This window comes from Streptomyces sp. MA5143a (assembly GCF_900290235.1).
In the GTDB taxonomy this organism is placed as follows: domain Bacteria; phylum Actinomycetota; class Actinomycetes; order Streptomycetales; family Streptomycetaceae; genus Streptomyces.
Genome location: NZ_OLMK01000009.1, coordinates 115,344 through 173,014, shown reverse-complemented (window position 1 = coordinate 173,014; position 57,671 = coordinate 115,344). Strand labels below are relative to the sequence as shown.

The following is a 57,671-nucleotide window of genomic DNA, read 5'->3' as shown; positions in this document are numbered from 1 at the left end:
CTCGATCGAGTCCTAAAGAAGGAAGGCGTAGAACTGCGCGTCAGCGCTACAAGCACCGCCGATCGTCGGCGGAAGCTGGAGTTGATTCGTACGCCGGTGCTTTCCAACTACCGGATCGCCGTGATCAGTCTCAAGGACGGCGTCGGTAAAACAACAACCACGCTTGCCCTAGGTGCCACATATGCCAGTGAGCGGCAGGACAAGATCCTCGCGATTGATGCCAACCCGGACGGCGGTACGCTCGGTCGCCGTGTACGGCGCGAGACCGATACCACGATCCGTGATTTGGTCCAGGTGATCCCGCACGTCAATTCGTACATGGACGTCCGGCGGTTCACCTCACAGGCCCCCTCCGGTCTGGAGGTCATCGCCAATGACATTGACCCGGCCGCCACCACGACGTTCAACGACGAGGATTACCGGCGCGTGATGGACGTACTCGGCAAGCAGTACCCGATCATCCTGACCGACTCGGGCACGGGTCTGCTGTACAGCGCGATGCGCGGTGTGCTCGACCTCGCCGACCAGCTCATCATCATTTCCACGCCGTCGGTCGACGGGGCAAGCAGCGCGAGTACGACGTTGGACTGGCTGTCGGCGCACGGGTACGCGGCCCTGGTCGCGCGGTCCATCACCGTCATCTCCGGGGTACGCGAGACCGGCAAGATGGTCAAGGAGGAGGACATGGTGGCGCACTTCGAGACGCGGTGCCGGGGTGTCATTGTGGTTCCGTTCGACGAGCACCTGGCTGCCGGTGCCGAGGTGGACCTCGACATGGTGCGGCCGAAGGCGCGGGAGGCATACTTCGACCTCGCGGCCCTCGTTGCTGAAGACTTCGTGCCGCCTACGGAAGCCCAGCTGTCGCGAGGGTCGGCCAGCACTCCTGCTCGGGTCACGCAAGATCGGATATAAGGTTCCCCTCCTACTGTGGAGTCCGTGATCGGCGGGATAGTTGGGGGTCATGGCATCCAGGAAGCGCATCTACGACGCTGAGTTCCGCGAGTGAGCAGTACGGATCGTGACGGAGACCGGGAAGCCGATTCCGGAGGTGGCTGAGGATCTGGGCATCCACCCGGAGACGTTGCACAGCTGGGTGTCGCGGGCGCGGCGCAACGGGTCACCGTCGTCGGACCAGCCGGTGGCCGAGCCGTCGCTGGGGGTTGATACTGGTGGGCTCGCCTATTCAAGTCTCGCCAGTTTCCCGCATAACCCACCCTGCCGGTGACCGTGTGTGGTCACCGGAGGCGTATCGGCTCCAGGTCCCACCAGCCTCCGAGGCAAGGCGAGTTGTGGTGACGTGGTGGTAGCCGAGGGCGTAGGCATGCCTGTTGAGTACCTGTCTGCTGAGCAAAAGGCCCGCTATAGGCGGTTCGCCACTGAGCCGTCGCCCGGGGAGCTGGAACAGTCGACCCGTCCGGCTAGGGCCAGAGTTTGAAGCTGAAGGCGGCCGCCGTGAGTGCCGCCACCACTGCCGCGGCACCTGTCAGCACGATGGCCACCGGCTTCGGCATCCACGTCATGACCCACTCCACGAGCTGGTAGAGGCCGGTGATGAAGAGCAGCACGACCGTGCCGTACAGCAGCACCCCCATACTCACTCCCACGACCGCGCCGGCGATCCAGAAACGGCCCCAGAGCACCGCCAGTAGTAGCGGGATCACGACCGCGGCTGACAGCCCGCCGACGAGTTCGTAGTACCAGGGCCGGTCGCCCATCCACCAAAGATTCGGGATGCCGATCTCGGCGTCGATGAGGTCGACGAACGCCCCAGAAGCCCAGGACAGTGACAACCCCGAGAGTGAGGATCACAGGCAGGCGTCAACACCATGCCGATGCCTTGCGGTCGCACATTGTCGCCATCGTCACCGCCGACCAGATCAGCCACCGCCGGATCAGCTTGGTGCCGACGTCCGCCATCACCAGCATGCCCGGTCTGGGCGTCATCCTCGGTGCCGAGTTCATGGCCGCCACGGGCGGCGACATGACGGTCTTTGGCACCGCCGACCGTCTTGCCGGCTTCGGTGGCGTCGGCCCCGGTTCCCCGAGAATCCGGGAAGATCAGCGAGGGAGTCCGAGAACCCAGCGACCGCACCCCCGGCCCGACCGCGACCCCGACACCCCACCCCTGCCGGCCGCCAAGCAACCGCGCGTTGCCGTGCACGCCCTGCATCTGCACGCCGGCGGGAAGCCGTCGGGCCGCAGGCGAACGGGCCAGGCGTCGGAGCCGTCCGTTGTGCCGAAGCGGATGGCCCTGTCGGGGCCGTACGGGTCAGCCACCTTGGAGGCGAAGCTAAGGGCGAAGGGCAGGTTCCCGAGGGGCTCGTCTGTCCGGTTGACGGCCGGGGAACGGTCGGTCGGAGGCCGAGGGCGACCTCGGCCGGCAACCGCTATCCGTCGGCGTCGGTCGAAGCCCTGTGGGCCTTCTGCACTCAGCCGCCGTTCGTCTGCGCGAATTGGTGGATGTGCCCTGGCTCATCGTCGGGCCGATGGCCAACTCCAGCCTTTCAGAAGGTCTGGACATAGCTCTTCTCCGAACCGCAGAGGAAGCCTCCGGCTTCCCGTGCAGCACTTCCGGCCTGCTACACAAGCCGGAGCCAACGCTGGCTGCCAGGGCCTCGGCGGTGGCCGTTGGCCACCACCGGCTCTCGGAACTGCAGTCCGTGATTCACCACGCCGCAGGCTCCGGTAAGACAGCAACGATAGCGCTGACGCTCGTCGACCTGCTGACTCAGCGGATGGGCCGCGTCAACAGTCACCGTCCCACAGCGGCTCAAGTCGGGGGCATCGCCGACGCCGCCCGGGCCCTCTCAGATCTGTTGCTGGTTCTCACGCAACGCCTTCTCACCGGCTGCGTCAGGTTTCTCCTAGAAGTCGTCACTGTCCCGCCCACCGCGTCTTCACCGTGTGGCCTCCTGCGACTGCCGCCCCACGAGTACCCCGGGCTCTGGGATCGACCCAGGTTGCCGGCCCAACTGGATTCGCCCTCGCTGCATAGCCTTGCGCGAGGGCGCCAAGACCCTCGTGAGGTTAATCGTGCAGTTGTCCTCCTGGCTACTCCCCTACCTGCTGCTGTTGCCCATTGCAATCTGGTGGCACGGCGTCCGTGCGCGTCGGTTCTCACGGCGCTGCAGGTCGTGGGGGTCGCGTTCGAAGTTGAGGTTCCTCGCCTCAGCTCCGACGTCGGCTGTTGAGCCTGCTCACGGAGCCCCCGCCGAGCGAGCCCGACGACGTGGAGGAAGCACGGAGAATTCCGATTCGGCCGCGGTCCTGATCCGACAACACCTCACATGCGAGAGAGATGCCTCCACCCACGCAGGGGCGGAGGCACCTCTCTTCGCGCAGTTGCTACTTCACCGGCCAGTCGCCGAAGGGCACGGGCGTCTGCCCGGTGGCTTCGCGTACGGCCTCGTCATGTAGTGCAGACAAAGACGTCGCGGTCGGTGCAGCCGAGAGCGTGCCAGCCGTTACCAAGCAGGTGACACAGCCCGCAGCGTGTGTCGGGCGCAGGGCCGCTCCTCGGGACGCTCGCGGGCGGACTTCAGGATCAGGTTCCAGACGGCGCGGGCGTACGTCTTCTCCGTCTGTGCCTGGAGGGCCTCGATGCGGTCGGCGTTCTTGGCACCCGGGTTCGCGGCGAGTGCCTGCCTGGCGAGCGTGAGCCGCGGGCCCCCGGTAGGGGTAGGCGACTGCACGCCAGCCATGAGGTCGTCTGTCGGCGTAGCCGCGGCCCTCCCCACCGCGTTGCCCCGTCGGCAGGCTGTGACTCACCTGCTCTGAGCTGCGTGGGTGGCGACTGCACTCGGCATTCGCTGCGTGCAGGCGGCTCAGGCGGCTGTTGGTCCGCCAGAGTCAGGCGCGGGTTGTTGGATGAGCGGAGTGCCAGGCGTATCCCTACGGCGGTAGGTTCGGTGTCCATGGCCGAAGGGGTGCCGTATGCGACTGGACAGATTCTGCGTCCCTGTGGGAGAGGACCTCCCTGTCGACTCCCATGGGTTCCTCATGGACACATCGAGCTGGTATCACCAGCCGCCGTCGGTTGTGCCGCTGATTGACGCCTGTTCCGCTTCTGCGGTGCTGCTCGGCGAAGCTGGCATCGGCAAGTCATCCGCGCTGAATACCGTTCTCGATGCAACCCAGACGAGCCGGGGCTGGGATGCACAAGTGCGGGTTGATCTCGGCCAGGTCCGGTCCTGGGAGGACCTGACTCGCAAGGCTGATTCAGTACTCAGCCGACTTGGCCCCAGAGGACATACGCCCGCTGCCAGCTCGTCCGATGCCGAGGCGGGGCATGCGCATCTTCTCGTCCTGGACGGCGTTGATGAATGCCGGGCCACCGGCAAAGAAATTGCCGGCTGGTTTACCGACTTGGCCGCCACCTATGACTGCCGTCGGCTACAAGTACTGATCGCTTGCCGCAGCATGGCCTACACCGACGTCCTGAGCCAGGCAGTGATCGCCGCCTTCGGTATCGACGAATCCCGCACCTACACCCTGGCACCACTACGCCGAAGCGACTTGGTCTCAGCCGCCTCCGCCAAGGGCGTGGATCCCAAGCTCTTTCTCGAAGCTGTGACCGAAGCCGGCGCCCAAGCCCTCGCGCGTACCCCTTTGACTCTGGACCTGTTGCTCGACACGTTTCTGGAACACAGCACACTGCCTGCCAGCCGCGCCAGCCTCTACGCGTTCGCCCTCCCACACGCCGTCATGCACCAAGGCCATGACCGTACCCCTGACGACCTTGCTGGAAGCCAGTCCCAGAGGTTCGCCACCGCAGCCCGCCTCGCCTGTTACTGCGTGCTCACCGGCGCCGAGGGCATCACCACAAGGCGCCGAACCGAGCCCGGCCTGGCCCTGCTGGCCATCGACACCTTCCTCGGCGCACAAGAGGGCACCCCCGGTGACACCTTCACGATCGAGCGCCCCATCGTTGAGGGGGTTTTGAACAGCTCGCTGTTCAGCAGCCGCGGCGCTGCAGCCGCTGGTCCTGCTCACGCCTCCATCGCCTCCTACCTCGCCGCTCGATACCTCACCGACCACCAGGTCCCCCGCGAACAACTGCAGGGACTTCTCGTCCACCGGGGGGAGGTCGGCGAGCCTGGCATTCCCACAGACCTTCATGAGCTGGCTGCCTGGCTCATCTCCCTGCGTCCAGAACTCGGCCCCTGGCTGATCGAGGTCGACCCGCAGGCCATCGCCTCCTACAGCTCTTACCTCGAGGACTTACGCTGCACCGAACTCATCGTCGATGGCTTGCTGCGCCAAGCCCGACAGGACACGCCTGGCGACGGCCTGCCCTGGTGGCACATGGCGCCACTGCGACACCCCGGCCTTGCCGACCAGTTGAAGCAGGCTCTTCACGAAGCCGTGAACCGCGCGCCCCACATCACACACGAACTCGAACTCATCCTCAACCTGATCGCCGAGAACGAGGTCGGGGAACTTCTGCAGGCAGTAGCGTCCATTGCCTGTGATGCCCAGTATCCTCACCGGCTGCGCCGCCTGGCTGCCCAGTGTGCTGGCATGCTGAACCAGGCAGAGGCTGCTCCACTACTCAAGCCCATCCTCGCCGAACTAGCTCAACAGCCCGAGCACGATCCCGCCGACGGCTTGCGCGGTGCTGTCCTACAAACATGCCAGCCCTGGCTCACCCTCGATGAACTCCTCGCAGCCCTGACGCCGCCACGAACCGACCCCAGCCTCTACACCTCTTTCTGCCGCCGTCTGCCTGCTTCTCTCTCGGAGGACCAGGTCGCGCCATTTCTGGACTGGGCCGGATCGCATCTCATGGATCCCGATTCCTTGTGGGTCGGCTGGTCCGACGAAGCAGCCATGGTCCAGGGCCTCCTCGACCGTGCACTGAGCGGGCCGGAAGCCGAGGCGCGTGTTCCCGTTGTGGCTATGTGGCTGCGTATCTACCTGCAGACGTACCCACAGTTGGCCGTTCCCGCGCCGCTGTGCGCACCGTTGGACGACCCTGAAAACCAGCACGCTCACCATCTGCGCCACACGCTCACCCGACACCTCATCAACGTCGCCCAAGACGCAGAGGATGCCTTCCAGCTGGCCGAGGGATGGGACCCGCATCCCACACGGACCGTCCGCTCGCATTTTGAGACCTCCGTCGGCCCTGAACGAGAACAGCGCACCAGCCTGCTCGACGCCGCAGATCTCGCCTGGCTCGTAAAACTCGAACAGAGCCTCAGCGACGAAAAGGCGCCGCATGCCTGGCCCATGCTGCAGCACGTGTGGTCCATGGCCAGGACGACAGACGCCGGGCAAAACACGGCATGGTCCACTCAAGGCACCAGAGTCTGGTCACAGGTGTTCGCTCAAGACCTTGAGGCCATTCCCATCGACGGCCCTCGCGCTGACCAGCTCAGGGCCCAGGCGGCAAGACGTCAGTCGCGAACGGAGCCATGGCAGGGCCGCGACGAGTACATCACCACCACCCGCGAGTTTCTCGCACATGCGGAGTCGGGCGACCACGACAGCTTCGTGGCCCTGTGCTGGAACCTGCAATGTGATCCGGACACAGGCAGGTTCGCGGCCAACGAGTTGCTCACCGATCTGCCGTCTCTTCCCGGTACCGTCATCCTCGCCGACGGCTACGAACACCGCTTGCTGGCCGTAGCACGCAGGTTCGTCACGAACGGCCTACCCACCGGCAGCAGCTGGATCGGCACCAACAGCCTTCCCGCCCGTCCATGGGCAGCCGTCCTTGCCTTCACAGCACTCCTCAACGACGACGGCGAGATACTGGCCACGCTGCCCTCAGGCCAGTGGCAAGCCTGGGCACCGACACTCCTGGCCTTCCCCCTCACCAGCACTGCGGCCCGCCACATCGGCCCGCGCGGTCAGTTGCTGGAAATGGCCCTCCTCCACGCCGCGCTGCAACTCGAGACCACCTACGACTCGCTGGTCCGGGCGTTGTACGAGGCGGAAGAGACCTCGCCCGTCCTCGACCTGGCCTCCTACATCTGGACACCGGAGCTGGAGACCAGGTTGTTGCAGACACTCACCGACCTCACCACGCAAGCTCACGAAAGGGCCCCCGCCATCGGCCCTGGCGGCCACGATGTCCTCGCTCGTGTCCTCACCATCCTTCTACGTCAAGGCAGCCCCCGTGTCTGCCACCAGGTACGGGACCGACTCGGTGCGCCGCTGCGCGAGCCCAGCCCAGCACGCGACGAGCGTCTGGACGCCGCTTATCTGCGTGTCTTCCTGTTGGAGACACCCACAGAAATCTGGCCGACAGCAGAGCACCGTCTTCGTACCGACGGCACCGCGCTCGTAGCCGTTTCCGGCGCCTTTTCCCGCTCTCACAGCACTCAGGCGTGGCTTTTCAAACTGTCCGAACCGGCACTGGCCGAAATCGCCCGCATCCTCCTGGGCCGCTTCCCCTCGACGGACTCGTCTGGCTCGTCCCCGCCGGGTGCGACTGCTGCGCAGACGCACATTGATGTCGTACTCGACCACCTCGCCTCGCGGGGCACCGGTGAGGCCATCCGTCTCCTGCGAGAGTTGGCGGCCGATTGGCCCAAGACCAGCATTATCCGAGCGGCGGCACAGAAAGCCGTGCAAGCGCACAGGGAAGGTTCCTGGGTCCGCCCCACCCCCGACGAACTCAGTCAGCTGATCCACGACCCACGTCGACGACTTGTCAGGGACGGAACGGATCTGATGGACGTCGTCATCGCTCTCCTGAACAAAATGCAGGAAGACCTGACCCAGGGGACTCTCCCCGCGGCAATTCTGTGGAACGAAACCGAGCTGGAAACCCTGCCGAATGGCCAGAGCGGAAAGCAACGGCTGCGCTTCCCCAAAGACGAGAACCTGGTGTCCGACTACCTCGCTTACGCCTTACGACGAGACCTCGTCGAAGGCGGCATTCTCATCAACCGAGAAGTGCAGGTGTACCGCAACATCAAGGGAGCAGGCGACCGCATCGACCTGCTCCTGCAAGCGCCCACCGCTGCGGCGACTCACTCCTCACCGCAGCGGCAGGAAGAGTCCGTGGCCCAGGTCGCTATCGAAGTAAAGGGCAACTGGCACGACAAGATCAAAACCGCCATGCAAACCCAGCTCGCCGACGACTACCTCGCCGCGCTGGGCACTCGCAACGGCATCTACCTGATCGCCTTCTTCCCCACCGACCAGTGGACGGCGAAGGAACGCAAGCGGCCAGCTGCAAGGCAGACGCCTGCCAGCTTAAAGGAGACCTACGATGCCCAGGCCACTCAGCTCAACGAGAGTAGGAACCTGAACGTCCGAGCGTTCGTCCTCGACTGCACCATCCGCAGCTCAGCACAACGGAACACCTGACGAAGCCGGCTTCTTAGGCGCATAGGCGAGTGCAATCGCAAAGTAGGTGCACCCAAAAAGGGTCATAGGGCCAGTCCGCATGAGGCACCGACCACATCGCGCCCGACAACGCAGCCGCACTCACGACGAAGCCGCACCGGAGAGCTCCGGTGCGGCTTCGTCGTCTCACCGCTCCGCGCGCAGGCGCCAGCAGGATGGGCCCCGGCGGGGCCTCGCCGTATCACCCGCCTATCACACAGCCATCACCAACTGGGCGGCCCCTCCTGGACCAGGAGGCCCTGACCTGCTACTTCGTGCCCGCGCTGGACTGGCGTAGACGCCCCTGGACGGTCTCTACAACCTGTGCCATGTCGTACCGAGCGAGGGCCCGAGGATGAGGACCGGGGCGTCGTCCGGCCCGTCGAAGCGGTACTGGAGGGCAGGGGTCGTCGTCTCACTCACCGCTACACGCTAACGTCCCGCCCTCGGTGCTCCGTCCCGGGGACCGGAATCCGCCCGCGCGGCTCCCGAACATCGACGGGCAACTTCCACACGGTCTTCACCGAAGCGCAGGTCACGCCGCGGGCGCGGGAACGGGGCACGACGACGGACCATCCGTCGAACAGACTTCCCAGCGTGTCGGAATTCGTGGGGGGAGTCAGAGGCCGTCGGTCGAGCCCAGGCCCGTCAGGGCTCCCACCGGGTCGAGGTCGGGTGTTCCTCTGGGCCACCAGTCGTCGTGGCCCGGGTCGGACTCGTAGGCGTACCACAGGCCGTCCCGGCCGAGGCGGAGTTGGACGTGGCCGAGGGGGTGGGTGAGGTGGTTGTGCCAGGGGCGGAACGCCGGCAGGTCGGCGGCGAGGAGCAGCGGGCGGGCACGGTCGAAGCGGCCCGCCGGCGGGTCCCACGGTTCCTCCAGGACGGCGAGCCCTTCGATGCCGCCCTGGCGCCAGGCGGCGACGGCGCGGGCCAGGTCGGCCGCGGTGCGGCCGGTGGCGGCGGCCAGTGACGAGTACAGGGCGCGGGTGGTGGCGGTCAGACCGGAGCCGGGGCGGGCCGCGGCCAGCCGTACCGCGTCCTGCCAGAGTGTCAGCTCGGCGACCGGGTCCCGTCCGGTGGTGAGCAGTGCGTGCGCCCGGGCCGCCGCGTCGGTGGCCAACTGGTCCAGCGCGAACGGGTCCGGGCCGCCCGGCGCCCCCGGATACACCGGGGGCTGCTCCGGGTGCGGGGGCGGGGGCAGCGGTGCGGGCAGCGGCGGAAGCGTGCGCGGGGAGAGGGCCTCGCTCGCCCGGACACCGGGGAGTGCCGTGGGCCGCTGCTCCTGCGCGGCACGCGCCGCCCGAGCGGCGTTGCGCCGCGACAGCGCGTCGAGCAACTCCCGCTCGCCCCGACCCCGCAGAAGCAGCAGAACGAACGGGTCCTCGTCCAGCAGCCGCGCCGTCTGATAGCAGAGCGCCGCCGCGTGCTTGCAGGGATGCCCTCGGTCCGGGCAACTGCAGTGCGGCTCCAACTCCCCCGGTCCGGGCAGCAGCCGCGTCCCGCGAGGGCTCCGACCGCCGGACGCGGGTGCGGGTGAGGGTGTGGCACCACCAGCCAGGGACTGCGGGAGTTCCTTGTCGAGCAGGGCGGCGATGTCGGCGGGGCGTTCGGCCGCCGTGTCCAGGAAACTGTCCCACTCGTCGTCGTCCAGTGTGCGCAGCCGGACCTGCACCCGGTAGGGCCGGGGCCGGCTGCCATGGACGTACGCCAGCACCAGCCCCGGCGTGACCGTGATCGCGTCCACGTTGCCCTTGTCTGCGTACGCCCGCCCTCGCGTGAGCCGGGCCGCGTCCAGGGCGCCCTCCTCCAACGCCGTCACCCACGCGTTCCCCCACCAGCTCTCCGCGAACGCCTCCCCACCCGAGGTCCGGGGCGGAAACGCCCCGAAGGTACGGCGGAGTTCGCCGTCACGGGAGGGGGCGGCCATGGTGCCGGGGACGAGGGGCGTGGCGCCGCCGCCTCCGGACCGGGTCTCCCCGGGGTGGTCGACGACACGGCCGACAGACCGGTCGCCGACGTGGGCATCGGCTTCGCCTCGGGTGGGAGGTTCTGCTTCGGCTCTCGGCGCAAGGTCCTCCGAGGGCAGCTCGAAGGCACCGGCGAGCACGGCGCGTACGTCCCGGACCGGGCGGGGGCCCTCGCTCGGGTCAGCGCCCTCACCTCGGTCAGCGCTGCGGCCCCTCCCTTCCAGCCTCCCGCTGCGGCGGCCCGGGGCCCGGTCCGCGGCACGGGGCGAGGGGGCAGCCCGCTGCCCGGCACCGGCTGCTCCCGCTGCCGCCGATGCTGCCGATGCCGCCGATGCCTCAGATACGGCTCCCCGTACACCGGCCCCAGCATCGACATCGGCAACGGCATCGACATCGGCATCGATCCTGGCCTCGGCCCCAGCATCGGCAACGGCATCGGCATCAGTTCTGGCCCGGGTATCAGCCTTGGCCTTGGACTCCTCCTCGGCCTCCGCGCGGGCCCGCTCCGCCGCGCTCCGAGCGGCGCGCAGCGCGGCACGGGCGATGTCGCCGGGCCGGGCACCGCCCGGTGCGGCGGTCCCACCGGCACGCGGGGCCTCGGGGGTGTGTGACACACGCTCCCCTGACGGCTCCTGTGGCGAGGCCGCCGCCCTGGCGCCCGTGGCCCGCCACAGCGCTGCCCGGGCCACATCACCCGGCCGGGCACCCCGCGCCCCCCTGACCTCACTCCCCGCGCTGCCACGGCCGGACGTCATCTCCACGCCGCGCCCCGACGCCTCATCCGCCTGACCGGCTCCGCCGGACGCAGCACCCCCGCCGCTCGCCGTCGGTGGCGTCGCGGTCTCCCCCTGGTCCTCGCCGCGCAGTGCCCGTTCCCGGGCCGCGCGCAGGGCCTGGCGGGCCGCGTCCGCGGGGCGGGGGGTGGGGTGGTCGGGGGTGCTCATGTCGACCTCCGCAGCGAGACGAGGTCGGTCAGTTCGCGGTCGGTCAGTTCCGTGAGGGCCGCCTCGCCGGAGCCGAGGATCGCGTCGGAGAGGGCCCGCTTCGCTTCGAGCATCTCGGCGATGCGGTCCTCGACGGTGCCCTCGGTGATGAGGCGGTGGACCTGGACGGGTTGGGTCTGGCCGATGCGGTAGGCCCGGTCGGTGGCCTGTTCCTCGACCGCGGGGTTCCACCAGCGGTCGAAGTGGATGACATGGCCGGCCCGGGTGAGGTTCAGGCCGGTGCCGGCCGCCTTGAGGGACAGGACGAGGACGGGGGTCGCTCCGCTCTGGAAGCGGTCCACCATGTCCTCGCGGTCCTTGACGGGGGTGCCGCCGTGGAGCAGTTCGACGGGGATCGCTCGAGCGGCGAGGTGCGCGGTGATCAGGCGGGCCATGCCGACGTACTGGGTGAAGACCAGGGCCGAGCCGTCCTCGGAGAGGAGGGTGTCCACCAGTTCGTCGAGGAGGGCGAGTTTGCCGGAGCGGGCGGACAGGCGGTCGCCGTGGCCGGCCGCCTCCTCCTTCAGATACAACGCCGGGTGGTCGCAGATCTGTTTGAGGGCGCCCAGCAGTTTCAGGACCAGGCCCCGGCGGGCGATGCCCTCCGCCGTCTCGATGGCCAGCAGCGACTCGCGGACGACGGCCTCGTAGAGCGCGGCCTGTTCACGGGTGAGAGGGACGGGGTGGTCGGTCTCGGTCTTGGGCGGGAGTTCGGGGACGATACCGGGGTCGGACTTCTTGCGGCGGAGCAGGAAGGGGCGGACCAGCCGGGCGAGTCGGGTCACGGCCTCCTCGTCCTCGCCGTTCTCCACGGCTCGGGCGTGGCGGGCGCGGAAGGACTTGAGGGGGCCGAGGAGGCCGGGGGTGGTCCAGTCGAGGAGGGCCCACAGCTCGGAGAGGTTGTTCTCCACGGGGGTGCCGGTGAGGGCGACCCGGGCGGGCGTCGGGATGGTGCGCAGGGCCTTCGCGGTCGCCGAGTAGGGGTTCTTGACGTGCTGGGCCTCGTCGGCGACGACCATCCCCCATCGCCGCTCGGCGAGTCGGGGAGCCGCCGAGCGCATCGTGCCGTACGTGGTGAGGACGAAGCCGGGGCCGAGGTCGTCCAGGGAGCGGTCGGGGCCGTGGAAGCGGCGGACGGGCACGCCGGGGGCGAAGCGGGTGATCTCGCGCTGCCAGTTGCCCAGCAGGGAGGCGGGGCAGACGACGAGGGTGGGCTCGGGGCGGGCCCGGCGCAGATGCAGGGCGATGACGGTGATGGTCTTGCCGAGGCCCATGTCGTCGGCGAGGCAGCCGCCGAGGCCGAGGGAGGTCATGAGGTCCAGCCAGGCCAGGCCGCGGAGTTGGTAGTCGCGGAGGGTGGCCGCGAGGCCCGGGGGCGGATCGACCGGGCCGACGCCGGCCGTCAGCCGGTCGCGGAGCGCGGCCAGCGCGCCCACCGGGACCGCCTCCACGGTCTCGCCGTCCACGTCGGCCGTGCCGGTCAGGGCCGCGGACAGGGCGTCCACCGGGTCCAGCAGGCCCAGTTCGCGTCGGCGGGCCTTGCGGACGAGAGCCGGGTCCACGAGGACCCACTGGTCGCGCAGACGGACGACCGGGCGGTGGGCCTCGGCCAGGGCGTCCATCTCGGCGTCGGTGAGCGGGTCGCCGCCGAGCGCCAACTGCCAGCGGAAGCTGAGCAGTTCCTCGCTCTCGAAGAAGCCCGTGCCGTCCGTGGCCGAGCCGGGCGCCGGGCTCACCTCGGCGCGGGCGCTCAGGTCCTGGGCGAGGTCGCGGGGCCAGTGCACGGCGACCCCGGCCGCGGCCAGCCGCGTCGCGGCCACGCCGAGGAGGTCGGACAGCTCGTCCTCGGAGAGCGCGAGGACGTCGGGGACGTCCTGGTCGGCGAGCCGGTCCAGGGGCGGCCAGACGCGGGCCGCGCGGCGCACGGCGAGGGCGGCGTCCACCCGTGCGCGGGGCCCGAACGCCTCGTCCGCGTCGCCCGCCCACAGCGCCGCCGCGTCGACGACCAGCGTGGGGTCGGCGAGGCTGTGCACCTGCACGACGGCCGCGCCGGCCCGGCGGCCCCCTTCGCTGTCGTCGAACAGGTCGTACGCCGCCAGGTCGAGGCGCAGGGAGATCCGTACGCCCGCGTCCATGCCGGCGGCGACCTCGGCGGCCCAGTCGCGGGCGCCGGGAAGCCGCTGGCCGGTGCTCGCCGCGAAGGGCTTGCCGGAGACGTACGGCGCGGCCGGGCCGCGGGGCAGGGTGTCGGCCACGGCGTCCAGGAAGGAGCGCATCAGTGCTTCGGGTTCGGGCAGCCGGAGGGGGCCCTTGCCGGGCAGGGGAGCGGCGTGGCCCTCGTACGGCAGTGCGGCGGCGACGGCTCTGAGGTGGGCGATGTCGCCGGGGTCGAGCGGTCCGGCCCGCCAGGCGTCGAACCCGTCGGCGGTGAGCCCCGGCAGCAGGCGCCCCCGGGCGACGAGCCGCAGCGCGTGCAGGGCGGCGGCACCCCAGCAGGCCGTCGCGGGGTGGGCTGCGGGGTCGCGGCGGGCCCGGGCGAGCAGGGGCAGGGCGGCGGCGACGGGCAGGGACAGGGCGGGGACGGTGCCTCTGCGGACGCCGGTGGCGCCGTGCCGTCGGACGACGGTGAGGTCCTCGCTGGTGCCTGGCGGTGGTTTGTCGCTGTCCGGGTCCCAGAAGGCGACCCGGCCGTGACGGGGCAGGGGCGCCGGCAGGAAGACGGCGGCCAGCCGCACCGGGACGGTCAGGGGATCGATGACGGCCGGTGTCACGGGAACGGCCGTGACGGCCCCGCCAACCGCCGTGTCGGCCTCGGGAACAGCCGGGTCCCGCATGCGTCCGGTCACCTCCCCGCCCATGGTCGGATGAGCCGTCCCCGGCTCCGATCAGCTGTCTCCGACTCTACGGGCGGGGTCTGACAATCGGTCCCGCCGGCCGTGCGCGGGCCCGCGCGGGCCCGGACACACGCAGGTCAGGGCACGGTCCGGGACACCACGTACACCATCGGATGGTCCGGGTTGGACCGGTTCACGACGATGTCGTGGGTGGGCGCGGGACTCTTCCGCTTGTTGACGAGGCCGTACCAGGGGCCGGGGCCGCCGAAGTCCCAGCCGACGATCCGCCGGTCGCGGGCGTGGATGGCCATCTCGCCCTTCTTCAGCGCCGCCGTGCTGGTGCCGATCTGGTCGAGGAAGCGTTCGAGGCCCTCGTTGCTCGTGTAGAACTGCACGTACAGACGGCTGGTCCGCCAGTTGTTGGTCTCGTAGTACGCGAGGTGCTTCGAGTACGGCGGGACCGGGACGTCGTACAGGCGCTGCTGGAGCCGGGAGGGCCAGTGCGCGGTGAGGCCCGTCGCCGAGTACTTCTCCTCCTTGTCCTTGCCGCTGTCCCGGCTCTGGTTCGCGGAGATCACCAGGTAGCCGGCGGGGACGCCGATGAGCAGCACGATGATCGCCAGGGTGAGCGCGCGCCGGCGGATCTTGTGGCGGCGGTCCTCGGCGGGCTGCTCGGGTTCCTCGGGTGAGGTGCCCTGGCGGGGCACGGAGGCGGTCATGCGGAGTCCTCGGTGGTGCGGCGGGCCTCCACGTACCGCGCGTACCGCTCGTAGCGCTCGACCCGGCGGCGGTTGGCCCGGCGGAAGCGGCGCGCGACGAGGCGGGCGAGGTCGGCGGCGCCCACCATGCCGGCCTCGGGGCCGAGCTGGGCGCGGGCGATACGGGCCTCGGGGCGGTAGCCGCGGCCGGTGAGATGGCGGCGGAAGGCGTCGCGGGCGGGGCCGATGAGGAGGTCGTCGGCGGCCGAGACACCGCCGCCGATGACGAAGCACGACGGGTCGAGGGCGGCGGCCAGGTTGGCGATGCCGACGCCGAGCCACTGGCCGATGTCCTGGAGCAGCTCGATGCACATCGCGTCGCCCTCACGGGCCAGCTCGGTGATCATCGGGCCGGTGATGTCCCCGATGTTGCCCTTGACGTGCTCGATGATCCCGTACGCGACCGGGGAGTCCGCCGCGGCCAGCTCGCGGGCCTCTCTGACCAGCGCGTTCCCGGAGCTGTACTGCTCCCAGCAGCCGCGGTTGCCGCACGGGCAGCGGTGTCCGCCGGGCACGACCTGCATATGGCCGAACTCTCCGGCGACCCCGAACTTGCCGCGCTTGACCTGGCCGTCCTCCAGGATCGCGCCGCCGATGCCGGTGCCGAGCGTGATCATGACCAGGTGGTCCTCGTCACGGCCGGCGCCGAAACGCCACTCGGCCCAGGCGGCGGAGTTGGCGTCGTTGTCGACCAGCACGGGCACGGCGAGGCGGCCGGCGAGCCGGTCGCGCAGCGGTTCGTTGCGCCAGGACAGGTGCGGGGCGAACAGCACGCGGTTTCGGTCCGCGTCGACCCAGCCGGCGGCGCCGATGCCGACGGCGTGCACGTCGTGCCGGTCGGAGAGGTCCAGCACCAGCTCCACGATCGTGTCCTCGACGACCTGGGGGCTCTTGGACTTGTCCGGGGTCTCCGTGCGGAGCTTCTCCAGGATGTTGCCGTCGGCGTCCACGACGCCCGCCATCACCTTCGTACCGCCGATGTCGATGCCGACGGTGGGGACGCGGGGCGCCGTCAGGTGCGAGCGGCGCTCGCGCGTGCCGACGGTACGCAGGACGGTGGCCCGCGCGGAGCCGCGGTGGGTGAAGTCGCGGTAAGTGCTCATCGGGCCGATTCTGCCTTAGCGCTCCGCTTGGTGCGGCGTGGGGGCGGGGGGTGCCATGGGTTGTTTTTCGGGTGCGGGTCCGGTGGGGGCTGGTCGCGCCCACGCGGCGGAGCCGCATATGTCACAGTCCCGCGCCCCCATTCGGCGGCTGCGCCGCCATCGAGGGGACGGGAAGTCGCCTACGCCCTCACCAGCAGCTGGAAGTCGAACGAGTAGCGGGAGGCCCGGTAGATGTGGGTGCCGTATTCGACCGCTCTGCCCGTGTCGTCGAAGGTGGTGCGTTGCATGGTCAGGAGGGGGGCACCGTTGGGTTCGGTCAGGCGTTCGGCTTCCGCCGGTGTGGCCGTTCTCGCACCGATGGTCTGGCGGGCACTGTGCAGGGTGATGCCCGCGGAGCGCATCAGGCGGTAGAGGCCCGTCGACTCCAGCTGGGGCGAGTCGAGGTCCAGGAGGCCGGTCGGGATGTAGTTGCACAGGGCGGCCATGGGCTCGCCGTGGGCCAGACGGAGTCGCTCGATCCGGTGGACCTCTGCGCCCTCGGCGACCGCGAGGGCGGCGGCGACCTCGGCGGAGGCGGGGACCGTCGTGTTGAGCAGGACCCGGGTCTCGGGGCGCTGGCCGGCGGCCTCCAGGTCGTCGTAGAGGCTGCTGAGCTCCAGGGGGCGCTTGACCTGGCTGTGGACGACCTGCGTGCCCACGCCGCGGCGGCGGACGAGGAGGCCCTTGTCGACGAGGGACTGGATGGCCTGGCGGACGGTCGGGCGGGACAGGCCGAGGCGGGCGGCCAGCTCGATCTCGTTGCCCAGCAGACTGCCCGGGGTCAGCGCGCCGTGCTCGATCGCGGCCTCCAGTTGCTGCGACAGCTGGAAGTAGAGCGGGACCGGGCTGCTGCGGTCGACGCTGAGCTGGAGCGACACGGTCGGATCCACTTCTGGTTTCGGCACGGGCCGAGCGTAGTCCCGGTGCCGGATGACGGGAAGCCGCGTCGTTCGGTTGTCCGGACAAAGCATTGACACGGCGGCGGGTGCGACCGCACTTTGTTTCTCATGCGCATCGGACTTATCGGAGCGGGTCGAATCGGGACGATTCACGCGACCACGCTCAGCCGCCACCGCGACGTCGGCTCCCTGATCATCACGGACGTCGACACGGCTCGGGCCCACGACCTGGCGGACCGCCTGGGCGAGACGGTCGCACCGGGAGTGGACGAGATCTTCACCTGGGGTGTGGACGCCGTGGTCATCACGGCCGCCACGTCGGCCCACGGCGAACTGATCGGTCGGGCAGCACGCTCGGGGCTCCCGGTGTTCTGCGAGAAACCCATCGCCGTGGACATGCAGGGCACCTTAAACGCGCTCGCCGAGGTCGACGCCGCCGGAACCGTGCTGCAGATGGGTTTCCAGCGACGCTTCGACTCCGGCTATGTCACCGCCCGTGAGGCCGTGCGCTCGGGCCGGCTGGGGCGGTTGCACACCGTGCGGGCGCTGAGCGCCGACCAGGCGCCGCCGCCCGCCGGGTACCTGACGGTCTCCGGCGGGATCTTCCGGGACTGCATGATCCACGACCTGGACGCCGTGCGCTGGGTGACGGGACGCGAGGTCGTCACCGCGTACGCCACGGGGTCGGACGCCGGGAACCCGATGTTCCGGGAGGCGCATGCCTTCGACTGCGCCACGGCGGCCGCCGTGCTGACGCTGGAGGACGGCACCCTCGTCACGACGACGGCGGCGCGGGTGAACGGGGCGGGCTACGACGTCCGCATGGAGCTGGCCGGGGAGCTGGACACCGTGGTGGTCGGGCTGGACGACCGTACGCCGGTCGCGTCCACCGAGCCGGCCGGGCCGCCGCCCGCCGACAAGCCGTGGACCGGTTTCCTGGAGCGTTTCGCCGCCGCGTACGAGGCCGAGGTCGCCGCGTTCGTCGAGGTGGTGCGCGGCGAGCGGGCCAACCCCTGCGACGGCCGTGAGGCACTGCAGGCGCTGCGCGTCGCCGAGGCCTGCGAGCTGTCCCGCCGGGAGCACCGGCCGGTGAACCTCGGCGAGATCCCGGGCGGCCGCGACTGAGCCGCCCGGCGGCCGGACCGCCGGGGGCTTCCTGCGCGCGGGTCACACGAGCAGCCGTACCGCCGGGGTCTGCGTGTCGGTGGCCAGGAGCTGGTCGCAGTCGCCGCAGCGGAGGTCCCACGGGCGGCTCACGTTGGTCTGGATGCTGGGCTTGCCGGACTCCCTGGTCTCGTGGCAGTAGTAGCCGAGGTGCAGTCGCACCCAGGGGTGGCTGGTCGGGGCAGCGGAGCGGCGGCCGTCACGGCCGTCCTCGAAGGGCGCCCACCAGAAGTCGACCAGGATCCGCACCGCGAGCCGTTCGTCGCCGGAGGTGCTGTCGAACGCGGCGATGCGGGCCGGCGCGTGATGCCGGCCGAGACCGCTGCGGGTACCGGAGCACAGGGCCTTCTCCGCGCCCCGCTCGAAGGACGTGGTGCGGCCGAGGCGCTCGCAGACGAAGCAGTCCAGGCTGAACTCCAGGGTGGGCCCCCAGTACAGCTGATGGCTCTCCTTGCCGCCCGGCGGCCGGGTGAGGGCCGCCGTGATCTCCGCGGTGCGCTGCATGGTGGGGTTCTCCTGCGGGGCTCGGGGGCGGCGTGCGCGGGCGGGGAGAGCGTACTCACCAGCGGACCGGCAGGCTCCGTACGCCGCGTATCAGCATGCCCGGCAGCCAGGGGCCCGGCGGGCCGTCCGGGGCGAGGTCGGGGCAGCGGTCGAGGAGGGTGCGGAGGGCGACGCGGGCCTCCAGCCGGGCCAGGGGCGCGCCCAGGCAGTAGTGGATGCCGTGCCCGAAGGCGAGGTGGCCGCGGGTGTCGCGGTGGATGTCGAAGCGGTCGGCGGCGGGGCAGCGGCTGTCGTCGCGGTCGGCGGCGGCCAGGCCGACCAGCACGGAGTCGCCCGCCTCGATGGGTGTCCCGGCGATGACGAGGGGCTCGGCGGCGAAGCGGAACGTCGCGTTCTCCACGGGGCCCTCGTAGCGCAGGGTCTCCTCCACCACCGCGTCCACCAGGCTCATGTCGGCCCGTACCTCGGCGAGTTGGCCCGGGTGGGCGAGCAGGTTGCGCACGGCGTTGGTGATGAGGTTGACCGTGGTCTCGTGACCGGCGATGAGCAGGATGAAGGCCATGCCGCGCAGCTCGTCCGGGGACAGCCGGTCGCCGTCCTCGTCGGTGGTGCGGATCAGCGCGCTGAGCAGGTCGTCGGCGGGCGGGGAGCACCGCTTGTCCTCGATCAACTCGCCCAGGTACGCGGCGAGTCGGACGAAGGCGTCGTACTCGCTCTCCGCGCTGGTGGGGGCCACCGTCTCCGTCGACATCTCGCGGAAGGCGGCGCGGTCGAACTCGGGCACGCCGAGCAGTTCGCAGATGACGGTGAGCGGCAGCGGATAGGCGAAGGACTCCACCAGGTCGGCGCTGCCGAGCGGGAGCACCGCATCGAGCAGGTCGTCGGTGATCTGCTGGATCCGGGGCCGCAGTCGCTCCACACGGCGGGCGGTGAACTCGCGGGTGATGAGCCCCCGCAGCCGGGTGTGCTGTGGCGGGTCGGAGACCAGCAGGTACTTGCCGATCAGCTCCTCGTCGAGGAAGGTGATGCCGATCTTCGATGCGTCCTTCGCCAGCCGGGGGTCGGCGAGCGCCGCCCGCGCCTCCTCGTACCCCACGACCAGCCACACCTCGTTCTGCGTGTCGTGTCCGGGCAGCCGGACCCGGTGCACCGGGCCGAGCGCGCGCAGCTCGGCGTACACGGGATACGGGTCCTCGTTGAACCGGGCCCCGTACTCCCGCAGATCGATCACCTGTGTGTTCCTCATGAATCCCCCCTCACCCGCACAACGCACGGGCCCCCGCGCGAGTGCCCGCACCAGGCACCGGATTCCCCGCCCACCGGGCGACCGCCCCCGGCCGGGGCTCCCCGCCCTGGCGGCGGGCGCTAGCGTCCGCCCTCCTCCAGCAGCCCGGCGTCGTACGTCAACAGGGCGATCTGCACACGGTTGTTGAGGTCGAGCTTGGCGAGGATGCGGGAGACGTGGGTCTTGACGGTGGCGACGCTCATGAAGAGTTCGGCGGCGATCTCGGCGTTGGAGGCACCCCGGCCGACCGCGACGGCGACCTCGCGCTCCCGGTCGTTGAGGGCGGCGACCCGGGAACGGGCCGTCGTACGGCGGGTGTCGGGGGCGCCGCCCGCCGCGTGCTCCATCAGCCGGCGGGTGACGGCGGGAGACAGCACGGGATCACCGGCGGCGACCCGGCGTACCGCGTCGACGATCTCGGCGGGCGGGGTGTCCTTCAGGACGAACCCGGCGGCGCCCGCGCGCAGGGCCCTCAGCACCTGGTCGTCGGCGTGGAAGGTGGTGAGCACGACCACCTGGGGGGCGTCCGCGCGGCGGCGGAGCCGTTCGGTGGCCGAGAGGCCGTCGACGGTGGGCATCCGGATGTCCATGAGGACGACGTCGGGGCGGACGCGGTCGACCAGGGCGTCCACCTCGGCGCCGTCGGCGGCCTCGCCCACGATCTCGATGTCGTCGGCGCCGCCCAGCATGAAGGAGAGTCCGGCGCGGACGAGGGGGTCGTCGTCGACGAGGAGCAGTCGGATGGGGGTCATCGGCCCGCCGTTCGGAAGTCGGTCATGGGTCTACCGTAATGACGCCGCGTCACGGACCGACGTCTTCCGCCGGGGCGACCCGTTAGTGTCGGCCGGTACGGCATTCAACTGACGGAGGTTTTGGGTGCGTTACCGACTCCTGGGCCGGACCGGGCTCCGTGTCTCCGAGCTGTTCCTCGGCGCCATGACGTTCGGCGAGCAGGGCGGTGTGGGGGCGCCCCGGGCGGAGTGCGCGCGCATCCTCGACGTGTACGCGGAGGCCGGCGGCAATGTGATCGACACGGCCGTCAACTACCGGGGCGGGGAGAGCGAGCGCATCGTCGGCGAGCTGCTCAAGGGGCAGCGGGACCGGTTCGTGCTGTCCACGAAGTACACCGTCTCGCGCGACGGCACCGACCCCAACGCGGCGGGCAACCACCGCAAGAACCTGGCCCTGTCGCTGGAGACCAGTCTGCGGCGTCTGGAGACCGACTACATCGACCTGTACTGGGTGCACATCTGGGACCGGAACACCCCTCTCGAGGAGACGATGCGCGCGCTGGACGACGCCGTACGGTCCGGGAAGGTGCTGTACGTCGGGATCTCGGACGCCCCGGCGTGGGTGGTGGCCCGGGCCAACACCCTCGCGGAGTGGCGGGGTTGGTCCCCGCTGTCGGCGCTCCAGGTGCCGTACAGCCTGCTCAACCGGGACATCGAGCGTGAGCTGCTGCCGATGGCGGAGGCGTTCGGGATGTCGGTCGCGGCGTGGAGCCCGTTGCAGAACGGCATCCTGTCCGGCAAGTACACGCGGGCGGGCGGGCCGGCGCCGGGTACGGCGACCCGGCTGTCCGCGGAGACCATCGGGCGGCGGGAGCGGGCGGTCGCGCAGGCCGTGCAGTCCGCCGCGGACGAGCTCGGTGCCACGCCCGCGCAGGTCGCCATCGCCTGGACCATGGCGCACTCCCCCGCCGTCCACCCCGTCCTGGGCGCCCGCAGGGCCGAACAGCTCGCGGACAACCTGGGCGGGGCGCGGCTGGTCCTGCCGGAGGAGGTCCTGGCCCGTCTGGAGGACACGACCGGCTTCCGGCTCGGCTTCCCCGGCGACTTCATCGACGAGGCGTCGGCGTGGGTGTACGGCTCGGCGGGCCAACGGGTGGTGCCGCGGGGGTGGGGCCGGGGCGCCTCATAGCTCGGGGGTGCGCTGTCTGTTCGGCGGGTGCGGGTGGTTCGTGGTCTCTCGCGCGGTTCCCCGCGCGCACCTCGTTCTCAGGCCCAGGGCAGCCGGGCCCGCACCTCGAAGCCGCCGTCCGCCTCGGGGCCGTGCTCCAGGCGGCCACCGGCGAGGGTGGCCCGCTCGGTCAGGCCGATCAGCCCCTGTCCGGAGCCGGGCACGGGCGGGACCTCCCCCGGTGGGGCGGGATTGCGGACGCGGACGGAGAGTCCCTCGGCCGGGGCGCCCGAGACCGTGACGGTGACCTCGGCGTCGGGCGCGTGCTTGCGGGCGTTGGTGAGGCATTCCTGGACGATGCGGTACGCGGTGCGGCCCACGGAGGCGGGGACGGCGGCGGGGTCGGTGACGTGGTTGTCGAGGACGACCTTCATGCCGGCCACACGGGACTCGGCGACGAGGCCGTCCAGGGCGGCGAGCGTCGGCTGGGGGCGTCCGGCGTCGTCGGAGTCGCCCGCGCGCAGCACACCGATGATCTCCCGCAGGTCCTGGAGCGCCTCGTGGGCGCTCTCCCGGATGACGCCCGCCGCACGGACGATCTCCGCGCGGGGCGCGTCGGGCCGGAACTCCAGGGCTCCCGCGTGCACGCTGAGCAGGGTCAGCCGATGGGCGAGGACGTCGTGCATCTCGCGGGCGATGGCCTCGCGGGCCAGGCGCTGCGCCTTCTCGGCCCGCAGGGCCGCCTCCGTCTCGGCCCGCCGGGCGCGGTCCCGGAAGCTCAGCATCAGCTGTCGCTTGGAGCGCACGAACATGCCCCAGCCGACGACGGCGCCGGTGAGCAGGACGGAGAGGAAGACCGCCCAGGGGTAGCTGACGTCGGGGTCGGGGCGCAGCAAGTAGAAGACCGGGTTCAGCAGCGCGGAGACACCGGCCACCCCGGCCACGTACCGGAAGGGCCGGTGGACGGTGAGGGTGAAGAGGGCGACGAGGCCGGCGCCGCCCGCGGTCGCGGACACGAAGCAGACCGGGACCATCGCGACGGCGAGCCCGGTCGGCCGGCGTCGGCGCAGCCAGACCGCGGCGCAGGCGAGCGCGCCGAGCACCTGGTCGAGGGCGGCGTAGGCGTCGGGGAGGCCGACCTCCTTCTGCACCGTGTCCAACGCGAGGAGGCCGATGCCCACCGCGAGCAGGAAGCAGGTGAAGTCGACGACCCAGTCGCGCGCGGTGCGCCGGGGTCGCCGCTCCGGGCGCCCGGGGCCGGAGTTCTGGGCGGGGTCGAGGACGGCGGACGGCAACAGCCAGCGCCGCCCGGGGAAGGCCGGTGGTTCGGGCACCGGTGGGTCACCACTCACGGTCGACAAATCTACGCAGAGTCGGCCCCCGTGGGCGCCTTCCGCCGGGGATCGCGACCAAAGTCGTGACCTCGTCGACTTTCGGTGGCCGGGGGCCCTGCGGATCGCTACCGCGGTCGGCCGGACAGGGCCCCGCGGCCGATGGGCGGGAGGGGGCCGCGGCGGGAGGATCCCTGCCATGAAGCAGTTCTTGGAGTTGATCGGGTTCCTCGCCCTGCTACAGGGCTCGGGCGGTCTGGTGTACGAACTCACGGGCAAGCTGCGGTGGGGGGTGACCCAGCGGTGGGCCGTCCTGGACGGCTACGAGCTGTACGTCAGCATCGCGCTGATCGTGCTGGGGCTCGCCCTGTTCGCGGCGGCCGACAGCCGGAAGGCCAGATGACTCGGGCCCGTCGGGCCGTCCGTTCGGTGGGGGGAGGACGGACGGCCCGAGGGGTGCCCCCGCGGTGATCAGCAGTCGTGGTCGATCGATGACGCCCTTCTTCACATACGACGTCCCGTCAGGCGTCCTCGGGCAGGGCGAAACTGCCGTAGGAGGGGCGCCCCTCCCGCTCGTAGGTCTGGATCGAGACGCCCTTGCCGGTGATCCGGCCTCCCGCGTGCCGGAAGGCCGTCGGCACGGCTCCCTCCCGGAACAGCCGGAGGCCGGAGCCGAGCGCCACCGGGAAGGTCAGCAGGTGCAGGGTGTCGAGGAGGCCGAGGTCGATCAGGGACCCGACCAGCGCCCCGCTGCCGTGCACCTGGAGTTCGCCGTCGGTGCGCTCCTTGAGGGCGGTGACCTCTTCGGCGAGGTCGCCGCCGAGGACCGTGGTACCGGACCACTCGGGGTCCGTGAGGGTCGTGGAGGCGACGTACTTCGGCAGCGTGTTCAGCTTGCCGGCGACGGGGTCGGCCGGGTCGGTCATCTTCGGCCAGTACGAGGCGAAGATGTCGTACGTGCGGCGGCCGAGGAGGAACGCGCCGACCCTGCCGAAACTCTCCTCGACGAACTTCCCGAAGTCGTCGTCGGCGTACGGAAAGCTCCAGCCGCCGTGCTCGAAGCCGCCGCGGGTGTCCTCCTCGGGGCCACCGGGGGCCTGGTAGACGCCGTCGAGGGTGACGAAGACGGTCGAGACGAGCTTGCCCATGGCGATCGCCTGCTTCCTGGTGCGGGATCTGTTGTCATCACCTCAGACCCCGCGGGCGCCCGCAACTCATCGGTGCGGCCAGGACGGGTGTGGTCAGGCGCCCAGTTCCCGGAAGCGTGCCGCCAGTCCCGTCCTGCCCTCGTCCGTCAGTGAGCCGTGCAGGCGCAGGCGGGAGATGCCGCCGTCCGGGTAGATGTCGACGCGGGCGTGGGTGGCCACCGCGGGCTCGGGGAGGACGAAGCGGTGGTCGGTGTCGGGCTGGAGGCGGGTGCGCGGGAGGATCTCCGTCCAGGTGCCGTCCTCGCCGTCCCGGACCGAGACACTGGCCCAGCCCGCCGCGTTGCCCTTCAGGCAGGCCGTGTCGATCTCCAGGGCCCGGATCTCGGACTGCGCGGCCAGGCGGTAGCGGATCCAGTCGTTGCCCTGGTCACGGCGGCGACGGGTCTCCCAGCACTCGTGCATGACCCGGGCGCGGCCGGGCTGGATGGTGTTGGTGGCCGGTGAGTAGAAGAGGTTGGAGGCGTCCTCCGCCCGGCCGCCGTTCTCCAGGGCGACCACGTCGAAGGTGCCGAGGGCGTCCAGCCACACGGGGTCCGGGACGACCTCGCCGTACACCCGCAGGCGGGCGATGCCGCCGTCGGGGTGCTGGTTGACACGCAGATGGGTGAAGCGCTGTTCGACGGCGACGGCGAAGCCGTTCGCCGCGTGGCCGCCGACGGGGGTGCGCGGTACGAGGGTCGTCCACTTCACGTCGGAGGCGAGGAGGTCCTCGGGTGAGGGGGTGCCCGGCACCGAGGTGGCCTCGACCGAGACCGCCTGCGGGTAGTTGCCGCGGAAGTGGGCGGTGTCGACGACGATGCCCCGGACGACGCCGGGCGCGCCCAGGCGGACCAGCGCCCAGTCGTGGTCCTCGGCGGTCGGCCAGGGGTGCTCGGCCGAGACGCCCCGGCGGCGCCGGGTCTCCCAGCCGTCCATGATCTTGCCCTTGTGCCCGAAGTGCTCCGGGTCGAACTCGGCCCGCTCGGGCAGCAGCAGGTTCTCCCGCTGGGCGAAGAACTCGTCGTTGGCGGCGATGACACCGGCACCGAGCCGGCGGTCGGCGAGGTCGGCGTAGTGGGTGAAGGGGAGGTCGGCGGTGCGGTAGTCCGCGTACGGGTCACCGCCTCCGTACGGGTTCGCGTCGCCGGTGAAGTTCACGATCGCCGTCACGTTGATCAGGTCTGCCTCTCGGTCGTGGGCCGCTGCGGGTGCGGGAGTGGATCAGGGGGTGCGGGTGAGGAGCCGTCCCCTCGGCGCGGTGAACTCGCCGTCGGCGACGATGCGTTCGCCGCGCAGCCAGGTGGATCTGACGACGCCGTACAGCGTCCGGCCCGCGTACGCCGTCACCCGGTTGCGGTGCTGGAGGGCCGCCGGGTCGACGGTGAACGTCTCGTCCGGGGCGAGCACGGCGAAGTCGGCGTCGCGGCCCGCCTCGATGGCGCCCTTGTGGTCGAGGCCGACGAGGCCGGCCGTGCGGGTCGACATCCAGCGGACCACGTCCTCCAGGGTGTGGCCGCGTTCGCGGGCCGCCGTCCAGACCGCGGCGAGGCTCAGCTGGAGGCCCGAGATACCGCCCCAGGCGGTGGCGAAGTCGTCGGTCTTCAGATCGGCCGTGGACGGGGAGTGGTCGGTGACCACGCAGTCGATCGTGCCGTCGGCGAGCGCCCGCCACAGCAGGTCCTGGTTGGCGGACTCACGGATCGGCGGGCAGCACTTGAACTCGCTCGCCCCGTCCGGGACCTCCTCGGCGGTCAGGGTGAGGTAGTGGGGGCACGTCTCCACGGTGATCCGTACGCCGTCGGCCTTGGCGGCGGCGATCAGCGGCAGCGCGTCGCTGGAGGACAGATGCAGGACGTGGACGCGGGCGTCGAACCGTCGGGCCTGGTCGATGAGGGCCGCGATGGCGCTGTCCTCGGCGTCGCGCGGGCGGGAGGCGAGGAAGTCGGCGTACCGGGGGCCGCCACGCTGGGGGGCGGTGTCGAGGTGGTGCGGGTCCTCGGCGTGCACGATGAGCAGTCCGCCGAAGCCCGCGATCTCGGCCAGGGAGCGGGCGAGCCGCTCCTGGTCGAGGTGCGGGAACTCGTCGACACCGGACGGGGACAGGAACGCCTTGAAGCCGAAGACGCCGGCGTCGTGCAGCGGGCGCAGGTCCTTGACGTTGTCGGGCAGCGCGCCGCCCCAGAAGCCGACGTCGATGTGCGCCTTGTCGGCGGCGACCTCCCGCTTCGTACGGAGGTGGTCGACGGTCGTGGTCGGCGGCAGGGAGTTGAGGGGCATGTCGACGAGGGTGGTGATGCCGCCGGCGGCCGCGGCCCGTGTCGCGGTCCAGAAGCCCTCCCAGTGGGTACGGCCCGGATCGTTGACGTGCACATGGGTGTCGACCAGGCCCGGCAGCAGGACGTCGTCGCCGAGATCCTCCAGACGGGCGCCGGGGGGCAGGTCGGCGTCGTACGGGAGGACGGCCGTGATGCGGCCGTCCGCGACCGCGACCGAGGCGGGGCGCGCTCCCTCGGGCGTGATGACCCGCGTCGAGCGCAGCACCAGTTCAGCGTCGGACACCCGGACCCCTCTCGTCCTGCCGTCGTTTCTCTTCCGCGTCCGCGGGATTTACTTCCACGTAACGGAATTCAACGTTCCGTTGAAGGAGTCTTCACTCCAGGTCGGGCCCCGTCAAGGGCCCCCTCCCCCACTCTGCTCCACACCCCGCCGCTCTGGACATTTTCACAACTCGGAATAAGAATTCCGTCAGGCAGAACATAGTGACGCGCAAGCGAGCAGTCAACGAACTGCCCGGTAGGCTGCGACTTCGCCCGCCTTCGTGAAAGGACCCGCGCCGTGCCGACGTCCAGCGCCAGCACCACCGACTCCACCAGGTCGTCCTCGTCGAGCGGCGGCGTCCAGTCCCTCGAGCGCGCCTTCGACCTGCTGGAGCGGATGGCGGACGCCGGCGGCGAGGTCGGCCTCAGCGAGCTGTCCGCGAGCAGCGGGCTGCCGCTGCCCACGATCCACCGGCTGATGCGCACCCTGGTGGTGTGCGGCTATGTGCGCCAGCAGCCCAACCGGCGCTACGCCCTCGGCCCGCGCCTGATCCGCCTCGGCGAGTCGGCGTCCCGGCTGCTCGGCACCTGGGCCCGCCCCTATCTGGCGCGACTGGTCGAGGAGACGGGCGAGACGGCGAACATGGCCCTGCTCGACGGCGACGAGATCGTGTACGTGGCGCAGGTGCCGTCCAAGCACTCCATGCGGATGTTCACGGAGGTCGGCCGCCGCGTGCTGCCCCACTCCACGGGTGTCGGCAAGGCCCTGCTCGCCGACCTTCCCGCCGACGAGGTCCGGGCCCTGCTGTCCCGTACGGGGATGCCCGCCGCGACGGAGAAGACGATCACGACCCCCGACGGTTTCCTCGCCGCGCTCGCCGAGGTGCGCGACCTGGGGTACGCCGTCGACGACAACGAGCAGGAGATCGGCGTCCGCTGTCTCGCCGTCTCCGTCCCCGACTCCCCCACCGCCGCCGCGATCTCCATCTCCGGTCCGGCGGGGCGGGTCACCGAGGCGGCGACGGAACGGATCGTGCCGGTGCTGCGCCAGGTGGCGGTGGAGTTGTCGGAGGCGCTCGCCAACACGGGGAGTTGAGGGCCGGGCGCGTGCGCCCACGCGGCGGAGCCGCATGGGCCACAGCCTCGCACCCCTGGAAGGAACGGCCCTGCGGCCGCCGCCGAAAATCGTTGTCCGGGCGCCGGGGTTCGGTGGTAGATACCCGATGTGGCCATGACACTTGAGTTCTCCGACCTGCTGCGGCTGATCGACGAACGGTCGATCGCGTTCCGGGGCGCGGTCGCCGCCGCGTCCGACCTCGACGCGCGGGTGCCGACCTGTCCCGAGTGGACGCTGTTCGACCTGGCGCAGCACCTGGGCGGAGGCGACCGCTTCTGGGCCGCCCTCGTCGCCGCGGGACCCGCTGACGCTCCGGCGGCCGAGGCCGTCGTCGAGCGCGCCGCCCTGGCCGCGCCGCGCGAACCCGAGGCCCTGTCGGCCTGGTTGGCCGCGTCGACCGAGCTGCTGCTGGGCGCGCTGCGAGAGGCCGGCCCGGACGCCGGTTGCTGGACGTGGTGGAGTGCGTCGCAGTCGCCGCGCACCTCCGGTGGCGTCGCCCGGCACCGGGTCCAGGAGACCGCCGTCCACACCTACGACGTCCAGGTCACCCTGGGGGCTCCGCGACCGCTGCCGGACACGGTGGCGCTCGACGGCGTCGACGAGTTCCTCTCCACCTGCTGCGCGACGACGGCCCCCTGGCCGCACAAGCCCGCGACCTTCGACTTCCACGCCACGGAGGGTTCCTCCTGGCGCCTCACGGTCGACGGGGACGGCGCACGCTCCGACCGCCTGCCCGTCACCGCCGTCGACGAGGGCCCGGAAGCGGCCGGCGTCTCCGTCCGGGGTACGGCCGGCGAGCTGGTCCTCTTCCTGTACGACCGCGTCGCGGCGGACGCCGTGCGGATAGACGGGGACGCCGGGCTCCTCGACCTGCTCCGCGCCTGGGAACCGGAGGAGTGACGGCCGGCCAGGAGGCGGCCCATCGGTGAGGGGGCCCCGTGGCCACCGGCGCGCCAGTCACCGGCCGGGCAGTCACTGGTCGGCCAGTCACCGGCCGGGCAGTCACCGGCCCGGCGGTTCGCCGAACAGGTCGACCGCCGTGCGGACCTCCGCCAGCCCTCGCGCGAGCGCGCTGACCGATCCGATCGCCCCCGCGATCAGCAGCAGGGACCGTCGTAACCGCGGGACCTCGGGCAGGCCGCTCACGACCATCGCCGCCAGCGCGGCCAACTCGTCCTCCGCGATGCCCCGGTCCGGGAACTCCGCGGGATGCGCGGCGAGTTCACGACGCAACCGGGACACGGCGGACCGCAGCTCCGCCACCCTCGCATCCTCGCCACTGCCGGTCACTGGCCTCTGCCCCAAGCTCCGCAACCCAGCTCTCCCCCCTCACGCACACCGTCGCGCGCGAGACCCGGCCGCGCCCCGTCGCACGACCGGCCGCCCCTGGCGCAGGTCGTCCGCCGGGGGTGGCGCGGGCCAGTAAACGCCAACGCTATGGCGAGCGCCACACCGAGGACCGAAATTCAGCCCCAAGGATTCCCCGTCCAACGGGCGTCACCGATCCGCGGTTCACGGGCACGTGCACGCCGGTTCGGGTATGCAGGGCGCATGGCACACGACCACCGACGGCCCTCGGGCCGAGACGACACAGGGCCCGCGGGTCAGGGCGCACACGGCGGCGGCCCGTCACCTCGTGTCGCGGCGCTGCTGCTCGCCGCGGGCGGCGGGCGGCGTCTCGGAGGACGCCCCAAGGCGCTGCTCCCCCACCGTGGGCGCCCCCTGGTCGAACACGCGGTCGCGGTGCTGCGGGCGGCCGGCTGTTCACGGATCCATGTGGTCCTGGGGGCGGAGGCGGCGACCGTACGCGCCCGGGCCGAACTGCCCGGCTGTGTCCTGGTGGACAACCCGCGGTGGGCCGACGGCATGGGCTCGTCGCTGCGGACGGGACTGGAGTCGCTCGCCGGGACGGGTGCCGAGGCGGCGCTCGTGTCGCTCGTGGACCAGCCGGGCATCGGACCGGAGGCCGTGGCCCGGGTGCTCGCCGCGTACGAACCGGCCGGCGCGGGCCAGGCGCTCGTGGCCGCCGCCTACGACGGGGAACGGGGCCACCCCGTCCTCTTCGGCGCCGGGCACTGGGCCGGCATCGCGGCGACTGCCACCGGCGATCGGGGGGCACGCGCCTACCTGAAGGCGCACGCGGAGGAGATCACGCTCGTCGAGTGCGGGGACGTGGCACGGCCGTACGACATCGACACCGAGGCCGACCTCACCCATCTCGAATGAGCGGTGCGTGAGCGGAGTGGCACCCGGCGCCACCTTGCCTCGACCCGGAGAATCTCGACATCAACAAAACATTGAACTTCCACCATGAGGAAACTACTATCCACTGTTCAGAAGCGCACTGGTGAACCCGTGGGCGCTCCCGCCCTACCCGGGTCGACTGACCCCCGGTGCCACGCCCGCTGAAGGAAGTGACAGCTCATGTCCGCACCAGCGCCGTCCCCGCTGGCCATCGTCGACGCCGAGCCCCTGCCCCGCCAGGAAGAGATCCTCACCGACGCGGCCCTCGCCTTCGTGGCCGAGCTGCACCGCCGGTTCACGCCCCGGCGTGACGAGTTGCTCGCCCGCCGCGCCGAACGCCGCGCGGAGATCGCCCGCACCTCCACGCTCGACTTCCTCCCGGAGACGGCCGCGATCCGCGCCGACGACTCCTGGAAGGTGGCCCCGTCGCCCGCCGCCCTGGACGACCGCCGGGTCGAGATCACCGGCCCCACCGACCGCAAGATGACCATCAACGCGCTCAACTCGGGCGCCCGGGTGTGGCTCGCGGACTTCGAGGACGCCTCCGCCCCGACCTGGGAGAACGTCGTCCTCGGCCAGGTGAACATGGCCGACGCGTTCACCCGGAACATCGACTTCACCGACGAGCGCACCGGCAAGTCGTACGCGCTGCGCCCGAACGAGGAGCTGGCGACGGTCGTCATGCGCCCGCGCGGCTGGCATCTGAATGAGCGTCACCTCGTCGACGCCGACGGCACGCCCGTGCCCGGGGCCCTCGTCGACTTCGGCCTGTACTTCTTGCACAACGCCCAGCGGCTGCTCGACCTCGGCAAGGGCCCCTACTTCTACCTCCCGAAGACGGAGTCGCACCTGGAGGCCCGCCTCTGGAACGAGGTGTTCGTCTTCGCCCAGGAATACGTCGGCATCCCGCAGGGCACGATCCGTGCCACGGTGCTGATCGAGACGATCACGGCCGCGTACGAGATGGAGGAGATCCTCTACGAACTCCGCGACCACGCCTCCGGGTTGAACGCGGGCCGCTGGGACTATCTGTTCTCCATCGTGAAGAACTTCCGTGACGGCGGCACCCGGTTCGTCCTCCCGGACCGCAACGCGGTCACGATGACCGCCCCGTTCATGCGGGCGTACACCGAACTCCTCGTCCGCACCTGCCACAAGCGCGGCGCGCACGCGATCGGCGGCATGGCGGCGTTCATCCCGTCCCGCAAGGACCCCGAGGTCAACAAGGTCGCGTTCGAGAAGGTCCGCGCCGACAAGGACCGCGAGGCGAACGACGGCTTCGACGGCTCCTGGGTGGCCCACCCCGACCTCGTGCCGATCGCCATGGAGTCCTTCGACAAGGTCCTCGGCGACAGGCCGAACCAGAAGCACCGGCTGCGTGAGGACGTCCATGTCGAGGCCGCCGACCTGATCGCCGTCGACTCGCTCGACGCCAGGCCCACCTACGACGGCCTCGTCAACGCCGTCCAGGTCGGCATCCGCTACATCGAGGCGTGGCTGCGCGGCCTCGGCGCCGTGGCGATCTTCAACCTGATGGAGGACGCGGCCACCGCGGAGATCTCCCGCTCCCAGATCTGGCAGTGGATCAACGCGGGCGTCGAGTTCGAGCACGCCGGAGAATCCGTGAAGGCCACGCCCGAGCTGGCCCGCGAGGTCGCCGCCCAGGAGCTGGCCGCCGTCCGCGCCGAGATCGGCGAGGAGGCCTTCGCCGCCGGTCACTGGCAGCAGGCCCACGACCTGCTCCTCCAGGTCGCCCTCGACGAGGACTACGCGGACTTCCTGACCCTGCCGGCCTACGAGCGGCTGCGCGGCTGAGGCCCGCCAAACCTCACCGCTCCGAGTGGCCCAGGGTCTTGCCCGGGGCCACTCGGTCGCGTACGAGCCTCTTCACCGCCGTCGGCTCGGGGAAGCCCTGCTCGCGGCGGTCCCAGACGATCTCGTCGTCGACCCGGACGACGAAGACCCCACCGGTGCCGGGCTTCAGGGACAGCTCCGTCAGTTCGGCCTCGAACGTCGTGAGCAGCTCCTGGGCGAGCCAGGCCGCGCGGGGCAGCCAGCGGCACTGGGTGCAGTACTCGATCGACACGCGCCGGGGGGCCGGGGGCGTGCCGGTCGCCGCGTCCGTCATGCCCGTGCTGTCCGTCATGCCCGCGCTGTCCGTCATCCGAGATGCACCGACCAATCCTGTTCCGCCGCCGGTTTGCCGTGCAGGTCGGGAACCCGCTTGAGCCAGTCCGGGCGGCCTCGCCGTGTCCTCGCCGCGCGGAGCGCCTCCTCGGCGGCGAGTTCCTCCCGGGAGGGGAAGTCCGTGGGGAGCCAGGCCGCGGAGGCCCGTACGCGCGCGTGGAGGTAGTCGACGTACGCCGTGCGCGCCGCGTCGGGCGTCGCGAAGCCGTCCTCGGCGGCCAGCCAGGCGTCGGGGACCTCCGCCACGATCCGCCGCAGCAGGCGCTCGGTGACCTTGGGCGCCAGCTCCGCGTCGGCGGCCCGGACGTCGGGTGCGTAGTGGCCGAGGGCGTGGTGCCGGAAGTCGTACGCCTTCGTGGGGTCCGAGGCGTCCCAGCGGTGGTGGAAGACGAGGGCGGCGCCGTGGTCGATGAGCCACAGCCGCGGGGGGACGGTGCCGAGGGTGGGCCAGACCATGAGGTTCGAGCTGTGGACCGTGCGGTCGACGTTGACGGTGAGGGCGTCGAGCCAGACGATCCGGCCCGCCTCGACCGGATCCACGGGGAACACCTCGGCGACCTCGGGGGTGAAGTCCTTCGCGCCCGGCAGATGGTCCATGCCGAGGTTGAGTCCCGCGCTCGCCCCGTGCAGCTCCCGCACCTCCTGGTGGGGCTCGTCGTCGGCGATCGCCGGATCGAAGTGGACGAGGACCAGCTCCGGGAACCGCAGCCCGAGCGCGCGGGCCAGCTCACCCACGATCACCTCGGCGACCAGCGCCTTGTGGCCCTGCGCGGAGCCGGTGAACTTCACGACGTAGGTGCCCAGGTCGTCGGCCTCGACGAGCCCGGGCACGGAGCCGCCAGAGCGCAGGGGTGCGATGTAGCGGGTCGCGGCGACCTCTCTCAACATTTCCTAAGGTCCTATCGCCTACTTGCCTTGTATTCCATGGCCACCCCAAAGCGATGCAGCCGTTGCTTGCGACCTCTGGCATGAAGTGAGCATAGTAACCAAGCGTGACAGTCGGGGAGGGATCTCTGGCTGGACCGCCGCCGTGGGCTCCGTCAGTCAGCCTTCACCTCTGTCGCACGGCCAGTCCGCCGGGGCAGGCTACGAACCGGTCGGCGCACCTCGTTGCGGAGCAGCAACGCGGCCGCGCCGGTGAGGGCGAGCGGGGCGCACAGGACGTAGAAGATTCCGGAGATGCCCCATCCTGCACTGATCATGATGCCGCCGAGCAGGCCACTGGCGAGCGTGCCGACGCGGCCGACGCCGCTCATCCATCCCATGCCTGTGGCGCGCAGCGTCGCCGGGTAGGCCAGTGCCCCGACTGCCTGGAGAGAGCCCATGGAAGCGCCCAGGCACACTCCGAGGACGAAGACGAGGACGAACATCCCAGAATGCCCCGTGTCCGCGGCCGCGGCGACGCAGACGGCGACCGCACTGAGCGCCGTCGCGAGTGCGAGGACGCGGAAGCGGTCGTACCTGCTGAGGCCGAGCGACGCGAGGAGCTGTCCGCACAGGGTTCCCGCGCCGAACAGCCCGACGACGGCCCCTGTGCGCGACGCTGTCAGTCCCGCGCCCGCTGCCATGAGCGGCAGGTAGTTGAGGAGGAGATAGACCACGCCCAGCAGGGCGAAGTAGCAGAGCCAGATCAGAAGCGTGGTCAGCGCGTAGGAGCGGGACAGCACGATCACGCTGAGCTTCTGAGTTGGTTCCGGCTCGTCGCGCTGGGCATGCGTCAGACCGACGTCGGAGGCGTCCCGGCCCGGCACCAGCAGGGCAAGGCTCGCGTAAATCTCCTCGACCGGTCGTCCGCGTGCGATGAGAACGCTCACCGATTCCGGAATACAGGCCACGACAAGCGGGACGAGCAGAAGGGGAGCGAGACCGCAGACAGCGAGGAGAGCCGGCCAGCCGTGGCCCGGTATGACCGCTGATGCGAGAAATCCCCCTGCGACCGTCCCCGCCGCGATGCCGGAGAAGGCGAGGGCCACGACCGGTGCGCGGCGAGCCGCCGGCGTCGAGTCGGCGACGATCGCCATGACGCCCGGGGCAACGGCGCCCAGTCCCACGCACGCCACGACGCGCAGGAGCGCGAAGATCCAGATGCCGGGGGCGAGCGCCATCGCCGCCGTGGCCGTGCCGAAGACGAGGATTCCGGCTGTGGTCACGCCCTTGCGCCCGTACCGGTCGGCCAACGGTCCGGCCACCGCGCCCCCGATCGCCATGCTCAGCACCCCGGCTGTCACGACCGTGGTCACCGCGCTCATCGGCGTGCCCCAGTCATGCATGACATGGGGGTAGACGAAGCTCGCGATGGTGATGTCGAGGCCTTCCGCGACCATCACCGCGAGGCCGAGCAGGGCGATGAGCCTTTGTCGCGGCCCCATGGGGGCCGAGTCGATGAACTCCTCAACGCTCTGTTGTGGCGCGGGAGCCCGTCCGGAGTCCGGCAGGGAGTCGAGAGGCATGGGAAAGGACCTTCCATTGGGCGGTGTCTGCATACGCGTCGACGGTCAGGTGGCTGGACTGCGCTCGGTGCCATCCGGTCCGGCTCGGTCAGCTTCCGGTCCACTTCGGGGGGCGCTTCTCGACGAAGGCTCGTGGGCCTTCCAGTGCGTCCTGGCTGTGCATGCGCCGCTCCTCCCACGCGTACCGAGTGGCGAACGCGCGGTCCAGCGGCATCGTGGCTGAGACGGTCGCGGCCTCCTTGGCGGCGCGCAGGGACAGCGGCGCACAGCTGAGTACGTCCTCCATCCAGCCCGTCAGGCAGGCGTCCAACTCGTCGGCCGCCACCACCTCGTTGACCAGGCCCAGTTCGTACGCGCGCGCCGCGGTCATGCGGCGGCCGGTCAGCAGGTGTCCCATCGCTGCCCGGAAGGGCGCCTGCCTGGTCAGCCGGAACAAGCCTCCCGCACCCGCGATGAGGCCCAGCTTCGCCTCGGTCAGCGCAAACTGGGCATGTTCCGCGGCGATCACGATGTCGCAGGCCAGGGCCAGCTCGAAGCCACCGCCGAGGGCGTAACCGTTCACCCGGGCGATCAGCGGCTTGAACATCGAGAACCGTTCGGTCAGCCGGGGCCAGCCCGGCTTGTCCCGGCTGCCGAAGGTCGATGTGGCGGTGCCCTCGTCGACCCGGCGGACCAGCTCCTTGAGGTCCTGCCCCACGGAGAAGGACCGCTCGCCGGCTCCGGTGAGCACACCTACCCAGATGTCGTCATCGGCCTCGAAATCGTCCCAGACCGCAGCCAGTTCGGCGTGCATCCGCAGATTCATGGCGTTGAGCACCTGCGGACGGTCCAGGGTGATGTACGCGACGCGATCGCGCTTCTCGTAGCGGACGCACTGCAAGGCGTCGAGCATCCGTCATTCCTCATTCTTCGCGTGTGTTCGGCTCATCGGTGCGGACTGACGGGCATGACCATCGAGATCGGGCCCCTACAGGCGTTACGGAGCGGCGGCATGCCGGAGTCGGACGTGCCGCCGCTCGCCGCCGGAACGGTGGCGCTCTGGCTGTTGAGGGCGGGGGACGACACTGATGCCTAAGGCCTCCTCGACGCCGAGGAACGGCGTCGGTGGAAGGCACTGACACGAGAGGACCACCGGACGCGGTATCTCGCCGCGCACGGCGGGTTGCGGCGTCCGCTCGGGCGGTACCTGGGGATTCAGGCACACGACGTGGCGTTCGTCAGGGATGCCTGTCCGCGCTACGGGGGAGTTCGCCCTGCTGGCCCCCAAGACCCGGTCGGCGGCGTTCACCCGCTGCCGGGCACGCGAGGAGGCGTACCTGAAGGGCACGGGAAAGGGGCTGGGCGGTGGACTCGGGCGGACATACGTCGGGATGGGGCCGGAACCGGCCTCGGTGCCGGGCTGGTCCCTGACCGACGTCCGGGCCGCCCCCGGTTCTGCCGCGGCCGTCGCCGTGTCACATCAATGACCTCGCCCACCTCTCCACCGCCTCGGCCGTGGTCGTGGAGTGATCCTCCAGCATGGTGAAGTGATCACCCGACACCTCGGCGACCTCATGAGGGAGATGCCAGGAGGCGATCCGCGTTTCGTCGGTCCCGTACGGCGTGGCGGCGTGCACCAGCAGGGTGGGGGCCGCGATCGGTTCGGGCTTCCAGTCGCGGAAGAGACGCGCATAGGCCCCCATCGCGGTCAGCCGGTAGTCGTCGATCGTGACGAGCCGACTGTCGCGCTCCAGCATGCCGCCGACCATCACTCCGTGCCCCCGCGGGTCGTCCCCGCCCGCGGGGGTGTCGAGAAGGGCGACGCCGGTGGGTGTCCCACCCATCCGCTCCAGGACGGCTGCCACCTCGTGAGCCACCCAACCGCCCGCGGAGCGGCCGATCAGCAGGAGCGGGGCTCCTTCCGCCATCTCGAGGATCGTCCGCGCGTGCAGTTCCGCCAGGGCCTCCACCGAACCCGGCAGCGGCTCGCCCGGGAAGAACCCCGGGTGAGCCAACGCCGCCACCTTCCACGCGTCGCTGAACCCGTCCGCGAAGCGGGCGTACACGTGCACGCCGGCTATCGCGCTGAAGGAGGGCAGGCATACGGCCGTGGGGCGGGCCGCCCGTCGCCCGAGCCAGACCGGAACGCGCCGAACGGCGGGGTCCTCGGGGTCGGTGAAGGTCTTCCGCATCCGTGCGGCGGCTTCGGTCAGCGTCACGGCGTCCTCGATACGCCCGGCTGCGGCCGACTCCCGGAACAGCTCCGTGAGCAGCCCGGAACCGTCCACCCCGAACTGGCCGTCGTCCGCGCATCGTCCGGAGGAGACATCCTCCAGGCGGGCGTCGATGAAGGCCGCGACGGAGGCCAGGTCCTCGTGGTCCAGGACCAGCGTGGCGGGCAGTCGGAGACCCAGGGTACGGCTGAGCCTGTTGCGCAGCTCGATCGCGGTCAGCGAGTCGAAGCCCAGTTCCTGGCGGGTACGGTCCGCCGTGATGGTCGTGCCGGTGTGACCGAGGATCTCGGAGGCCCCGGTCCGTACGAGCTCCGTCACCGCGGCCAGCCGTTCGGCGCCCGTCAGACCGGCGAGAGGTCCGACCGCTCCGCCTCCGTCCGCCTCGCCCGACCGGCTTCCGGTCGCGTCGTCGGCCTGGTGGTCGAGGGACGGGTTTGCGGACGGCGAGGGGGCCGTCGTCGTGGGAAGGTGGTCCTCGATCCAGTAGGGCCGGTACTGGAAGGGGTACGTGGGGAGGTCTACCAGCGTGCCGCGCCCCTCCGTCAGCCGGCTCCAGTCGACCGTACCGCCGTCGACGTGCACCTGGGCCAGGGCTATCAGGAGCGATTCGGTCTCCGGGCGATCCGTGCGCAGTGCCGCCGCGAAGACTTGCTCCTCGTCGGCGGGCACGATCCGCTGCGCCAGGGCGGTCAGGACGCCGCCCGGTCCCACCTCCAGCCAGCGTACGGCGCCGGACTCGCGTGCCCGTGCCACGGCGTCGGCGAAGCGCACAGGGCGGCGCACGTGCCGTACCCAGTACTCAGGGTCCACCACCTCGGCAGGCAGACCGGCCAGCACGGGTTCGTGCAGTTCGAGACCTGCCACGACCCGACGGAACTCCGCCAGCATCGGGTCCATCAGCGGCGAGTGGAAGGCGTGGCTGACCGTCAGCCAATGGGTCCGCACGCCTCGTTCGCGCCAGGCATCCACGAGCTTTTGGACCTCGACCTCCTCGCCGGACAGCACGACGGAGCCGGGGCCGTTGATCGCCGCCAGTGCCACCCGGTCCTCCAGGCCTGCCAGTGCCGCCGACGCCTCGCCTTCGGAGACCTCCACCGCCGCCATGGCGCCGCCCTGCGGCAGCGCCTGCATCAGACGGCCCCGTGCCTCCACCAGGCGGCACGCGTCCTCGAGGGACATCACACCGGCCACATGGGCCGCGGCCACCTCGCCCACCGAGTGGCCCACGACAGCGTGGACGTCGACGCCCAGGCTGCGTATCAGCCGGTACAGGGAGACCTCCACCGCGAAGAGGGCCACCTGTGCATAGCGTGTCTGGTCGAGGACGCCGTCCTGCACGGCGCCGAAGACCACGTCCTGCAAGGGCAGCCCGGTGTGCTCCGCGATCGCGTCGAACGACTCCGCGAAAACCGGATGGGCCTCGTACAGTCCCCGTCCCATGCCCAGGTATTGGCTGCCCTGGCCGGAGAAGAGAAGCGCTGTGCCGCCCGGCCGCGCTGTGCCGAGGATCTCCCGGGTGGTGGCGCCGCCCCGGAGGAGCACCGCCCGGTGCCGGAAGACCGCGCGCCGTGCGAGCGTGTAACTCACGTCCAGGGTGTCGTTCGGCGCCGCCTCGGCGGAAGCCCGCAGGCGCGTGATCTGTTGCCGTAGCGCCCCGGCGTCCCGCCCGGACAGCGGCCAGGGCACCGGGGACGGTGCGGCGTCCCGAGGGCCTTCGCCGGTCGGGCCGGCGAAGGTGCGGCTGACGGCGGGCCCTTCTGCTGTGTCGGTGATGATGACCTGCTCATCAGTCTTGGGCGGCGCTTCGAGGATCACATGGGCGTTCGTGCCGCTGATTCCGAACGAGGACACCGCCGCTCGGCGGGGCCGGCCCGCCTCGGGCCATGCGCGTCGGCTTGTCAGGAGCTCCACCGCTCCCGCAGACCAGTCGACGTGCGGCGTGGCCTCGTCCGCGTGCAGGGTCTTGGGCAGGATGCCGTGCCGCATCGCCTCGACCATCTTGATCACTCCGCCGACTCCGGCCGCGGCCTGCGTGTGACCCACGTTCGACTTCATCGACCCCAGGTACAGGGGCAGGCCGGCGTCGTGTTCCTGGCCGTACGTGGCCAGGAGCGCCTGGGCCTCGATCGGGTCTCCGAGCTTCGTGCCGGTGCCGTGGCCCTCGACGACGTCGACGTCCCGCGCCGCGAGCCCCGCATGGGCCAGGGCTTTGCGGATCACCCGCTGCTGGGACGGGCCGTTGGGAGCCGAGAGTCCGTTGGAGGCGCCGTCCTGGTTCACCGCCGACCCGCGCAGGACCGCGAGAACGGGGTGGCCGTTGCGCTGGGCGTCCGACAGCCGCTCGACGAGCAGCATTCCCACACCCTCGGCCCAGCCCGTGCCGTCGGCCCCGGCACCGAACGCCCGGCACCGGCCGTCGGGCGACAGACCCCGCTGTCGGCTGAAGGAAAGGAAGGCGCGTGGTGTCGCCATGATCGTGACTCCGCCGGCCAGCGCGATCCCGCACTCCCCGGAGCGCAGCGCGTGCGCCGCCTGATGCAGGGCGACCAGCGACGACGAGCACGCGGTGTCCACCGTCACCGCCGGCCCCTCGAAGCCGAACGTGTACGCGATGCGGCCCGAGGCCACGCCCCCGGAAAGGCCGGTGACGAGATAGGGCTCCAGCGTGTCCGGCACCTGAGCGGTCGCGTAGTCGTGGTGCACGACTCCGGTGAACACGCCCGTGTCGCTGCCACGCAGCGAGGTCGGGTCGATCCCGGCGCGCTCGAACGCCTCCCAAGCGGTCTCCAGGAGCAGCCGCTGCTGCGGGTCCATCGCCTGCGCCTCCCGGGGCGAGACCCCGAAGAACTCGGCGTCGAACAGGGCGGCGTCGTGCAGGAAGCCTCCCTCACGGGCATTGCAGGTCCCGGGCCGGTCGGGATCGGGGTCGTAGATACCCTCGATGTCCCAGCCCCGGTTCGTCGGGAATCCGGAAATGGCGTCCCGCTCCTCCAGGACCAGCCGCCACAGGTCCTCGGGGGAACGTACTCCGCCGGGATAGCGGCATGCCATGCCCACGATGGCGATCGGCTCACGGCTCGCCGCCGTGGCGTTGCGAAGCTGCCGACGGGTCTCCTGCAACTCGGCGGTGACCTTCTTGAGGTAGTCGACCAGCTTCTCCTCGTTGCCCGTCACGTCACGATCCCTTCAGTTCGTTGTCGATGAGGTCGAAGAGCTGGTCGACCGTCGCGGCCTCGACGATCCGCTCGCCGAGCGAGGTCTCCTCCGCGCTCTCGGAGTACCCCGACGAGCCCTCGACGAGTTGCGTGGTGAGGGCGCGCAGCCGCTCGACGAGCCGGTCGCGCGCGGCGGCGTCTGGGCGGTCTCGTTCGACGGATGCTTCGAGCCGGGCCAGTTCCCCGAAGACCGTGCCTTGCGGTGCCCGTACGTCCCCGTCTTCCCGGGCGAAGCCCGAGGCGTGGAGCGCGGCGAGCATGTGGCGCGCGATGGCCGTCGACGTCGGGTGGTCGAAGGCCAGTGAGGCGGGCAGTTCGAGTCCGCTCCGCGCGCCGAGGCGATTGCTCAGGTCCTGGACGGAGACGGAGTCGAGCCCTAAGTCGGTCATGCTGCTGTCGGCCTCGACCTCGTGGGGGCCGTCGAAGCCGGCCACCTCGGCGACCTCTCCTCGTACGAGATCGGTCAGCTTCCTTTCCCTCAGCTCGTCGGAGAGACGCGACAGTTCGGCGCGCAGCCGGTCCACGACCGAGGGGTCGTCCGGCGGGGACGGAGGGCCCGAAGCCTCAGCCTGCGCCTGCGCCGCAGTGGTTCCCTCCGGCACGGACGCGAGCCAGTATCGCCGGTGCTCGAAGGGGTAGACGGGCAGGTCGAGCGGGCGCGCGGGACGTCCGGCGAAGAACTTCCGCCAGTCGACGGGAACGCCGTGCACATGGGCCCGGGCCACCGCGTCGAGCAGTGAGCGCACCTCGGACCGTCCGCGGCGCAGTCCTCCGCACAGGTGCAGTTCGCCGCCGGGCACGCACTCGCTCGCCATCGTGGTGAGCTGACGGTCGGGTCCGAGTTCGAGGAAGGAGGTGACGCCCTGGGCCGGGAGGGCGGTCACGGCGTCCGCGAAGCGAACGGCCTCTCGGACGTGGCTCACCCAGTAGTCGGGCGAGCAGAGTTGGGCCGTATCGGCAGGCCGCCCGGTCAGGTCGGAGATCATCGGGACGGCGGGCGGGCGGTAGGTCACCTTCCGCGCCGCCGCCCTGAACTCCTCCAGCATGGGATCCATGAGCGGCGAGTGAAAGGCGTGGCTGACCCGGAGCCCGGTCACCCGGCGCTTCCGCGCCCGGAACGCCTCGCCGACCGCTCGTACCGCCTCCTCGTCACCGGACACCACGACCGAGCGCGGACCGTTGAGCGCGGCGACGGCCACGGATCCGGCGGTTGACCCGGCACGGGTCTCGAGCGCGGTACGGACCTCGTCCTCGGTCGCCTCGATCGCCGCCATGGCGCCACCGGGCGGCAGCGCGGCCATCAGCCGGCCGCGGGACGCGACGAGCGAGGCCGCGTCCTGGAGGGACAACACCCCGGCCGCGTGTGCGGCCGTCAGCGCCCCGATCGAATGTCCCATGACGAGATCGGGAACGATGCCCCAGGACTCGACGAGCCGGAAGAGCGCGCTCTCCAGGGCGAACAACGCGGCCTGCGTGAAGTCGGTACGGTCGAGGAGCCCGGCCTCGGACGTGCCCCCGGCAACCCACATGACGTCGCGCAACGGACGGTCCAGGTACGGGTCGAGGGCGGCACAGGCCGCGTCGAGCGCTGCGGCGAAGACGGGGTAGGCGGCGTACAACTCCTGCCCCATTCCTGGGCGCTGGCTGCCCTGGCCGGTGAATCCGATGGCCAGCGACGCCTCGCCACGGGCCCCGTCCGGCGCGAATCCCGCATCCTCGCCGGCGGCGACGGCCGCCAGTCGGCGCTCCAGTTCCGCCACCCCTTCCACGACGAACGCGGTGCGACGCGGAAAAGCGGTACGCGTGGTGGCCAGGGCGGCCGCGAGGGCGGGGACGCGGAGGCCGGGATCGGCGCGGACCACGTCCAGCAGGAGTTCGGCCTGGCGGCGCAGCGCCGGCCCGGTGCGGGCCGACAGGACCACCGGCACGGTGTCGGGCCGTCCGGCCGGAGAGGCGACGGGCAGGGGGTCCGGGGCCTGTTCCAGGATGAGGTGGGCGTTCGTGCCGCTGACCCCGAAGGAGGACACAGCGGCACGTCGGCGATCCGCGGTCTCGGGCCAGGCGGTGTGCTTCTGGAGCAGGCGAACCGCGCCCGAGGCCCAGTCCACGGCCGAGGTCGGCCGGTCGGCATGCAGGGTGCGGGGCAGTTCGCCGTGCCGGATCGCCTGCACCATCTTGATCACGGCGCCGACGCCGGCCGCGGACTGGGCGTGGCCGATGTTGGACTTGAACGAGCCGACGAGCAACGGGCGTTCCGGGTCCCGGCCCCGACCGTAGGTCGCGAGAAGCGCGTTGGCCTCGATCGGGTCACCGAGGACGGTCCCCGTGCCGTGGGCCTCGACGGCGTCCACGTCGGCGGGATTCAGGCCCGCGTCGGCCAGGGCCCGGCGGATGACCTGCTGCTGTGCCGGTCCGCTCGGTGCGGTGAGGCCGTTGCTGGCGCCGTCCTGGTTCACCGCGCTGCCGCGGATCACAGCGAGGACGGGACGGCCGTTGCGACGTGCGTCGGAGAGCCGTTCCAGGACGACGACGCCGACGCCCTCGGACCAGCCGGTTCCGTCGGCGTCCGCGCCGAAGGCTTTGCACCGACCGTCGGGTGCCAGGCCGTGCTGGCGGCTGAACTCCACGAAGGTGCTGGGCGTCGCCATTACCGCCACGCCACCGGCCAGGGCGAGCGAGCATTCGCCGCGGCGCAGGGCCTGCGAGGCCAGGTGCAGGGCGACGAGCGAAGAGGAACAGGCGGTGTCGACCGTGAGAGCCGGGCCGTTGAGGCCCAGCGTGTAGGCGAGGCGCCCGGAGGCGACACTGCCCGCGGTGCCGGTGCCGAGGAGTCGTTCCAGGTCCTCGGGGAGGCGGCCGGGGTTCTTGGCGTAGTCGTGGAACATCAGCCCGACGTACACGCCGGTGTCCGTCTGCCGCAGGGCGGTCGGGTCGATGCCGGCACGTTCCACCGCCTCCCAGCCGACCTCCAGAAGCAGTCGTTGCTGCGGGTCCATGGCGAGGGCCTCGCGCGGGCTGATACCGAAGAACGCGGCGTCGAAGTCGCCCGGTGCGTCGAGGAATCCGCCGTTGCCGGTGGCCGAGGTGCCGGCCTCACTGCCGTCGCCGGACAGCAGCCGCTCCAGGTCCCAACCGCGGTCGGTGGGGAAGGAGCCGATGGCGTCGCGGCCTTCGGCGACGAGCCGCCAAAGGTCCTCGGGGGATGCGACGCCCCCCGGGTAGCGGCAGCTCATACCGACGATGACGACGGGATCGTCGTCGTCCGCGCGCGGGGGGTATGGCCCGGTGTCGTCGTCCGGCCTGTGGCCGAACAGCTCGCGGTCCAGGGCCGCGGCCAGCACGGAGGTCGTGGGACGGTCGAAGGCCGTCGTCACGGGCAATCGCAGGCCGGTCCGCGCGGCCAGCCGGTCGCGCAGGGCGACAGCGGTGAGCGAGGTGAGCCCGAGGTGGGTGAACGCGCGGTCGGCCTCGATGCGCCCGGGCTCGTCGAGTCCGAGCACGCGCGCCACCTCGTCCCGTACGAGTTCGGTCAGCGCCCGCTCACGCGCCCTGGCAGGCAACCCGCTCAGCCGTTCCCGTAGCCCCTCGACGACCGCCGGGTCGGCGCCGGCATCGGCGGGAGCGTGGAGCAGACGGCGAAGTCGAGCAGCCCCCGTGGACCGCACGGTCCGCGGGTCGATGCGCATCACCAGCGCATGGCCCCCGGTCGCCCGCCCGGCGTCGAAGGCGTCGCCCGCCTCCCGTCCGGTGAGTGCCGCGAGGCCCGGCGGCATGGCCTCGGGGGCCTCCCCGTCCGTGGTGATCGGGCCGAAGGCCAGGAGGGTGACGTGGGCGGCGTCGTCGGCGAGCGCGGCGGCACAGGCCGCGGCCGCCGCCGCGGCGGGGGCGACGGGATGGACGCCGGGGTGGCTGAGCGTGCCGCAGAGGGTCAGCGTCGTGTGCCCTGATTCGCGGGTCAGGGTGATCAGCCGGTCCGCGGCCGTCGCGTCGGCGGGGGTGGCCACCGTGTGGATGATCGTGTCGAGCGGGCGGTCCGGCCCCGAGGCGGCGATCAGGGCGGCGGCGCCCTCGGGCGTGTCCGGCAGTTCGGTGCGTACGGTCACGGTGGCGCCGAGCCGCGTCAGCCGGGCGGCCAGAGACTCGGCCGCGGCCGGGTCGGTGTCGGTCACGGCGATGTCGCGGACCCCGTGGTCCACGACGAGGTGGGTGGCGAGAATCCGTGCGAGGGTACTGCCCGCCCCCGTCACGAGGGCCGTCCCTCCGGCTCGCGGCGGGACCGCGGTGACCTCGGCCGACGCCCGTGCGCGCCTGAGCCGCGGCACGAGGATCTCCCCGGCGCGGATGGCGAACTCGGTCTCCTCCGCGGGGGCTTCCAGGATTGCACGCCAAGCGGTGACGTACGCCTCCCCGGTCCCCTCCCCCGGCTCCAGGTCGACCAGGACGGTCCGGCCGGCCCCCTCGGCAAGCATCCGGGCGTGCGCGGCTGCGGCGGCCGGAACCAGCCGGTCCCCGGGGCGGCCGGCCACGGCGCCCCGGGTGAGGACGACGATCCGGCCCTCGGGTATGCCGTCCGTTCCCCAGGCGGGAGGCGCGGCGATCGCGTCGTGCAGCGAGCCGGTGTCCGGCGCGCGGGAGACAAGCAGGTAGCCGTCGAACGCCCCGGCGGCACGAGCGGTCGCCATGTCCGGGAAGACCTCGGTGAAGCCGCCGGCCCGGCGCACGGCCTCTGCGAATGCCGGATCCCCGGGTCCGATCACGGCCCAGCGCCACGCCATGGCGTCCGCTCCCGCCGGTGCCCCGTCCGAGCCTGTCGGCTCCCGCTGCGGCTCCCACGGAATCCATCCCATGCGCCACAGATGTTCGTGGTGGCTTGTGCCGACGCCCCGCAGCCGGGCCGGAAGCCGCGACAGCCTGCGGCGGCTGACCTTGCCGGAGCCGGTGAGCGGCAGGGCGGCGATCTCATAGATCTCCGTCGGGACCTTGAAGTAGCTGAGCCGGTCCCGGCACGCTGCCAGCGCCTCGGCGGGCGACCACCCTTCGGACCCGGGTACCACGTAGGCCACGGGGACTTCACCGAGCGCCTCGTCCGGTCGGCCGGTCACGGCCACGTCGTCGATGCCCGGCACGCTCCGCAGGGCCTCTTCGATCTCGCCGGGCTGGATGTTCTCGCCCGCCCGGATGATGAGCTCCTTGACGCGGCCGGTGATGGTCAGGCGTCCTGCGGCGTCCATCCGGGCCAGGTCTCCGGTGTGGTACCAACCGTCGCGCAACGCGGCCGCGGTCTCCTCCGGTCGCCCGTGGTACCCGAGCAGCAGGCTCGGGCTCTTGACGAGGACGTCTCCCTCGTCGCCGGTGGGCACGTCGAGGCCGGTGCGTGGGTCGATCAGGCGCAGCTCGCTGCCGGGCACCGCGGTTCCGCAGGTACCGGGCGGCCGCGGGGAGTCGGGGCGGCTCATGGTGATCGCGCCGCAGGTCTCGGTCGAGCCGTAGCTGTTCACGAGAGGTGCGCCGAGCACGCGCTCGACGGCTGATGCGAGCGCCGCGCCGGTCGCCGCACCGGTGACCACGCAGACCCGCGGCTTCGGAATCGTCCGGCCGGCCTCCTCGGCCGCCTCCACCTCCTCCACCAGCTGGAAGTACATGGACGGGACACCGAGCAGCATGGTGAACGGCTCGGCGTGCAAGGCCTCCAGCACGTCACGGGCGCCGAAGCCGGGGAGGATGCGCGCGGTGGCTCCGGTGACGGTCACACCCAGGACGCAGAGGATGTGCGCGAGGCTGTGGAAGAGCGGCAGCGGCCACAACACCCGGTCGTCGGGGCCGAGACCGAGGACTCCTTGGTAGGAGGAGTGGACCGACCACAGACAGGCCCGCTGGTGGGAGACCACGCCCTTGGCTGCCCCGGTGGTGCCGGAGGTGTAGAGAATCCAGGCCGGCTCATCGAGGCCGAGGTCGTCTCGGGGCCCTTGCTCGGGTTCGCTCTCGGCGAGCTCCTCGAAGGCGAGGATGCCGCGGCCGGAGGCGCTGCCGTGCGCGAGGACGACGATCATTGCCTTCCGCGTCGCCCTCATGCGCTCGACCTGCTCCAGGTGGACGCCGTCGGTGATGACGAACCGCGCTCCGCTGTCGTCCAGTTGATGCGCCAGTTCGGCGTCCGACGACTGGGGATTGACCGGCACGCCCACTGCGGCGGCGCGAGTGACCGCGAGGTAGCTTTCGACGGTCGTGACGCTGTTGCCGAGGAGGATCGCGACCCGGTCGCCGCGCTCCACCCCGAACCCGGCCAGGTGGCCGGCCAGCCGCCCCGTCCGGTCGGCGAGCCGCCCGTAGGTGACCTCGCGCTCCTCGTCGGCGAAGGCGACTTTGTCCGGGCGGTCGAGGGCATGGTCTCGCAGCGCCCTGGAAAGTGGCCGGATGTCTTCGACTTGCGTCACTCGTACGCTCCTGCCTGCTTGAGCTTGCTCGCACCTCTGCCGTGAGAGGCGAGCACACCTTGCGTAACGCTAGAAAGTCCGGGACAGGGAATACAACCCCTATTTCTCCCCCTGATCCAGTACGCCTTCCGAATTTCACAAGGAGTCGTCCAGAGGCTGTACAGAAGGCGTTCAGCACGCCTGCTCGAACCTGGCTGAGTCCAGCCAACGCAGTGCTGCGGATGCCCGCTCGGCGGGATGTGGCACGTTTCGGATCGGGAAGGTCGAGCATGCCGTCCACTCTCACTGGCATACCCACTGAATTCGATGTCATCGTTATCGGTGGTGGGCCGGCCGGTGCCACCACCGCCGGTCTTCTGGCCAAGCGCGGACACAAGGTATTGATTCTCGACCGCGAGCGTTTTCCGCGTTACCACGTCGGCGAATCCCTTATTCCGGTCGTGATGGCCCCCATGGAGGAAATGGGGCTGACCGAGCGCCTTGAACAGCGTGGATTCGAGCGCAAGTACGGCGGGACCTTCGTCTGGGGAAGCGAGCAGGCGGCCTGGGACTTCTCCTTCGTCGACGGCGGTGACTATCCGTTCGCTTACCACACCCGGCGCGCCGACCTGGACTCGGTGATCCTCGACCGGGCGCGGGAGCTGGGGGCGTTCGTCGTCGAGGACGCCACAGTGAAGGAGCCCATCGAGGAGGACGACCGGGTCACGGGTGTCCGCTTCACCGTGCGCGGCGCCAAGGAGGTCAACGAGGTCAAGGCCTCCATGGTGGTGGACGCGTCGGGCCAGGCCCGCGTCCTCACCCGTAAGTACTCGGAGATCCACTGGCACGACAAGCTCCGCAACGTCGCCGTGTGGACGTACTTCGACAACTGCGAGCGGCTGCCCGGCGACCAGTACACCAACATCCTCATCGAGGGCATCGAGAACGGATGGTTCTGGGGGATTCCGCTCGACAAGGGGACGGTCAGCGTCGGTTTCGTGACGCCGAGCTCGGTCGCCGGCGAGTCCGACCAGAACCTCGAGCAGCTGTTCCGCGACGAGGTCGAGAAGACCACGAAGCTCAAGCACATGCTGCGGGACGCCCGCCAGTCGGCCGGGTTCCGCAGTGCCCGCGACTGGTCGTACACGAACCAGACCGTCTACGGGAAGGGCTGGGCCGCCGTCGGCGACTCGGCCGCCTTCGTCGACCCGTTGATCTCGACCGGCGTCGCGCTGGCGACGACCGCGGGGAGCATCCTGTCCCGGGTCATCGACAAGATCCTCCTGTACCCGGAGATCGAGGAAGTGGCGCTCAAGCGCTACGCCACCGCCTACCTGAGCTTCTTCAACGAGGTCCGTTCCTTCGTGGAGCGCTTCTACGACCGGTCGCTGAAGAAGGAGGACTACCACAGGCTGGCCCAGTCGATCATCGACCCGGAGGAGAAGAACACTCCGGCGAACGACTTCGTCACGCTCCTCGCCGGCCTGCGCGGCAAGCACCTCGCGCTGGACATCACTGTCGACGACCTGGTCCCGGAGACCGAGCCCTCCGCCACCACCGAGAACTGAGCCGACCGGACGAACGTCAAAGGGAAGGAAGAACTGGTGCAAGGCAAGAACTCCGCCTCCGCGGCGGCAGACCGGTACGACGTGGTGATCCTCGGCAGCGGTATGGCCGGTGGCATGCTGGGTGCGGTGCTCGCCCGCAACGGGGTGAAGACCCTCATCCTCGACGCCGGCACCCACCCGCGCTTCGCGGTCGGCGAGTCGACCATCCCGTACACCTCGGGCATGGCGCGGCTCATCGCCAAGCGTTACGACGTGCCCGAGCTGAAGGCCCTGTCGAACTACAAGGGGACCATCGAGGAGATCTCCCCCAACTGCGGCCAGAAGCAGAACTTCGGCTTCGTCTACCACCGGGAGGGACAGCCGCAGAATCCGCAGGAGATCAACCAGCTGGTGGTCCCCATCGATCTGCGCACCGAGACCCACCTGTTCCGGCAGGACGTCGACGCGCATCTGTTCCACGTCGCGCTCAGGTACGGAGCCGAGGCGCGGCTCGCGACCCGGGTCACCGAGATCGACATCGACCCGGACGAGGGCGCGGTCCTGCGCACGGAGCACGGCGAGGAGTTCCGGGCTTCCTACGTGGTGGACGGCAGCGGGTTCCGCTCGCCTCTCGCGGAGAAGTTCGATCTGCGCGAGACGCCCACGCGTGCCCGGACACACTCGCGCTGCCTGTTCACGCACATGATCGGTGTGAAGCCGTTCGACAAGTCGCCCACGGCGCAGCCCCACGACCAGCCGAGCCCGTGGCACCACGGCACGCTGCACCACGTCTTCGACGGCGGCTGGCTCTGGGTGATCCCCTTCGACAACCACGACAAGGCGCGCAACCCACTGTGCAGCGTGGGCCTGACCCTGGACCCGCGGAAGTACCCGAAGGGCGACACCCCTCCGGAGCAGGAGTTCGAGGACTTCCTCAAGCGGTTCCCGGAGATCGCCTGGCAGTTCGATGAGGCGAAGACGGTCCGCCCGTGGGTCTCCACCGGTCGGCTCCAGTACTCGGCCAAGACGGTCGTCGGCGACCGCTACTGCCTGACGTCCCACGCCGCCGGCTTCATCGACGCGCTGTACTCCCGCGGTCTGGCCAACACCCTGGAGCTCGTCAACGCGCTCGGCTGGCGACTCATCGCCGCCTCCCGCGACGGGGACTGGTCCAAGGAGCGGTTCGCCCACGTGGAGGCCCTGCAGCAGGGCCTGTTCGACTTCCACGACGACCTGGTCTACAGCTCGTTCGTCGGCTTCGGCCACTACGAGCTGTGGAACGCCGTCAACCGGACCTGGATGCTCGGCACGATGAGCGGCAACATGATGGTGGAGGACGCCTACTACCGGTTCAGCGAGACCGGCGACCCCGAGGTCTTCCTGGAGGCCGAGCGGTCCGGGAACCCGGGATCTCCGCTGCCGATCAGCGAGACCTTCGTCCGGATGGGCACGCTGACCCGTGAGCTGTGCGAGGCCGTCGAGGCCGGCACGGTCGAGCCGGGCGTCGCCGCCGCGCGTATCCACGAGTACATCCAGAAGGAAGTGGACTTCATCGCGCACGCCGACAAATTCGGACTGCCCGAGAACCGCTGCTTCAACATGACGCGGGAGCGGATGGACGCGGCCGAGCAGTGGTCACGCACCCAGGCCCCGCCGGAGATCGGCAAGCGCATGCTCAATGCCGCCCGGGGCATGGCGCTCGCCAAGGAGGCCGAGGCCGGGAACGGTTCCACGGACTACTGATCCCGGTCCGCCGACCCCGATCCTCCGCAGCGGGCTCCCGGACCCCGCCCCCCGTCGGACGGCCTCGTGGCTCCCCCCTTCCCGCGAGGCCGTCCGGCAGTCCGGGTCCGCGTTGCGGCCCCGCGTCGGCCCCGTCCAGCCCTTCCCTGTTCACACCCCCGTGACCGAGGCGAGTGAGGTCCCATGTCACACCAGCGGTACACAGCAGACCTGCGCCGTCTGATGGCCGGATTCCCCACGGGTGTCTCGGTCGTCACCGCACTGGCCCCCGACGGCACCCCGTGGGGGATGACCTGCACCTCCCTGTGCAGCGTCGCCCTCGACCCGCCCACACTGCTCGTCTGCCTGCGCGCCGGCAGCCCCACCCTCCGCGCGGTCCTGGACAGCGGGTCGCTCTCGGTGAACCTGCTCCACGAACGCGCCCGCTCCGCCTCCGAGTTGTTCGGCTCGGGGGCCCCGGACCGGTTCGACCAGGTGCCATGGGTCCCGGCGCAGAACGAAGGCGGTCCGCATCTGATCGAGGCGGCACACACGATCGCCGACTGCACGGTCACCGCCGAGCAGACCGTCGGCGACCACGCGGTGGTCATGGCCGGCGTCACCCTCGTCACCTCGCTACGCCGACCGATTCCCCTGCTCTACGGCATGCGCCGTTACGGGTCCTGGGCGGAGGACACGGAGAACGGCTTCCTGTCGTACGACTTCATCTCCTGACGGCGACGGTGGAGGGAAGCGCGGACCATGGACGTCTCCGTGATCGACCCGTATCCGATGCCCGACCCGGACCTTCTCGTCGAGAACAGGGTCGACTGGACCGTGGATCCCAAGCGGTCCGCTCTGCTTGTCCTGAACATGCAGGGGTTCTTCCTCCGGCCGTACGCCCGCGGCACCTCGCCGCTCGACCCCCTGCTGGCCAACTGCTCGGCCCTGCTGGAGACATGTCGCCGGCTCCGTGTACCGGTCGTCCACACCGTGCAGCCGGGCACCCAGGCGCCGGGGGAGCGCGGTCTGCTCACGGACTTCTGGGGGAAGGGCCTCGACGACGCCCTGGAGGACGCGGCCATCGTGGACGAGCTCGCCCCGGACGTGAGCGGCGCCGTGCTGTCCGCCTGGCGATACAGCGCGTTCTTCGGCTCGGGCCTGGAGCGGCAACTGCGGTCCCTGGACCGCGATCAGCTCGTGATCTGCGGCGTGTACGCCCATCTGAGCTGCGTCGCCACGGCAGTGGACGCTTTCAGCCACAACCTGGAGGTCTTCCTGCCGGCCGACGCGGTCGCGGACTTCAGCGCCCATGAGCACCGGGCGGCGCTCGCCTGGGCGGCGAGCTGCTGCGCGGTCGTGAAGCCCACGGCGGAGCTCACGGCAGAGCTGCTCGGCGCCGCTCGTACGCCCCGGGGGTGACGTCCCGAGGCCGGCGCCCGCCGCCTCCCGTACAGGCCGTGGCCGCTGGGTTCTCCCTCGACAAGACCAACCCGCGTGGCTACTATTTTTACATGTACAAAAACTCGGCACGAGAGGAACGGGCCGTAAGCCCTGGAGGCGTCCTGTGGACCGTCTCCGTCGCCCAACTCATGGTCTCGCTCGACGTCTCGGTGGTGAACGTCGCTCTGCCGTCGATGCGCACGGCACTCGGCTTCGACGAGTCGGGACTGTCCTGGGTGGTCAACGCCTACACACTCGCCTTCGGCGGACTACTGCTCCTGGGCGGACGGGCCGCCGACCGGTTCGGGCGCAGGCCACTTCTCCTGATCGGTCTTGCGCTCTTCGGAATCACATCGCTCCTGGGCGGCCTCGCACAGGATCCTGGACAGCTGATCGCCGCACGCGCCGTGCAGGGTGTGGGCGCCGCGCTGATCGCCCCGGCCGCGCTCGCGGTCCTGACGACGAGCTTCCCGGCCGGACCTCAGCGCGGCAAAGCCTTGGGCGTGTACAGCGCCGTCACGGCCGGCGGCGCGGCCGTTGGTGTCGTGGTGGGCGGTCTGCTCACGGAGTACATCGACTGGCGCTGGGTCATGCTCGTGAACGTCCCCATGGCGCTCGTCGGCGTCTGGCTCACCCGTCGTCATGTCGCGAAGGCCGCTGCGGGCGACACGGCACGCCGGCTCGACGTGGTCGGTGCGATCCTGGCAACCCTGGGTACGTCGCTGCTGGTCTTCGCACTGGTCAGGACCGAAAGCGAGTCCTGGGGTTCGGCGACCACGATCGGCAGTCTGGCCGTCGCGGCGGTCCTGCTTGCCGGGTTCTTCGTCTATGAGGGCACCTACGCCAAAGAACCGCTCCTGCGGCTGCGTGTGCTCGCCAACCGGTCCGTGTCCGGCGCGAACCTCTACATGATGATGGTCTCCATCACGATCTTCACCTCCTTCTACTTCGTATCTCTCTACCTGCAACAGGTCCTCGGTATGGGCGCGCTCAGCGCCGGTCTCGCGTTCCTGCCGTTCTGCCTGGGCCTCGTCGTGGGGTCGCTGTACGCGGTGAAACTGCTCGCCCGGTTCTCAGCTCGTCGGCTGCTCATCGTCGGCGGCGTCATCGGGGCCGCCGGCATGGCCTGGTTCAGCCAGATCCGGCCGACCGGCACCTTCCTGGTCGACGTCCTGGGACCGTCGCTGGTGACGAGCTTCGGCATCGGGCCGCTCCTCGTCCCCATCGCCAACGCGGCGACCGCGGGGGTCGCCCCGCACGAGGCCGGCATGGCATCGGGCCTGCTCAACAGCGCGCGCCAGCTGGGCGGCAGCATCGGCCTGGCCGCCATGAGCACGGTCGCGGCCACCGCCGCGTCGAACGCTGCCGCATCGGACTCGGTGGGCGAGCGGCTCACCGACGGGTACGGCATGGTGTTCGCGTCCAACAGCGGTCTGCTGATCTTCGCAGTCCTCGTCGCCGTGTTCATCCTCCCCCGTCAGAGTCCCGGCCCCCTGCCGGGTCCAGCGCCCCGTCAGGGCTCGGGCCGGGGAGCCCGCCACGACGCGCGGAGGCAGGAGGCGACTCCGGCGGAGCGGGGCTGACGCACGTCGGCCGCACCCACCGCCGGACGCCCCGGCAACCGACCATCACCCGACCATCCGACCGGCCGTGAACGGGATCTCCCGCACGGCCGGTCCGTCATGTGCGTGACCTGCCGCGCCCCTCTCCGGCCTCGGGGAGAGAACGTCCAGCACTCCTTCAGACGAGCCCGCGCAGACTGGAGCCGTCACGCCCCGAGGAGGTGCACACGGATGGTGTTGGTCGAGCGGGAACGCCAACTCGCTGAACTCGCAGGACTGTTGGAGGAGTGCCTGCACGGAGCCGGCAGCGTCGTCGTTCTCCGGGGCCCGGTGGCGGTGGGCAAGACGGAACTGCTGCACACCTTCGCCGAGGAGGTGGCGAGCGACCGGGTACGCGTCCTCGCCGCCGCCGGCTCACCGGTGGAGCGGCACCTGCCCTTCGGTCTGCTCAGCCAACTCCTCCATGGCGCCGACCCCGCGTACGCGCAACGGGCCGAGGCCGTCATGAGCCGCGGAGCCCGTGAGGAGGGCACGGTCGGCCCCCAGGTACTCGAGGGTGTCTCACGCATCTTTCTCGACATGAGCGCCGAGGAACCACTACTCATCGAGATAGACGACGTCTACCACGCGGACATCGACTCACTGCAGTGCCTGCTCTTCCTCGCCCGTCGTCTGCGCCGGTCGCGCATCATGCTCCTCCTGAGCGACCAGAACCGCTCCGGGACCCCACACCCGGACTTCCGCACCGAGCTGTCGCGCCATCCGTATTGCACTCAGATCCGGCTCGCCCCCCTCACCTGCGACGGTGTCGCGGCGCTGCTCGCGCACGACCTCGACGCGCATGCGGCACACAGTCTCGCCTCGGCAGCGTTCGCCGTCACCGGCGGCAACCCGCTGCTCGTACGAGCGCTGGCCGAGGACTGGGAGGCGTCCACCCGATCGGCGGGCAAGGAGCCGCCCACCGGCCCCGTGGTGGGAGACCGCTTCACCGAACGGGTCGTGAGCTGTCTCCACCGGCTCGAACCGGACGCGCTCGACGTGGCGAGGGCCGTCGCCGTGGTCGGTGAGGCGCCGCGCCTGGAGCTCGTCGCCAGGCTCAGTGGAGTCGGCGCTATCGAGACCCGGGCGCTCGTCGACCTGCTCGACGAGTCGGGGCTGCTGCACCAGGGCCGCTACCGGCACCGCGCCGCCCAGGACGCCGTCCTGAGGGACTTCGGGGCACCCGCACGCATCGCGTGGCACCGGCGCGCCGCCGCGCTGCTGCATGCCGAAGGCGGCCGTTCCACATCGATCGCCCACCAGCTGATCGCCGCCGGACAGGCCGACGAACCGTGGGCGCCGGCCGTACTCCGGGAGTCCGCTGTGAGCGCGACCGCCAGCGGCCAGATCGACTTCGCCCTCGACTGCCTCGAACTGGCCCACTCCCTCGCCGACGACGACCAGCAGCGTGCCGTGAGTCGCGCGGTGCTCGCCGAGACGGAGTGGCGCGTCGACCCCGCACGCGTCGTACGTCACCTCAGTCAGCTCGCGGACGCGACGAACCGTGGCCTGCTGAGGGGACGTCAGCCACTGGCCGTCCTCGAATACCTTCTGTGGCACGGTCGCGTGGACGAGGCGGCCGCCACTCTCGACCGGATCGCCGCTACAGCGACCGGACCGGAGGCGGTGGAGCTCGGTGCCGTGCGCGCCTGCCTGGAGCTCTGCTACCCGGCTCAGCGCCGGCGGATGGGCACTCGTTCCGTGGCACCCGCGCCCATGGAACCGCGCGCCGGCGGGACCGCGTCTCTGGTCGCCACCGCGCTCGCCGCCGTACGAGGCGACGTGGCGGTGTCGAGCGACCATCTCTGGCAGGGCCTGCACACCGACGAGCCGCTCACCCGGATCTCGCTGGGCCTGCTGGCGCTGGCCAGGCCCGAGCGGCTCTCGACAGTGGCGCCGTGGTGCCTGCCGATGCTCGCGGACGCCGCGGGGCACGACGGTCCGGAATGGCGAGGCCTGTTCACCGCGACGCGCGCCGACGCCGCGCTGCTCCGGGGCGACCTGCCGACCGCAGGCCGGATCGCGTCCGCGGCCCTGGACGAGACGTCGAGAAGCAGTTGGGGGGTGCTGGCCGGTGCGCCGCTCGCCTGTCTGCTCACCACCGCCGTGGAGACCGGGCGTTACGAGGACGCTGCCGGGTATCTGAGCATGCCGACGCCGGGCGCGCTGCTCGAGACGCCGTTCGGACTCAGGTACCTGCGGGCACGCGGGCAGTACCACCTGGCGGTCGGCAGGCCCTATGCGGCCTTGAGCGACTTCAGGACCTGCGGCCGGCTCCTGCTGGAATGGGAGGACGACGGCCCATGGCAGCTGTCGTGGCGGATCGACGCCGCCCAGGCCCTCGTGCGCCTCGACCGCCGGGACGAGGCGCGCGTGCTCCTGGAGGAGCAACTCGTCGGCCTCCCCATGGACGACGAGCGCACCCTCGGCCGGGCGCTGCGGCAGCTGGCAGCGACGTTGGAGCCGCACGAACGGCCGCCGCTGCTCAACGACGCGGTGGAGGCGTTGCAAGCGGCCGGTGACCGGGTGGAGCTTGCCCACGCACTCGCCGATCTCGGCGGTGCCTATGCCACGACCGGCGACTCACGGCGGGCCAGGCCCACCCTGCGTCGGGCGTGGCGGGCGGCGCAGGAATGCCACGCGGAGCGTCTCGCCCGGTCCTTGCGGCCCGGTCTCGCGGGCACGTCGGCCGCCCAGGGCGCCTCCGGACGGCCACGCCTTCGCGGCGATCTCGCGGCGGAGCTCAGCGCGGCCGAGCGCCGTGTCGGGGGGCTGGCCGCGCAGGGCCACAGCAACCGGCAGATAGCGCAGCGGCTGTGCATCACCGTGAGCACGGTCGAGCAGCATCTGACGCAGGTCTACCGAAAGCTCCGCGTGAAGAACCGGACGGACCTTCCGGTGTTCCTGGAGGCTGAGGAAAACGAATCAGGGGTGGACCCCTTACTCGCCGACGCCTTCTCGAATTCCGCCCCCTATTCCCCCTAGAGACACCGGTGACTGCCTTCACAGAAGGAGGGGTATTCGCGTCCAAGAATTCCTCGACTAGCCTGGTTCTGCGACTCTTTCGCGGAGTATCGAGGGCCTTTTCACCGACATCAGCGAGGGGCAGTCAGAATGATCCTCAGTGAAGACGCAACCCCCTGGTCCGCCACGCGGAGCGGACCGACCATATTGGGCGTCGGTACCGCGAACCCGGATTCCTCTTATTCCCAGGAAGACCTCCTGGACATGTACGAGATCCAGGACGGGCGGATCCGTTCGGTCTTCCTCAACAGCGCGATCGACCGGCGTTTCCTGAACGTTCCGCCATACGGTGACGACGGCCGGCCCCGAATGGAGACCCAGGGCGAACTGCTCGCCAAGCACAAAGCCCGGGGCACCGAGATGGGCGCCCGTGCGCTGCAGTCCTGCCTCAAACGGATCGGCGCCGCGGTCAGCGACATCGGTTACCTGGTCTGTGTGACCTCGACCGGTCTGCTGACCCCCGGTTTCAGCGCCCTCCTCATCCGCGAGCTGGGCATTCCCACCGAGTGCAGTCGTCTCGACATCGTCGGCATGGGCTGCAACGCGGGCCTCAACGCCCTCAACGCGACCACCGGTTGGGCCTCGGCCAACCCGGGGAGGATCGCCATGATGGTCTGCATCGAGGTGTGCTCGGCCGCGTACGTCTTCGACGGCACGATGCGCACCTCCGTCGTCAACAGCCTCTTCGGCGACGGGTCCGCGGCGATCGCCGTCTCGCACGACCTGGAGAAGCCCGGCCCTCAGGTGCTGAAGTACGCCAGTTGCATCGTCCCCGACGCCGTCGACGCCATGCGCTACGACTGGGACGACGAACAGGGCAAGTTCAGCTTCTACCTCGACCGCGACGTGCCCTACGTCGTAGGCGCGCACGCTGAGGGCGTCATCGCGAACCTTCTCAAGGGTACGGGTCTGCGGCGCAGCCAGATCGCCCACTGGCTGGTGCACTCCGGCGGCAAGAAGGTCATCGACTCGGTGTCGGTCAACCTCGGCCTCACCAGGCACGACGTGCGGCACACCACCGACGTGCTGCGGGACTACGGCAACCTCTCGAGCGGGTCCTTCCTGTTCTCGTACGAGCAGCTCCTGCGGGAAGGCGTGACGCGCGCCGGCGACTACGGGGTCCTCATGACCATGGGCCCCGGTTCGACCCTCGAAACGGCGCTCGTCCGCTACTGAACCGCGCCCCCTGTACCGAACTCCCCTTATCGACCAAGACGATCAGGACTCAGACATGTCTACCTCGGATCTCACCCAGGCCCCCTCCCCCGACACCATCCTCGAGATCGACAGCACACGTCCGCTGTGCCCCCTGCTGGTCGCGGACGTCAACGCCCTCTGCGACCGCCTGGAGGACGCGGAGGGCACGACGAGCGCCGTGATCCGGCTGCATGGCACGGGGCCGGCGGAGAACTGGCCCGGCACCGTCGGCATTGATGTGGTGAGCCGCTGGGAGAAGGCCCTGCGACGGCTCGAACAGGGCCGGTTCGCCAAGATCGTGACGGTCGAGGGCGTCTGCAGTGGCCCCGCCCTCGACGTTCTCCTCACTGCCGACCACCGGATCGGCGCGCCCGGGATGCGCATCGCCGTTCCGGTGAACAACGACGGCGTCTGGTCGGGCATGGCCGTGCATCGGCTCACCAACCAGCTCGGCGGCATGCACGCCCG

Annotated in this window: 41 protein-coding genes and 2 pseudogenes (2 of these 43 cut by a window edge); 21 read left to right on the top strand and 22 right to left on the bottom strand. The window is 70.8% G+C overall.

The window, feature by feature from the left end:
* Together SMA5143A_RS03280 and SMA5143A_RS03275 are read left to right on the top strand one after the other, a co-directional pair.
* Nucleotides 1-912, top strand: the 3' portion of a protein-coding gene (locus tag SMA5143A_RS03280; protein ID WP_181361698.1) for an SAV_2336 N-terminal domain-related protein. The gene continues 2,403 nt to the left of window position 1, outside the view; only the last 912 of its 3,315 coding nucleotides appear in the window; the start codon falls outside the window, past its left edge; the stop codon is at nucleotides 910-912.
* Nucleotides 913-1,018: 106 nt separating this feature from the next.
* On the top strand, nucleotides 1,019-1,225 hold the full coding sequence (locus SMA5143A_RS03275; RefSeq protein WP_258193260.1) for a transposase: 207 nt from the start codon (nucleotides 1,019-1,021) through the stop codon (nucleotides 1,223-1,225).
* Nucleotides 1,226-1,418: 193 nt separating this feature from the next.
* Here SMA5143A_RS03275 and SMA5143A_RS03270 read toward each other — a convergent pair whose 3' ends face one another.
* Both SMA5143A_RS03270 and SMA5143A_RS42865 read right to left on the bottom strand, forming a co-directional pair.
* Nucleotides 1,419-1,790: a hypothetical protein gene (locus tag SMA5143A_RS03270; RefSeq protein ID WP_107461309.1), complete on the bottom strand. Its 372-nt coding sequence runs from the start codon at nucleotides 1,788-1,790 to the stop codon at nucleotides 1,419-1,421.
* A gap of 28 nt (nucleotides 1,791-1,818) precedes the next feature.
* Nucleotides 1,819-1,998, bottom strand: coding sequence for a hypothetical protein (locus SMA5143A_RS42865; protein WP_181361725.1), 180 nt, complete (start codon nucleotides 1,996-1,998; stop codon nucleotides 1,819-1,821).
* Here SMA5143A_RS42865 and SMA5143A_RS03265 point away from each other — a divergent pair.
* Nucleotides 1,916-2,081, top strand: a pseudogene (locus SMA5143A_RS03265) (transposase); the annotation flags it as partial. The gene SMA5143A_RS42865 and the pseudogene SMA5143A_RS03265 overlap by 83 nt on opposite strands.
* Nucleotides 2,082-3,464: 1,383 nt before the next feature.
* Here the strand turns inward: SMA5143A_RS03265 and SMA5143A_RS03260 are convergent.
* Nucleotides 3,465-3,701, bottom strand: a complete 237-nt coding sequence (locus tag SMA5143A_RS03260; protein WP_146193878.1) for a hypothetical protein — start codon at nucleotides 3,699-3,701, stop codon at nucleotides 3,465-3,467.
* 298 nt (nucleotides 3,702-3,999) lie between these two features.
* Here SMA5143A_RS03260 and SMA5143A_RS03255 point away from each other — a divergent pair, with 298 nt between their 5' ends.
* The gene (locus tag SMA5143A_RS03255) at nucleotides 4,000-8,322 is read left to right on the top strand and encodes an NACHT domain-containing protein (protein WP_181361697.1); all 4,323 of its coding nucleotides are present in this window, start codon (nucleotides 4,000-4,002) and stop codon (nucleotides 8,320-8,322) included.
* Between the two features lie 637 nt (nucleotides 8,323-8,959).
* Here SMA5143A_RS03255 and SMA5143A_RS03250 read toward each other — a convergent pair.
* From SMA5143A_RS03250 to SMA5143A_RS03230, 5 genes are all read right to left on the bottom strand, one after another.
* Entirely contained in the window at nucleotides 8,960-11,062 is a 2,103-nt protein-coding gene (locus SMA5143A_RS03250) for an SWIM zinc finger family protein (protein WP_375136454.1), read from the bottom strand.
* A gap of 185 nt (nucleotides 11,063-11,247) precedes the next feature.
* Complete coding sequence (locus SMA5143A_RS03245) at nucleotides 11,248-14,124, bottom strand: DEAD/DEAH box helicase (RefSeq protein ID WP_107461576.1); 2,877 nt, start codon at nucleotides 14,122-14,124, stop codon at nucleotides 11,248-11,250.
* Between the two features lie 137 nt (nucleotides 14,125-14,261).
* Nucleotides 14,262-14,843 (bottom strand): sugar kinase, encoded by a 582-nt coding sequence (locus tag SMA5143A_RS03240; RefSeq protein ID WP_107461301.1) that lies wholly within the window; start codon nucleotides 14,841-14,843, stop codon nucleotides 14,262-14,264.
* On the bottom strand, nucleotides 14,840-15,985 hold the full coding sequence (locus SMA5143A_RS03235; RefSeq protein ID WP_055521132.1) for an ROK family glucokinase: 1,146 nt from the start codon (nucleotides 15,983-15,985) through the stop codon (nucleotides 14,840-14,842). The genes SMA5143A_RS03240 and SMA5143A_RS03235 overlap by 4 nt, the downstream gene beginning before the upstream one ends.
* A 179-nt stretch (nucleotides 15,986-16,164) precedes the next feature.
* Nucleotides 16,165-16,902: a GntR family transcriptional regulator gene (locus tag SMA5143A_RS03230; protein WP_181361722.1), complete on the bottom strand. Its 738-nt coding sequence runs from the start codon at nucleotides 16,900-16,902 to the stop codon at nucleotides 16,165-16,167.
* 129 nt (nucleotides 16,903-17,031) lie between these two features.
* Here SMA5143A_RS03230 and SMA5143A_RS03225 point away from each other — a divergent pair, with 129 nt between their 5' ends.
* Nucleotides 17,032-18,048 (top strand): Gfo/Idh/MocA family oxidoreductase, encoded by a 1,017-nt coding sequence (locus SMA5143A_RS03225; protein WP_107461299.1) that lies wholly within the window; start codon nucleotides 17,032-17,034, stop codon nucleotides 18,046-18,048.
* A gap of 42 nt (nucleotides 18,049-18,090) precedes the next feature.
* Here the strand turns inward: SMA5143A_RS03225 and SMA5143A_RS03220 are convergent, their stop codons facing one another.
* The 3 genes from SMA5143A_RS03220 to SMA5143A_RS03210 form a co-directional block, all read right to left on the bottom strand.
* Nucleotides 18,091-18,591 carry a hypothetical protein gene (locus SMA5143A_RS03220; RefSeq protein WP_107461298.1) on the bottom strand — a complete coding sequence of 167 codons (501 nt, stop codon included), beginning with the start codon at nucleotides 18,589-18,591 and terminating at the stop codon, nucleotides 18,091-18,093.
* A gap of 55 nt (nucleotides 18,592-18,646) precedes the next feature.
* Nucleotides 18,647-19,837 carry a cytochrome P450 family protein gene (locus tag SMA5143A_RS03215; RefSeq protein WP_107461297.1) on the bottom strand — a complete coding sequence of 397 codons (1,191 nt, stop codon included), beginning with the start codon at nucleotides 19,835-19,837 and terminating at the stop codon, nucleotides 18,647-18,649.
* Nucleotides 19,838-19,956: 119 nt separating this feature from the next.
* Nucleotides 19,957-20,628: a response regulator gene (locus SMA5143A_RS03210; RefSeq protein ID WP_107461296.1), complete on the bottom strand. Its 672-nt coding sequence runs from the start codon at nucleotides 20,626-20,628 to the stop codon at nucleotides 19,957-19,959.
* A gap of 124 nt (nucleotides 20,629-20,752) precedes the next feature.
* Between SMA5143A_RS03210 and SMA5143A_RS03205 the strand changes: the two genes are divergently transcribed.
* Nucleotides 20,753-21,796: an aldo/keto reductase gene (locus tag SMA5143A_RS03205; protein ID WP_107461295.1), complete on the top strand. Its 1,044-nt coding sequence runs from the start codon at nucleotides 20,753-20,755 to the stop codon at nucleotides 21,794-21,796.
* Between the two features lie 77 nt (nucleotides 21,797-21,873).
* Here the strand turns inward: SMA5143A_RS03205 and SMA5143A_RS03200 are convergent, their stop codons facing one another.
* Nucleotides 21,874-23,127: a sensor histidine kinase gene (locus tag SMA5143A_RS03200; protein WP_181361696.1), complete on the bottom strand. Its 1,254-nt coding sequence runs from the start codon at nucleotides 23,125-23,127 to the stop codon at nucleotides 21,874-21,876.
* Between the two features lie 178 nt (nucleotides 23,128-23,305).
* Between SMA5143A_RS03200 and SMA5143A_RS03195 the strand changes: the two genes are divergently transcribed.
* Nucleotides 23,306-23,509, top strand: a complete 204-nt coding sequence (locus SMA5143A_RS03195; RefSeq protein ID WP_107461293.1) for a hypothetical protein — start codon at nucleotides 23,306-23,308, stop codon at nucleotides 23,507-23,509.
* Between the two features lie 118 nt (nucleotides 23,510-23,627).
* On the opposite strand, the gene SMA5143A_RS03190 is transcribed toward SMA5143A_RS03195, so the two are convergent.
* From SMA5143A_RS03190 to allB, 3 genes are all read right to left on the bottom strand, one after another.
* Complete coding sequence (locus SMA5143A_RS03190) at nucleotides 23,628-24,254, bottom strand: dihydrofolate reductase family protein (protein ID WP_107461292.1); 627 nt, start codon at nucleotides 24,252-24,254, stop codon at nucleotides 23,628-23,630.
* A 93-nt stretch (nucleotides 24,255-24,347) separates the two neighbouring features.
* On the bottom strand, nucleotides 24,348-25,463 hold the full coding sequence (gene alc / locus SMA5143A_RS03185) for an allantoicase (RefSeq protein WP_107461291.1): 1,116 nt from the start codon (nucleotides 25,461-25,463) through the stop codon (nucleotides 24,348-24,350).
* A gap of 51 nt (nucleotides 25,464-25,514) precedes the next feature.
* Nucleotides 25,515-26,852, bottom strand: a complete 1,338-nt coding sequence (gene allB / locus SMA5143A_RS03180) for an allantoinase AllB (protein WP_107461290.1) — start codon at nucleotides 26,850-26,852, stop codon at nucleotides 25,515-25,517.
* A 276-nt stretch (nucleotides 26,853-27,128) separates the two neighbouring features.
* Here allB and SMA5143A_RS03175 point away from each other — a divergent pair, with 276 nt between their 5' ends.
* Nucleotides 27,129-27,926 (top strand): IclR family transcriptional regulator, encoded by a 798-nt coding sequence (locus SMA5143A_RS03175; RefSeq protein WP_099967676.1) that lies wholly within the window; start codon nucleotides 27,129-27,131, stop codon nucleotides 27,924-27,926.
* Nucleotides 27,927-28,061: 135 nt separating this feature from the next.
* On the top strand, nucleotides 28,062-28,847 hold the full coding sequence (locus SMA5143A_RS03170) for a maleylpyruvate isomerase family mycothiol-dependent enzyme (RefSeq protein ID WP_107461289.1): 786 nt from the start codon (nucleotides 28,062-28,064) through the stop codon (nucleotides 28,845-28,847).
* A 102-nt stretch (nucleotides 28,848-28,949) separates the two neighbouring features.
* On the opposite strand, the gene SMA5143A_RS03165 is transcribed toward SMA5143A_RS03170, so the two are convergent.
* A complete protein-coding gene (locus SMA5143A_RS03165; protein WP_107461288.1) occupies nucleotides 28,950-29,237 on the bottom strand; it encodes a DUF5955 family protein in 288 nt (95 codons plus the stop codon).
* A 261-nt stretch (nucleotides 29,238-29,498) separates the two neighbouring features.
* On the opposite strand from SMA5143A_RS03165, the gene SMA5143A_RS03160 reads away from it, so the two are divergent.
* Together SMA5143A_RS03160 and aceB are read left to right on the top strand one after the other, a co-directional pair.
* Nucleotides 29,499-30,173 (top strand): nucleotidyltransferase family protein, encoded by a 675-nt coding sequence (locus tag SMA5143A_RS03160; RefSeq protein WP_107461287.1) that lies wholly within the window; start codon nucleotides 29,499-29,501, stop codon nucleotides 30,171-30,173.
* 198 nt (nucleotides 30,174-30,371) lie between these two features.
* Complete coding sequence (aceB, locus tag SMA5143A_RS03155; RefSeq protein ID WP_107461286.1) at nucleotides 30,372-32,006, top strand: malate synthase A; 1,635 nt, start codon at nucleotides 30,372-30,374, stop codon at nucleotides 32,004-32,006.
* A 13-nt stretch (nucleotides 32,007-32,019) separates the two neighbouring features.
* On the opposite strand, the gene SMA5143A_RS03150 is transcribed toward aceB, so the two are convergent.
* The 4 genes from SMA5143A_RS03150 to dpgD all read right to left on the bottom strand — a co-directional run bounded on the left by SMA5143A_RS03150 (nucleotide 32,020) and on the right by dpgD (nucleotide 35,720).
* On the bottom strand, nucleotides 32,020-32,337 hold the full coding sequence (locus tag SMA5143A_RS03150) for a SelT/SelW/SelH family protein (protein WP_375136448.1): 318 nt from the start codon (nucleotides 32,335-32,337) through the stop codon (nucleotides 32,020-32,022).
* A 14-nt stretch (nucleotides 32,338-32,351) separates the two neighbouring features.
* A complete protein-coding gene (locus tag SMA5143A_RS03145; RefSeq protein WP_107461285.1) occupies nucleotides 32,352-33,266 on the bottom strand; it encodes a HipA family kinase in 915 nt (304 codons plus the stop codon).
* Between the two features lie 152 nt (nucleotides 33,267-33,418).
* A complete protein-coding gene (locus tag SMA5143A_RS03140; RefSeq protein ID WP_181361695.1) occupies nucleotides 33,419-34,828 on the bottom strand; it encodes an MFS transporter in 1,410 nt (469 codons plus the stop codon).
* Nucleotides 34,829-34,916: 88 nt separating this feature from the next.
* Nucleotides 34,917-35,720, bottom strand: coding sequence for an enoyl-CoA-hydratase DpgD (gene dpgD / locus SMA5143A_RS03135; protein ID WP_107461283.1), 804 nt, complete (start codon nucleotides 35,718-35,720; stop codon nucleotides 34,917-34,919).
* Between the two features lie 54 nt (nucleotides 35,721-35,774).
* Between dpgD and SMA5143A_RS43690 the strand changes: the two genes are divergently transcribed.
* Both SMA5143A_RS43690 and SMA5143A_RS43685 read left to right on the top strand, forming a co-directional pair.
* The gene (locus SMA5143A_RS43690) at nucleotides 35,775-35,903 is read left to right on the top strand and encodes a hypothetical protein (protein WP_258193259.1); all 129 of its coding nucleotides are present in this window, start codon (nucleotides 35,775-35,777) and stop codon (nucleotides 35,901-35,903) included.
* Nucleotides 35,904-36,051: 148 nt separating this feature from the next.
* Nucleotides 36,052-36,294, top strand: coding sequence for a hypothetical protein (locus SMA5143A_RS43685; protein ID WP_258193258.1), 243 nt, complete (start codon nucleotides 36,052-36,054; stop codon nucleotides 36,292-36,294).
* On the opposite strand, the pseudogene SMA5143A_RS03125 reads toward SMA5143A_RS43685, so the two are convergent.
* Both SMA5143A_RS03125 and SMA5143A_RS03120 read right to left on the bottom strand, forming a co-directional pair.
* Nucleotides 36,283-40,194: pseudogene (locus tag SMA5143A_RS03125) on the bottom strand (type I polyketide synthase); the annotation flags it as partial. The gene SMA5143A_RS43685 and the pseudogene SMA5143A_RS03125 sit on opposite strands and share 12 nt — an antisense overlap.
* A 22-nt stretch (nucleotides 40,195-40,216) precedes the next feature.
* Nucleotides 40,217-46,690 carry a type I polyketide synthase gene (locus SMA5143A_RS03120; RefSeq protein WP_107461281.1) on the bottom strand — a complete coding sequence of 2,158 codons (6,474 nt, stop codon included), beginning with the start codon at nucleotides 46,688-46,690 and terminating at the stop codon, nucleotides 40,217-40,219.
* A 221-nt stretch (nucleotides 46,691-46,911) separates the two neighbouring features.
* On the opposite strand from SMA5143A_RS03120, the gene SMA5143A_RS03115 reads away from it, so the two are divergent.
* The 8 genes from SMA5143A_RS03115 to dpgB form a co-directional block, all read left to right on the top strand.
* Nucleotides 46,912-48,237 carry an NAD(P)/FAD-dependent oxidoreductase gene (locus SMA5143A_RS03115; RefSeq protein ID WP_308812020.1) on the top strand — a complete coding sequence of 442 codons (1,326 nt, stop codon included), beginning with the start codon at nucleotides 46,912-46,914 and terminating at the stop codon, nucleotides 48,235-48,237.
* A gap of 36 nt (nucleotides 48,238-48,273) precedes the next feature.
* Entirely contained in the window at nucleotides 48,274-49,959 is a 1,686-nt protein-coding gene (locus tag SMA5143A_RS03110) for an NAD(P)/FAD-dependent oxidoreductase (protein ID WP_107461279.1), read from the top strand.
* Between the two features lie 183 nt (nucleotides 49,960-50,142).
* The gene (locus SMA5143A_RS03105; RefSeq protein WP_107461278.1) at nucleotides 50,143-50,673 is read left to right on the top strand and encodes a flavin reductase family protein; all 531 of its coding nucleotides are present in this window, start codon (nucleotides 50,143-50,145) and stop codon (nucleotides 50,671-50,673) included.
* A gap of 27 nt (nucleotides 50,674-50,700) precedes the next feature.
* The gene (locus SMA5143A_RS03100; protein WP_107461277.1) at nucleotides 50,701-51,360 is read left to right on the top strand and encodes an isochorismatase family protein; all 660 of its coding nucleotides are present in this window, start codon (nucleotides 50,701-50,703) and stop codon (nucleotides 51,358-51,360) included.
* 92 nt (nucleotides 51,361-51,452) lie between these two features.
* Nucleotides 51,453-52,964 (top strand): MFS transporter, encoded by a 1,512-nt coding sequence (locus SMA5143A_RS03095; RefSeq protein WP_107461276.1) that lies wholly within the window; start codon nucleotides 51,453-51,455, stop codon nucleotides 52,962-52,964.
* Between the two features lie 210 nt (nucleotides 52,965-53,174).
* Nucleotides 53,175-55,967 carry a helix-turn-helix transcriptional regulator gene (locus SMA5143A_RS03090; RefSeq protein ID WP_181361694.1) on the top strand — a complete coding sequence of 931 codons (2,793 nt, stop codon included), beginning with the start codon at nucleotides 53,175-53,177 and terminating at the stop codon, nucleotides 55,965-55,967.
* A 129-nt stretch (nucleotides 55,968-56,096) separates the two neighbouring features.
* Nucleotides 56,097-57,182, top strand: a complete 1,086-nt coding sequence (gene dpgA / locus SMA5143A_RS03085; protein WP_107461274.1) for a 3,5-dihydroxyphenylacetyl-CoA synthase DpgA — start codon at nucleotides 56,097-56,099, stop codon at nucleotides 57,180-57,182.
* Nucleotides 57,183-57,237: 55 nt separating this feature from the next.
* Nucleotides 57,238-57,671, top strand: partial view of an enoyl-CoA-hydratase DpgB gene (dpgB, locus tag SMA5143A_RS03080; RefSeq protein WP_107461273.1) — the 5' portion only. Its footprint extends 274 nt past the window's final position; only the first 434 of its 708 coding nucleotides appear in the window; it begins with the start codon at nucleotides 57,238-57,240; its stop codon lies off the right edge, out of view.

Bases quoted from the DNA above. Each gene is read 5' to 3' on its own strand.
- SMA5143A_RS03260 (WP_146193878.1), bottom strand. From the start codon at position 3,701: ATGGCTGGCGTGCAGTCGCCTACCCCTACCGGGGGCCCGCGGCTCACG.
- SMA5143A_RS03255 (WP_181361697.1), top strand. From the start codon at position 4,000: ATGGACACATCGAGCTGGTATCACCAGCCGCCGTCGGTTGTGCCGCTG.
- SMA5143A_RS03250 (WP_375136454.1), bottom strand. From the start codon at position 11,062: ATGACGTCCGGCCGTGGCAGCGCGGGGAGTGAGGTCAGGGGGGCGCGG.
- SMA5143A_RS03245 (WP_107461576.1), bottom strand. From the start codon at position 14,124: ATGCGGGACCCGGCTGTTCCCGAGGCCGACACGGCGGTTGGCGGGGCC.
- SMA5143A_RS03240 (WP_107461301.1), bottom strand. From the start codon at position 14,843: ATGACCGCCTCCGTGCCCCGCCAGGGCACCTCACCCGAGGAACCCGAG.
- SMA5143A_RS03235 (WP_055521132.1), bottom strand. From the start codon at position 15,985: ATGAGCACTTACCGCGACTTCACCCACCGCGGCTCCGCGCGGGCCACC.
- SMA5143A_RS03225 (WP_107461299.1), top strand. From the start codon at position 17,032: ATGCGCATCGGACTTATCGGAGCGGGTCGAATCGGGACGATTCACGCG.
- SMA5143A_RS03220 (WP_107461298.1), bottom strand. From the start codon at position 18,591: ATGCAGCGCACCGCGGAGATCACGGCGGCCCTCACCCGGCCGCCGGGC.
- SMA5143A_RS03215 (WP_107461297.1), bottom strand. From the start codon at position 19,837: ATGAGGAACACACAGGTGATCGATCTGCGGGAGTACGGGGCCCGGTTC.
- SMA5143A_RS03210 (WP_107461296.1), bottom strand. From the start codon at position 20,628: ATGACCCCCATCCGACTGCTCCTCGTCGACGACGACCCCCTCGTCCGC.
- SMA5143A_RS03195 (WP_107461293.1), top strand. From the start codon at position 23,306: ATGAAGCAGTTCTTGGAGTTGATCGGGTTCCTCGCCCTGCTACAGGGC.
- SMA5143A_RS03190 (WP_107461292.1), bottom strand. From the start codon at position 24,254: ATGGGCAAGCTCGTCTCGACCGTCTTCGTCACCCTCGACGGCGTCTAC.
- SMA5143A_RS03170 (WP_107461289.1), top strand. From the start codon at position 28,062: ATGACACTTGAGTTCTCCGACCTGCTGCGGCTGATCGACGAACGGTCG.
- SMA5143A_RS03160 (WP_107461287.1), top strand. From the start codon at position 29,499: ATGGCACACGACCACCGACGGCCCTCGGGCCGAGACGACACAGGGCCC.
- aceB (WP_107461286.1), top strand. From the start codon at position 30,372: ATGTCCGCACCAGCGCCGTCCCCGCTGGCCATCGTCGACGCCGAGCCC.
- SMA5143A_RS03150 (WP_375136448.1), bottom strand. From the start codon at position 32,337: ATGACGGACAGCACGGGCATGACGGACGCGGCGACCGGCACGCCCCCG.
- SMA5143A_RS03145 (WP_107461285.1), bottom strand. From the start codon at position 33,266: ATGTTGAGAGAGGTCGCCGCGACCCGCTACATCGCACCCCTGCGCTCT.
- SMA5143A_RS03140 (WP_181361695.1), bottom strand. From the start codon at position 34,828: ATGCCTCTCGACTCCCTGCCGGACTCCGGACGGGCTCCCGCGCCACAA.
- dpgD (WP_107461283.1), bottom strand. From the start codon at position 35,720: ATGCTCGACGCCTTGCAGTGCGTCCGCTACGAGAAGCGCGATCGCGTC.
- SMA5143A_RS43690 (WP_258193259.1), top strand. From the start codon at position 35,775: ATGACCATCGAGATCGGGCCCCTACAGGCGTTACGGAGCGGCGGCATG.
- SMA5143A_RS43685 (WP_258193258.1), top strand. From the start codon at position 36,052: ATGCCTGTCCGCGCTACGGGGGAGTTCGCCCTGCTGGCCCCCAAGACC.
- SMA5143A_RS03115 (WP_308812020.1), top strand. From the start codon at position 46,912: ATGCCCGCTCGGCGGGATGTGGCACGTTTCGGATCGGGAAGGTCGAGC.
- SMA5143A_RS03105 (WP_107461278.1), top strand. From the start codon at position 50,143: ATGTCACACCAGCGGTACACAGCAGACCTGCGCCGTCTGATGGCCGGA.
- SMA5143A_RS03100 (WP_107461277.1), top strand. From the start codon at position 50,701: ATGGACGTCTCCGTGATCGACCCGTATCCGATGCCCGACCCGGACCTT.
- SMA5143A_RS03095 (WP_107461276.1), top strand. From the start codon at position 51,453: ATGTACAAAAACTCGGCACGAGAGGAACGGGCCGTAAGCCCTGGAGGC.
- SMA5143A_RS03090 (WP_181361694.1), top strand. From the start codon at position 53,175: ATGGTGTTGGTCGAGCGGGAACGCCAACTCGCTGAACTCGCAGGACTG.
- dpgA (WP_107461274.1), top strand. From the start codon at position 56,097: ATGATCCTCAGTGAAGACGCAACCCCCTGGTCCGCCACGCGGAGCGGA.